The organism is Pseudomonas sp. LF020, from assembly GCF_053456425.1.
In genome coordinates, this window is record NZ_JBRFIX010000012.1 from 1 (window position 1) to 57,671 (window position 57,671).

Here is a 57,671-nt window from a genome sequence, read left to right on the forward strand (position 1 = left end):
TCTTTTGATCTTGATCTTGAAAAATACAAGATCAAAAGATCGCAGCCTGCGGCAGCTCCTACACGGGGGGCGATGGGCTATCAGAACGTCGTGCGCAACCCGACCTGAATGCTGCGCCCTTGTGCCGGCGCAACATCGCGCAGGATCGAGCTGGCGTAACGCACGGTCTGGTTGGTCAGGTTCTCGGCGTTGACGAAGGCCAGCCATTTGCTCTGGCCGACATCGAAGTTGTACCCCACATTCGCCCCCAGCGTGGTGTAGCCATCGGTGCTGCTTTCGTCGGCTGGCACACGGTGTTGCGAACTGGCGTGTTCGATATCGATCCGTGCCTGCCAGCGATCCAGTTCCCACAGCAAACCGCTGTTCAAGCGCAGCGGCGCGATGCGCGGCAGATCCTGACCGTTATCGAGGTTCTTGGCGCGGGTGTAATCGCCCGACAGCTCCAGAGCAAACTTGCCGTAGGCATTTTCGCCAAGCGTCCAGCGATCCTGCGCTTCAATGCCGCTAAAACGTGCGCGCACGCCTGAGTAGGTGTATTCGGGAATCCCGCCGGCATCCTCTTCGCCTTCATCATTCAGTGTTCGGCCAGTACCGAGCAAGCCGATGTAGTTGGAGAAGTGGCTGTAGAAAACGCCGACGCTCCCCTTGTGCGTGCCATTGTCGAAACGCAATGCGAGGTCGCTGGACACGGCTTTCTCTTTCGACAGCCCGGCATCGCCGACTTCATAGGTCCCGGTCGCGACGTGGGCGCCGTTGGCGTACAACTCATAGAACGTCGGCGCGCGCTCGGTGTATCCGAGTGTCGCGGCGACCGACCAGACCGGCGTCAATGTGTACACCGCGCCGGACGACAGGCTGCCGGCGGTGAAACGGCTGGAGCGGTCGGCATTGGCGAAGCGCTCGTTGCCTTTGGCGTCCGGGTCGACCGTGGTGTGTTCCAGTCGGCCGCCAAGGGTGAACAGCAGACGCTCGGTGGCTTGCAACTCTTCCAGAATGAACAGTGCACCGGCGTCAGTATCGGTGTGCGGCACAAAGGCTTCTTCGCCCAGCGCCGAGAATTCGTTGCGACTGACCTGAGCGCCAATCACCCCGTTGAACGGCCCCAGTGGCTGATGCCGGGCCTCAACCCGCGCTTCGTAGCCCTTGTTCTTGAACGTGGTGCCCACTTCACCGCCCTCGATTTCCCGATGCTCATAATCGGTATAACCGGCGTCGAATTTGACCGAGCTGAACGGCCCGTCGAGGTTGCGCATTTCCGAGGCGAACGCGTAGTGCTCCTGCTGCATGCGAATGCGCACATCGTCTTCGGCGGGCGAGCCGTAGTTCGAATCGTAATTGCTGTAGGACAGACCGGCGTATCCGTCATCCCAGGTGTAGGAACCGCCGACGGCGCCGCCATCCTGACGACCGTCGCTGTTGGCCAGCCGATGCTTGCGCGAGTCGCCGTCGTCGTTGGCGCGTGCCGCGCCGGTCTTGGCGTAGCCGGGAATCTTCAGGTCATTGAACTCGCGGGCGCTGGCGTCCAGGTGCAAGGCGAACTGCCCGTTGCCGGCCTCCAGTTTCCCCGCGCTGCTGCGGGTGGTGTCGGCACCGCCGTAACGCAACTCACCTGCACCGTGAATGCCGTCGATGGCTTCGGTGGGGATGCGGTTATCGAACGTGTTGACCACCCCGCCGATCGCGCTGCCGCCATAGAGCAGCGCCGCCGGGCCACGGACGATTTCAATGCGCTCGACGTTGACCGGATCCAGCGGCACCGCGTGGTCGTAAGACAGCGACGAGGCATCCAGCGCGCCGACGCCGTTGCGCAGGATGCGAATGCGGTCACCGTCCTGACCGCGAATGATCGGCCGACTCGCACCCGGGCCGAAGTATGACGAGGACACGCCGGGCTGCTTGTTCAGGGTCTCGCCGAGGCTGCCCTTCTGCTGCAACGTGAGGTCGTCGCCGCTGAGCACGGTCGAGGGCGATGCGAGGGTCTGGCTGCCTAAAGGATTGCCGGTGATGATTTGTGGTTGCAGTTCGAGCGGTTCGGCGGCGAACACTGGTGAGGCAATCAGCAGCGCGGCGGCCAGCGGAGTCAGGCGTCGTTGAAGGGATTGGGAACGGGCAGGCATTTCAGAACTTCCGTGAGCAGAAAAGTGAGGATCGCTGCCGGCGCTTGGCAAATAACGCTGGCAGAAACAGAATGAAATCTTTTTTATGTTATACAATAACATTTCTTTCTGTCATCACGATTCTTGCAATTCGTTTTGCAGCGAGCGCTCAAGCACGCAGTTTCTGGCTCGAATCGGAGCCTGCTGCGACCTGTCCGAGTAGGGGTAATGCTGAAAGACTGCGGCTATCAAGCTCCAATAGTCGGCCTATTAGCTGACTGCCCGAGTCGGGTCTAGCCTTACTAGTCCGAAGTCGGCACGAGCCGGCCGTACAAGACCTGATAAGGACCCGAACATGGCAAACGAATCGAAATGCCCGTTCAACCACGCCGCCGGTGGTGGTACGACGAACCGTGACTGGTGGCCGAATCAACTGAACCTGAAGATCCTCAGCCAGCACTCGCCCAAGTCCGATCCGCTGGGCAAGGACTTCGACTACGCCAAAGCCTTCAAGAGCCTGGACTTCCAGGCCCTTAAACAAGACCTGCGCGCGCTGATGACCGACTCGCAGGATTGGTGGCCCGCCGACTTCGGCCACTACGGCCCGCTGTTCATCCGCATGGCCTGGCACAGCGCCGGCACCTATCGCACCGCCGATGGCCGCGGTGGCGCCGGCTCCGGCCAGCAGCGTTTCGCCCCGCTCAACAGCTGGCCGGACAACGTCAGCCTCGACAAGGCGCGGCGCCTGCTGTGGCCGATCAAGCAGAAATACGGTCGCAATATTTCCTGGGCCGATCTGATCGTGCTCACGGGCAACGTCGCGCTGGAGTCGATGGGCTTCAAGACCTTCGGTTTCTCCGGCGGCCGTCCCGATGTCTGGGAGCCGGACGAAGACGTCTACTGGGGTTCGGAACACGAATGGCTCGGTGGCGACAGCCGCTACGGCAAGGACAAGTCCGACATGCAGGAACCTGGTGACGGCACGCTGGTGGCTGAACCGGATCTGCACGGCAAAGAGGAAAGTCGCACCGATCAGGGCGAACGCAATCTGGAAAATCCGCTCGCAGCGGTGCAGATGGGCCTGATCTACGTCAATCCGGAAGGCCCTGAAGGCAATCCCGACCCGGTTGCCTCCGGTCGCGATATCCGCGAAACCTTCGGCCGCATGGCCATGAACGATGAAGAAACCGTCGCGCTGATCGCTGGCGGTCACGCCTTCGGCAAGACCCACGGCGCCGGCCCGGCCGACAATGTCGGGCCTGAGCCGGAAGCGGCCGGCCTGGAAGAACAAGGCCTCGGCTGGCGCAACGCATTCGGCACCGGCAAAGGCGCCGACACCATCACCAGCGGCCTCGAAGTGACCTGGACCACCACCCCGACCCAATGGAGCAACAACTACCTGGAAAACCTGTTCGGCTTCGAGTGGGAACTGTTCAAAAGCCCGGCCGGTGCGCACCAGTGGAAACCGAAAAACGGCGCGGGGGCTGGTACCGTTCCACACGCGCACGATCCAAGCAAAAAACTCTCGCCGACCATGCTCACCTCCGACCTGGCGCTGCGTTTCGACCCGATCTACGAGCCGATCGCCCGCCGCTTCCTGGCCAACCCGGATCAACTGTCAGACGCCTTTGCCCGCGCCTGGTACAAGCTGATCCACCGCGACATGGGCCCGCTGTCGCGCTATCTCGGGCCAGAGCTGCCCAATGAAGAATTGTTGTGGCAGGACCCGATTCCCGAGGCCACTCACCCGCTGATCGACAGCAACGATGCGGCGGCGCTGAAAAGCAAAGTGCTGGCTTCCGGCCTGTCGGTGTCGCAACTGGTATCCACGGCCTGGGCCGCCGCATCGACCTTTCGTGGTTCGGACAAACGTGGCGGCGCCAACGGCGGGCGTCTGCGTCTGGCACCGCAGAAATTCTGGCAGGCCAACCAGCCGGAGCAGCTGGACAAGGTACTGAAGACTCTTGAGGACATTCAGAACGAGTTCAACGCCGGTTCATCCGGCAAGAAAGTCTCGCTGGCGGATTTGATCGTGCTGGCGGGTAACGCCGGGGTTGAGCAAGCGGCGAAAAACGCCGGGCATTCGGTCTCTGTACCGTTCAATCCAGGCCGCACTGACGCGAGTCAGGAGCAAACCGACGTCGAGTCGTTTGGTTTCCTCGAACCGATTGCCGATGGTTTCCGCAATTACAGCAAAGGCAAATACACCGTGTCGGCCGAAGCATTGCTGATCGACAAGGCGCAGTTGCTCACCCTCTCCGCTCCAGAAATGACCGTGCTGGTCGGCGGTCTGCGGGTATTGGGGGCCAACGTCGGGCAAAGCCGGCATGGTGTGTTCACCGCTCGCACTGAAACGCTGAGCAATGACTTTTTCACCAACCTGCTCGATATGGGCGTGGAGTGGAAACCGACCTCACCGGCGGCGGACGAGTTCGAAGGACGCGACCGCAAGACCGGCAGCGTGAAGTGGACGGCGACGCGGGTCGATCTGGTGTTTGGTTCCAACGCGATTTTGCGCGCGCTGGCCGAGGTGTATGCGAGCTCTGACGCGAAGGAACAGTTCGTCAAAGACTTCGTGGCGGCGTGGGCCAAAGTAATGGAGCTGGACCGGTTCGACCTGAAGTAACAGAAAACGCAAAAACCTGTGGGAGCTGGCTTGCCAGCGATAGCGGTAGATTATTCAACTTCAACGTTGAATCTGATACCGCCATCGCGGGCAAGCCCGCTCCCACAAGGTCTGATCTTATCCCTACTTACGCCAGGCTTTTGCTGACCACTTCGTACACATCACTCGACAACTGCCCCGACGCCAGAATCCGCTCCAGCTCAGCCTTCATCAGTGCCTGACGGGCGCTGTCGTATTTACGCCAGCGAGTCAGTGGCGCCAGTTGCCGCGAGGCGATCTGCGGGTTGAAGCCGTTCAGCTCAATCACCAGATCCGCGAGGAAGCGGTAGCCCGAACCGTCGGCGGCGTGGAAGTTGATCAGGTTCTGCCCGGCAAACGCGCCAACCAGCGCACGCACCTTGTTCGGATTCTTGATGTTGAATGCCGGGTGCTGCATCAACGCCTTGACCCGCGCCAGACCGCCCGGCAAGGTGCTGCCGGCCTGCACGCTGAACCACTGATCCATGACCAGCGGGTTGTCCTTGAAGTGCTCGGCGAAAGTCGCCAGCGCTTTGGCCTTTTGTTCTTCGAACGGCGAGTTGACCAGCACCGCCAACGCGGTGAGGCGCTCGGTCATGTTGTCGCTGTTTTCGAACTGCTCCTGCGTAGCGGCCAGCACTTCCGGCTTGCCGCTGAGCATGAGGTACGACAGCGCAATGTTCTGCAGCGCGCGACGGGCAAAGTGCTCAGCCTCGGCCACGTATGGCGTCTGCTTCGACAAATCACGGTTGGCCTGATAACGCAGCCACAACGCTTCAAACAGGTTGTCCGCCAGTTGTTTGCGAGCAAACTCGCGAGCGTTGTGGATCGCCTCGACGTCCGCCACTTCACTGATTTCGGTCAGATAGGCCTCGCTCGGCAGCGAGAGCATTTCGGCGACCATGGCCTGATCCAGCGACTCGTCAGACAGCACGGTTTTCAGCGCCGAGATCAGACGCGGATCAAGCACCAGACTCTCGCCCTTCTGCTGCTGCGCGATCAGTTCCTGCAGCACCTGCACCGACAGTTGCTGACCGGCATCCCAGCGATTGAAACCGTCGCTGTCGTGCTGCATCAGGAACATCAACTGGTCGCGGTTGTACGGGAAGCTCAGTTTCACCGGTGCCGAGAAACCACGCAGCAACGACGGCAGCGGCTGTTCAGCGATGTCGACGAAGGTGAAGGTCTGCTCAGCCTCGGTCACCGAGATCACGCGGGTGGTGCCTTGGGCCGACGCTTCACCGGCCAGACGCAGGGCAATCGCGTTGCCTTTGCTGTCGAGCAGACCGAGTTCGACCGGGATCACGAACGGCAGTTTTTCCACCTTGTCCGGGGTTTCCGGGCAGCTCTGGCGGAAGGTCAGGCTGTAGGTTTTCGCCGCCGCGTCGTAGGACTCGCTGACCGCCAGACGCGGTGTACCGGCCTGGCTGTACCAGCGCTTGAACTGGGTCAGGTCGACTCCGTTGGCGTCTTCCATGGCCTTGACGAAATCGTCGCAGGTCACGGCCTGGCCGTCGTGGCGTTCGAAGTACAGGTCACTGCCCTTGCGGAAGCCTTCGGCGCCCAACAGGGTGTGAATCATGCCAACCACTTCCGAGCCTTTTTCGTACACGGTCAGGGTGTAGAAGTTGGAGATCTCGATGAAGCTGTCCGGGCGCACCGCATGGGCCATGGGCCCGGCATCTTCGGCGAACTGGTGGGTGCGCAGGTACGCCACGTCCTGAATGCGCTTGACCGTGGCCGAGTTCATGTCCGAGGAGAAACCGGCATCACGGAACACGGTGAAGCCTTCCTTGAGCGACAGCTGGAACCAGTCGCGGCAGGTCACGCGGTTGCCCGACCAGTTGTGGAAGTATTCGTGGGCGACGATCGCCTCGACCCGCTGGTGCGCGGCGTCGGTGGCGGTCTCGGCGCGGGCCAGCACGGCGCTGGAGTTGAAGATGTTGAGGCCCTTGTTCTCCATCGCGCCCATGTTGAAGTCGTTCACGGCGACGATCATGAAGATGTCCAGATCGTACTCGCGACCGTAGACCTCTTCGTCCCAGCGCATCGACTTCTTCAGGCTGTTCATCGCGTGCTGGCACTTGTCGATGTTTTCCGGCTCGACGTAGATGCGCAGCGCGACATTGCGCTGGGTCATGGTGGTGAAGGTGTCTTCGACGCACCACAAATCACCGGCCACCAGCGCGAACAGGTACGCCGGTTTCATGAACGGGTCTTCCCAGGTCGCCCAGTGCCGGCCGTCTTCGCCCGGGCCGGAGGCAATCGGGTTGCCGTTGGACAGCAGCACCGGGTAGCTGTGCTGCTCGGCGACCACCGTGGTGGTGAACTTGCTCATCACGTCCGGGCGGTCGAGGTAATAGGTGATCTTGCGGAAACCTTCGGCCTCGCACTGGGTGCAGAACATCGTGCCGGACTTGTACAGGCCTTCCAGCGCGGTGTTGGTTTCCGGGTGGATCCGGACGCTGGTATCGACCGTGAAGCTTTCGCTGGCCGGTTGCAGGGTCAGGGTGTTTTCGCTCAGCTGGTAATCGCCGGCGCTCAATTCCCGGTCGGCCAGGGTCACCGACAGCAGCTCCAACTGCTGGCCGTCGAGTACCAGTGGCGGCAGGTCCGGGCCACGCTCGGGGTTGCGGCGCATCACCAGTTGCGCGTGGACCAGGCTGTGGTCCTCGAACAGCTCGAAGGTCAGGTGCGTCTCGTCGATCAGGTACTCGGGCGCCTGATAATCCTTCAGGTAAATCATCTTCGGTTGTTCGGTGCGCATGCTGGAATCCTTATTGATGCACGGCGAGCTGATAGGCCGTGTATTTACGAATGTTGATCACGCCGGTGTCAAAAATCAGGTACTGACCCTTGATCCCCAGCAGCGTGCCTTCGGCAATCGGGTTCTTGTCCAGGTTGAAGCTGACGATTTTGGCCGGGTATTGCTCGACCGGATAGCGGATTTCGAGAGGTTCTACATCGGCAATCGTCTGAATTGCTTGTAGGCCGAATCGCTGTTGCAAGCCTTGCAAGCCCTCGGCGCAGCTTTCAAACAGTTGATCGCGCACCTGGGCCAGATCCACCGCCGCCGCATCGCCCTTGAGCAATGCGCGCCAATTGGTCTTGTCGGCCACCTGACTGCGGAACAGGTCTTCGACGAAGCCCGACTGCTGGCGCGTCGATACGCGCATGATCGGCAGCGCCTGACTCGCGCCCTGATCGAGCCAGCGGGTCGGCAACTGCGTGGCGCGGGTGATACCGACCTTGATCCCCGACGAGTTGGCCAGATACACCACATGATCAGTCATGCAGAACTTCTGACCCCACTCAGGCTCCCGGCAGGTACCGGCCTCGAAGTGACAACGCTCCGGGCTCATGATGCACAGATCGCACTGCGCCAGTTTGGTCATGCACGGGTAGCAGTAACCCTGGCTGAAACTGGTTTTGGTCTTGCGCCCGCAATGGGTGCAATGAATCGCCCCCAGGTACTCCAGACGCACCGTGGTGCCGATCATGGGATTGATCGGCACCTCGACATCATCCAGACGAAACGCGTATTGCACATTCGGCCCGTCCAGGCGCGCCGACATTTTGCTGATTGCACCGCGGCCAATCTCGATCAATGGATGGCATCCGACTTGAACAGGATGTTCGGCACTTCGATCGACTTTGACGCACATTCCTGCGGACCCATGTAACCGGTGCGCTGGTCTTCCGGCAGGTTCTGGATTTCCCAGGCAATCATCGCCTGCAGCGACAGCTCGCGCTGTTCGGCGGTGAGTTTGCCGCCGTCGGACCACTTGCCGATTTCCACGGCCAGTTTCAGGCTCTCGTAGATGTCCGGGGTGATGTTGTTGATCATGTCGTTAAAAGAGGACATCAGGGTCTCCGTGCTCTTTATTCACTTAAAAATTCAGGCGGCCAGTTTACGGCGGTTATACAAACCGCCCAACAAACCGGTGAAGCATCCGATGAGTAACCCGCTGACGTGGGCGGCGTTGGCAATCTGGCCGAAACCGATCATCGAAACCAGTCCGGACATGCAAATCACCAGCCACACCAGCATCATCACCAGCACGCCGCGCGGCAGGCGATACGCCGGGTTCGGCGCCAGCAGCTGGAAGATCCAGCAGTGGCCGAGCAAACCGTACAGCACGCCAGACAAACCGCCGAACAGGCTCGGGCCGCTCCAGGCGAATTGCGCGTAGTTCGACACCAGGCTGAACAACAGGGTCAGACCGAGCAGGTTGATGCTGCCCTGACGTGACTCGATGCGCCGCCCCAGCTCCCAGTACCACATGCCGTTCATGGCCAGGTGCAGGATGCCGAAGTGCAGCAGCATCGGCGTGAACAGGCGCCACCACTGCCCCGCCGCCAGGCTATCGGCCAGCGGCGTGAACTGGATGTACTCGCCGACCACGCGGAAGTCGAGGAAGGTCAGCCAGCGAATGGTGTCGAGGTTGTCACCCAGATAGGTCAGGCCGCCGACCAGCAGGCTCAGCAGCAGGATCAACCCGGTGGCCTTGGCGTGTTTGAGTTGCTCGGCGAAGCTCGGACGCTTGAAGGTCGGCGCCAGCGGGATGTCCAGTTGCTGATCGGGGTCACCGGCCGGGAAGCGCTCGTACAGCGAACGTACGTCCTCGCTGATTTCCGCTGGCGCCCACAGCACCTGCTCGCCCGCCTCTTCGCTGACCCGATGCGGCACCTGCATCCGTTGCAGCAGCTTGACGAAACCGCTCAGGTCCACCGCCAACGGCAGACGCAATACCGCTACCGCACTCATTGCAGCACCTCCGGCCGCTCGACATCGACCCAGACAAATTTATGCGGATCCAGACGTGTTTCCTGATCCAGACGATAGGCCACCAGTTTGCCGTAGAGCACCGCGCTGTAATCGAGACACGCGAGGTTCGGGCGGATCGGTGCCGGTTTGCCGCTGCGCCAGTAGTGGCCGACGAACAGCAACGGCTCGTCGATGCCATAGCGCAGCAGATTGTTTTTTTCGCTGGAAGTCAGCGGCTTCTGCGCCACCGGCTCCGGCAGTGCATCTGGCTGGAAGACGATGTCACCGTAGGTTTTCGGATCATCTTCCCAGAACTTGGTGCGAAAGAACGAACGCACCAGACCGTCGCCACTGGTCATGGTCAAGCCATCCGGCAGGCGCATGTCGGTGCCGCGCAGCAAGCGGTCGAACACGGTGCAGGCGAAACTGCCGGGCACGGCCGAGGCCTGAAGAAAGTGCTCGTCGATACGCGCATCGGGGAACAACCCGCGCAACGGTTCGATCAGGCTGGCATCCCAACAGGCGTGCACCACGCGGAACCGCCCGGCGTCGACCACCAGCGGCAGCTCGTAGAACCAGTTGAGGAAATCATGCCAGTCGCCCGGATGGTCTTCGAACTGGGTCAGGGTTTCCTGCAGCAGGCGCGCGTGGCGCGGCGTGTGCTCACGGACGAACTGCTTGCCGCTGCCCGGCAGCGCCGGGGTGCTCCAGCCCAGTGCATTGAATTCGTGGTTGCCCATGATGCACAGCGCCTGCCCGGCCTCGACCATGTCGTGGACGATGTGCAGCGCCTCGCGGATTCGCGGGCCACGGTCGATGATGTCGCCGACAAACACGGCCATGCGCGATGGATGCCGCCAGACCCCGCCCTGCTTGTGATAACCGAGTCGGTCAAGCAAGTGTTCGAGGGTCAGGGCGCATCCGTGCACGTCACCAATCAAGTCATAACTGCGCGCGGGATCGAGCATCAGTCGCCTCCACCACCCAACTTGCTGCCCCAGCCGAGCTTGGTCCGGCAGACTTCGTAGTAGTTGTGGTCGAGCGGATGAATCAGCCGCAGCTTCTGGGCTTTCTTGCTGACGGTGATGGTGTCGCCCGGCGCGCAGGTGAAGTGGTTCTGCCCGTCGCAGGAGACCTGCGGGTAGATCTGCATGTTTTTCGACACGACGATTTTCAGCTCACTGTTGCCATCGACCACAATTGGCCGGCTCGACAACATATGGGGGTACATCGGCACGATCACAATGGCATCGAGCTTGGGATGCATGATCGGGCCACCGGCCGACAGCGCGTACGCGGTGGAACCGGTCGGCGTGGCGACGATCAGGCCGTCGGCCTTCTGGCTGCAGACGAACTGGCCGTCGATGTACAGCTCGAACTCGATCATTCGCGTCGATTTGCCCGGGTGCAGCACCACGTCGTTCAGCGCATCGCCTTGGCCGATGGCCTCGGCATGGCGGCGCACTTCGGCTTGCAGCAGAAAGCGGTTTTCCACCAGATAGTGGCCGTCGAGCACCTTGGCCACTTCGACTTCCAGCTCATCGGGGCGAATGTCGGTGAGAAAACCGAGGCTGCCACGGTTGATCCCGAGTACCGGAATATTGTGCTTGGCCAGCGCCCGCGCGGCACCGAGCAGGCTGCCGTCACCGCCAACGACGATGACCATGTCGCAGACTTCGCCGAGCATCTTGCGTGACGAGGTTTGCAAGCCGTGGCCCGGCAGGACTTCGGCGATGGTGTCTTCGAGAATCACGTGCAGGTGACGATCGAGCAGAAAGCGTTTCAGTCGGCGGACGGTATCCAGCACCTGGGAACTGCCCAGGCGACCGATGATGCCGATATTACGAAATTGCTCCATGGGACCTCTGCGGACAATCGAAAACGCGAAAAACCCGATTATGGGCGAAAGCCTGCGATAGACAAAATCCTTTCAGCCACAAGGGTGCGCGCGTGTTTAAGGCTATGCTCGCAAGATGATCCTGTTTCCCGACTTGCTTCAGTTGCCACACCAACTACGCCATCCCGAAGTGCGTGACCTGGCGTGGGTGATTCTCGCACCGCCGATGCTGGCCGCGACGCCGTGGCCGCAGCGCCATCCGCTGGCCGGTAGCGACTGGGTCAGCGATCCGGCGCGCCTGGAGCACTGGCTGCGACAACTCGATCGTGACAGTTATGGCTTGTTGCACTGGCTGGCGCAGGCGCGCACGCGGCGGCTGGGCCTTTATTACGAGCGGCTGTGGCAGTTTGCCGTCGAGCATGCGCCGGGCATCGAGCTGATTGCCGCCAACCTGCCGATCCGCCGCGAAGGCCATACCCTCGGTGAACTGGACATGCTCCTGCGCGACCGCGATGGCGTGCATCACCTGGAACTGGCGATCAAGCTCTACCTCGGCCCGCAAGAAGGCGATGGCCACGACCCGGCGCAGTGGCTGGGGCCGGGTTGTCATGATCGACTGGACCGCAAACTCGCGCATCTGGCCGAACATCAACTGCCGATCTCGGCCCGTCCGGAAAGCCGTGAGGCGCTGGCGAAGCTGGATATCGAGGTGTTCAGTGCGCAGTTGTGGCTGGGCGGTTACCTGCTGTATCCGTGGCCGGGCACGTCTGCATCACCGAGCGGCGCGCATCCGCAACATTTGCGCGGAAGTTGGCTGCACCAGAAGGATTGGCCGGCGTTCGTCACCCAGCGCCCGGCCGGACGCTGGCAACCCCTGCCCCGCCATGCGTGGCTGGCGCCGGCGCATTACCCGGCAGATCAGGCCTGGAACGCTGAACACCTGCAGATGTGGCTGGATGACCTGGAACCGATGGCCCCGGCGCAACTGCTGGTGCGCCTGACCGAGAATGCGCAGGGCGAATGGGAAGAGGCAGAGCGGCTGTTTCTGGTGGCGGATCTTTGGCCGAATGTGCCGGGCCAGGTTTGAGATTTTGTGGTGTTTGCACCGGCCCCATCGCTGGCAAGCCAGCTCCCACAGGGATCTTCGGTGTGCTCGCTACCTGAGCCACACCACAAAACCTGTGGGAGCTGGCTTGCCAGCGATAAGGCCGACTTGGTCTAAAGGGATAACCGCAAAGCCAACGCTGCCAAGGTAATCAACAACACCGGCACCGTCAGCACAATCCCGACCTTGAAGTAATACCCCCAGCCAATCCGGATATCCTTGCGTGCCAGCACATGCAACCAGAGCAAGGTCGCCAGACTGCCGATCGGGGTGATTTTCGGCCCGAGGTCGCTGCCGATCACGTTGGCATAGATCATCGCTTCCTTGACCACGCCACTGGCCTGACTCGCATCAATCGACAACAAGCCGATCAGCACTGTCGGCAAGTTGTTCATGATCGACGACAACAGCGCGGTCAGCACCCCGGTGCCCAGCGCCGCGCCCCACACGCCGTACCCGGCGAACACATCCAGCCAGCCAGCGAGATAGCCGGTCAGCCCGGCATTGCGCAGGCCATACACCACGAGATACATGCCCAGCGAAAAAATCACGATCTGCCACGGCGCCTCTTTCAGCACTTTGCGCGTGGAAATCCTGTGGCCACGGGCGGCAATCCCCAGCAGCAGCGCGGCGCAGACCGCCGAGATCGCGCTGATCGGGATGCCCAACTGTTCGAGGAAGAAACAGCCGATCAACAGGATCACCAGCACCACCCAACCGGCATAGAACGTGGCTTTGTCGTGGATCGCCGTGTGCGGCTGCTCGAGTTGTTCGGGGTCGTAGGCCTTGGGAATGTCGCGGCGGAAGAACCACATCAGCACGCCCAGCGTCGCGGCCACGCTGACGAAGTTGACCGGCACCATCACCGCCGCATAGCGGTTGAAGCCGATGTGAAAGAAGTCCGCCGAGACGATGTTGACCAGGTTCGACACCACCAGCGGCAGGCTCGCGGTGTCGGCGATGAAACCGGCGCCCATGACGAACGCCAGGGTCGCCGCCGGGGAAAAGCGCAGCGCCAGCAGCATCGAAATCACGATCGGCGTGAGAATCAGCGCCGCGCCGTCATTGGCGAACAACGCCGACACCAACGCGCCGAGCAGCACCATGAAGGCAAACAGCTTGCGCCCACTGCCCCGCCCCCAGCGCGCCACATGCAGCGCGGCCCAGGCGAAGAAGCCCGCCTCGTCGAGCAACAGGCTGATGATGATCAGCGCAACGAAAGTGCCGGTGGCGTTCCAGATGATTTGCCACACCAGCGGAATGTCGCTCAGGTGCACCACGCCGAAGACCAGCGCCAGCACGGCGCCGAGCGTCGCGCTCCAGCCGACCCCGAGGCCTTTGGGTTGCCAGATGACAAGGGTGATGGTCAGCAGGAAGATCAGTGACGCAGCGAGCATTCGCGACAGCCTTGGATTGAGATGGAGAAGTGAAGCCAACACCAAAAACTGTAGGAGTGAGCCTGCTCGCGATAGCAGACTGTCAGTTACCAATCAATCGACTGACACACCGCTATCGCGAGCAGGCTCACTCCTACATAGTGTTCCGGGTATGGCTTATTTTTTGTGTTGCTCTACGAATTGTCCGTAGGCATTGATGAAATTCTGCAGAAAAGGTTTCACCGACTCGCTCAACTTGCCCGCCTCGTCAAACGCCGAACCCGCACCACCCAGATACGCCTCCGGCTGCTGCATGCACGGCACGTTGAGAAACACGAAAGACTGACGCAGATGCTGGTTAGCCCCAAAACCGCCAATGGCTCCCGGTGACACGCTGATCACCGCGCCCGGTTTGCCGCTCCAGACGGCTTTGCCATACGGCCGTGAACCCACGTCAATCGCATTCTTCAGAGGCGCCGGCACCGAGCGGTTATATTCCGGGGTGACGAACAGCACCGCGTCGGAAGAACCGACTTCCTGGCGGAAAGTGCTGTAGGCTGCCGGCGGTGAATCGCCGTCGATGTCTTCGTTATAGAGTGGCAGGTCGCCAATCTCGACAATCTTCAGTTTGAGGTTCGCCGGTGCCAGCTCGGCCAGCGCCAGCGCGACTTTGCGGTTGATCGATGCTTTGCGCAGGCTGCCGACGACTACAGCGACGTTGTAGACATTGCTCATGGAAGACTCTCGACTGTCCGTGGGAAGAGCCAGTAGTTATAGATGATTCGATGACCGTTTCACCAGCGAACAAGGGAAATTCCTTCGCGCTGATTATTTTTTTCCTGTAGGAAAACTTACAGGGCTTGATGACGGTCTACCAAGCCGCAAATCAAGCGTTTTATCTCCAGAGGTTCTAAGCAGATGGCAGCAGTACTCGTCGGTCAGTTCCATGCAAGAGATGCGGAAGGCCGCGTTTATTCCGTGCATGAGTTCCAGGAATCCACCCCGTCGGCAGACGGTTCCACTGGCTCGGAGCCGATTTACAAACTGGCCATTGGCGATCGCGTCAACAAAGTCAGTGACACCGAGTTTCTTCTGGTTCAGTCAGGTATCACCCTGACCCGCGAGCCTGAGACGACCGTCGCTTCATAACTGGCCGTTATGAGCAGAAGTCATATGCGCAGACTTGGGGTAGGATTCAGGCACTGACCCCACCTGCTGAACATGGACTTCACGCATGCGTTTACGTCATATCGAAGTGATCCAGGCGCTCTTGCAGACCGGTCACCTGGGCACCGCCGCCGAATGGCTGCAGCTCCCGGTGACAGAGGTCGAAGAGCGTTTGCGCGAAGCCGAGAGCGAATTGGGGTTCATGCTGTTCGCCAGCGTACGCGGCCGGCTGCAATCGACGCCGGAAGCGCGGGCGTTGCAGGTGGAAATTGCTCACGTCTATCAGGCGCTGGAGCCCGTGCAGCGTCTGGCCAGCAGCCTCAAGCAATACCTCGCCCCGCCCCTGCGCCTCATCGGTACCCCGCCGCTGGCGCAACAGTTGTTGCCGCAAAGTATCGCCCTGCTACGCCGACGGTTGCCCGACGCTCCCTGCCGTTTGCTCAGCGCTCCGACTTGCGACATCGTCCGTAGCCTGCTGCTGCGCGAAAGCGATCTGGGCCTGAGCCTGCACGATCCGGAACATCCCGACATCCATGCGCAACCGCTGGCCCACGGCAAGCTGCACCTGCTCGCGCCCCACGGCTGGCTGCAACCGAAGCAGAAATACATTTCCCTGCAGGATCTCGCTGGTCAGGCAATGGTCGGCCTCGAAGGCCACGACCCGTTGAGCCCGGCGCTGGAGAACAAACTCCAGGCCCTGCGCCCGGTGCCGAGCATCCAGACCCGCGTACAAACCCATCAGATGATGCGCAGCATGGTCGAGGCCGGCGAAGGCCTGGCCATCGTCGACCCGTTCACCGCCCTTGGCGCACGGGCCGGCGGACTGGATGTCTGCCCGTTGTCACCGGCGGTGCCCGTCAGCCTGTATGCCCTGACCTACCGGCACAGCGCCACGCCGGCAGCGATTCAGACGCTGCTGGCGATCGTCACGGAACAAGCCGAGGCGATGCTGGCGAGCTGAGCGGGTGTTCCAGCGGGTTATCGAACAGTCGATACCAGAACAGCGCGATTTCCGCAGTGTTCGGGTCTATCCCGCGATAACGCAAATGGTCGATACCGCCAATTTCGTAGCCACAACGCTCATACAAACGACAGGCACCGAGGTTGTTGTTCTGGGTTTCAAGCATGATCCCCGGCAGTTTCTTCTTGCGACTCCAGAACTGCGCCACATCCAGCAACGCCTTGGCCACACCATGGCGGCGCGCCGGTGCGTGCACCGCCAGCTCATCGATGTGGGCGAAGCCGTTCCAGTTGGTGCTGATCACCAGATGACCGACCGGCTCGTCGTCCAGGTACGCCATGAAAATCGCGCTGTCGGCGGCATTGCGATAGCTGCTGAACTCTTCGGGATCGATACCGTAGCACTTGCGGTACGGCACGATCGGCGTCACCGCCCAGCGCTCGACCGGTTGGCCAATGACTGCCGCACCGTACGCGGCGACCTCGAAACTGAAGTCGCTGCCCCAGATGTACGCCGCGAAACCATCGTCGGCGACACGCACCGACAGCCCTGGGTATTTCGGATTCATGACCGGTTGCATACTCGGGAAAGTCCTCATTCCTTGACGCAATCGACGGTGTACTGCCGCCCATTGCCCTCGTCTTCATGTTGCAGTCCATGCACATCAGCAACAAAACCGGGAAAGCTGCTATCGAACGTGCGGGCAAACTTCAGGTAATCGATGATCGAGCGGGTTGCCTCGGTGAAGCGCTCCCCCGGCATGATCAACGGAATCCCCGGTGGATACGGCACCAGCATCACCGCCGCGATCCTTCCTTCCAGCTCATCGATCGGCACCGCCTCGACTTCGCCGCGCACCAGATGATCATAGGCATGGGCGGGCTTCATGGCGATTTCCGGCAGCACCGTGTACATGCGCTTCAGGTGTTTGGCCGTGGCGTTGCTGCGGTAACAGGCGTGCAGTTGATCGCACAAATCGCGCAGGCCCATGCCGCGATAGCGCGCGGGGTCTTGCTGCGCCACGCACGACAGGCAGGTCGCGAGACTGACGTTGGCGTCGTAACTGCGTTTGAACTCCAGCAACTCGGTGAGCAGCGTGCTCCACTTGCCCTTGGTGATGCCCATCGAGAACAGCACCAGAAACGAATACAGCCCGGTCTTCTCCACCACCAGCCCGCGCTCCCAGAGGAACTTGCTGACCACCGCCGCCGGGATGCCTTTCTCGCTCAGCGCGCCGCCGGCATTCAATCCGGGCATGACCAGGGTCACTTTGATCGGGTCGAGCAGCACGTAGTCGTCGCTGACTTCGCCGAAACCATGCCAGTCGGCGTCCGGCTGCAGCAGCCAGTCTTCGGTCTGCACCCGGTCGATACCTTCGACACCCGGCGGCTGCCAGATCGAGAACCACCAGTCATCCGCCGCAATGTGCTGGCGCAGATTGGCCAGCGCCCGGCGAAAACTCAGCGCCTCGTCAAAGGTCTCCTGCAGCAGCGAACGCCCGGCCGGGCCCTCCATCATGGCCGAAGCCACATCCAGCGAAGCGATGATGCTGTACTGCGGCGAGGTCGAGATGTGCATCATGAACGCTTCGTTGAAACGATCACGGTCCAGTTGCCGCGCGCCGCCGTCCTGCACATGAATCATCGAGGCCTGGCTGAATGCGGCGAGCAGCTTGTGGGTGGAATGAGTGGTGAACACCAGGGGGCTGTCTTCGGTGCGCGAGGTGGCCATGCCATAGCGCCCGGCGAAGAACTCGTGAAACGCCGCGTAGGCGTACCACGCCTCATCGAAATGCAGCACTTCGACGCTGTTGCCCAGGCTCTGTTTGATCAGCTCGGCGTTGTAGCACAAGCCGTCGTAAGTCGAATTGGTCACTACCGCCAGTTTGACTTTCGGCGCACGGCCCTTGGTCAGCGGGCTGGCGTCGATCTTCGCCTGAATCGATTCGCGACTGAATTCGCTCAGCGGAATCGGGCCGATGATCCCCAGCTCATTGCGCTCCGGGCACAGGTACAACGGGATCGCGCCGGTCATGATGATCGCGTGCAACACCGACTTGTGGCAGTTGCGATCGACCAGCACCAGATCATCACGACCGACCATCGAGTGCCAGACGATCTTGTTGGCAGTCGAGGTGCCATTGATCACGAAAAACGTGTGATCGGCGCCGAAGTTGCGCGCCGCGCGTTCTTCGGCCTCAGCCAGCGGGCCGGTGTGATCGAGGAGCGAACCGAGTTCCGGCACCGATACCGACAAGTCCGAACGCAGGGTATTTTCGCCAAAGAACTGGTGAAACGCCTGCCCCACCGGACTCTTGTGATAGGCCACGCCACCGCCATGCCCGGGGGTGTGCCAGGAATAGTTGGAATCGGCGGTGTGCTGCACCAGTGCCTTGAAAAACGGCGGCAGCAAGCCATCCAGATATTTGCGCGCCGCCCGCGCCACTTGCCGGGCGAGAAACGGCACGGTGTCTTCGAACAGGTAAAGAATGCCGCGCAGTTGATTGAGTTCGGCCATGGCATCAGCCGGGGCGTTTTCCAGGGTGACCTGTTCGCCCAGGGCGAAGATCGGCAGATCCGGCGCGCGCACCCGCGCCAGACCGATCAGTTCGGCCATGTTTTGCAAAAGATGGGAATGGGTGCTGGCGTCTTCGGCCGCGATCAGCATGCACGCCAGACCATGATGGGTCGACGCCACCAACCGCCCTTCGGTGTAATCGATGGCCGAAACGATATTGAAACCTTCCTGCTCCAACTCCCGGGCGATGCCACGGATACGGTCACCGGCGACCGTGTCGGCCTTGATGTCGCGATGGACGATCAACACCGGAAACTTCAAATCTTTGTACATGGGGCTCAGTGTCCTGAGGCGGCGGATCAAGTCAGCCAATGCACTCAGGGTAGAGGGTTGCGGCGAAAGTGGCGAGGGTGGCCACTTGGCTTCATTCAGCCTGACTCGGCTTTTGTGGCGAGGGAGCTTGCTCCCGCTGGGGCGCGAAGCGGCCCCGGTATTCGTTCAGCATCAATGTGCATTCAGGTTTTATGACTGCTTCGCAGCCAAGCGGGAGCAAGCTCCCTCGCCACAAAGTGTGTTCAGGCCTGAGCATCAGCCTCGGCAATCTGAGTCCACAACGCCGGCCCACCCGCCGACTTGGCAATGATCTCCAGCCGCGCCATATGCGCCGCCAGTTCCTCTTCCGTCGCCCGGATGATCCGCGCAGGCTGACGACTCGCCGGCAGACGACGGATTTCGGTGGCGGAGTTGTCCGCGCCCTCGCCCGTGCCATTGCCGTCGGAAGCGTTGCCGGCCAGCGACAGGCTGGTCTGGCCACCGGTCATGGTCAGGTAGACGTCGGCAAGAATCTCCGAGTCGAGCAAGGCGCCGTGCAGTTCACGGCCGGAGTTGTCGACGCCATAGCGTTTGCACAAGGCGTCGAGGCTGTTGCGCTGCCCCGGGTGACGTTCCCGGGCCATCATCAGGGTGTCGAGGATGGTGCAATGCTGAGTGATGTCCGCACGATCGTGCTGGCCCATCAAGGCAAATTCGTTGTTGATGAAACCAACGTCGAACGCCGCGTTGTGGATGATCAACTGCGCGCCGTTGATGAACTCGAAGAACTCGTCGGCGACTTCGGCGAAACGCGGTTTGCCGACGAGGAATTCGTTGGTGATGCCGTGAACGCCGATCGCGCCCTCGTCACTCTCGCGATCCGGTTGCAGGTAAACGTGAAAGTGCCGGCCCGTCAGGCGCCGACCGATCAGTTCGACACAGCCGATTTCAATGATCCGGTGACCATCGGTCACCGGCATGCCGGTGGTTTCGGTATCGAGTACAACGGATCTGGTGGCCATCAGTGTTCAATTCTCAACGGGGTCAATCGTACAAAAGCGGCGATGTTAACACGCTCACGGTGCGCGTCGCCCACCACCGCTTGATCGGCACCGATAACCGTGTAGGAGCTGCCGAAGGCTGCGATCTTTTGATGTTGTTTTTAAGATCAAGATCAAAAGATCGCAGCCTGCGGCAGCTCCTACAGGGGAATGCATTTCAGATTGCAGGCGTGAGCCTGCTCGCGATTGGGGCGCCACGGTGCAACGGAGGCAATCAGCTCTGCTTGTACCCGCGAACCTCATCCACCCCACGGTTGGCCAACTGGTCCGCCCGTTCGTTACCGTGATGACCAATGTGCCCGCGCACCCACTTCCAGGTGACCTTGTGCCGGTTGACCTGCTCGTCCAGCTCTTTCCACAGGTCAGCGTTTTTCACCGGCTCTTTCGCCGCCGTTTTCCAGCCGCGTTTTTTCCAGTTGGCCATCCACTCGTTGATGCCCTTCATCACGTATTGCGAGTCGGTCACCAGCAGCACTTCGCAGGGCCGCTTCAAGGCTTCGAGGCCACGGATGGCGCCGAGCAGTTCCATGCGGTTGTTGGTGGTGTTGGCTTCGCCGCCCCACAGTTCCTTTTCGACGCCCTTGCACACCAGCAAGGCGCCCCAGCCGCCCGGGCCGGGGTTGCCCTTGCAGGCGCCGTCGGTGAACAGTTCTACGCTATCGACGCTTTCGCTCATGCCACTCTATCCAGAAAAATGCCTGGCCCCGTCAATCGCGGATCGACGATGGCCGCGGCCGGAGCAGGTCCGGCCACTATAAAAAGAAGGTTTACGGTTCGATACGGCGGCGGTTGACCTTGGCCATCGGCAGCGGAATCAGCTTGCCCATCGGCTCGCGACGCTCCTGACGCACCGGACGCAGGCCAACCACGATCTTGCGCGCGACCAATAGATAGAAGCCACCGCCCGACAGTTGCCAGTCGCCGGCCTTGCGTTCCCAGCCGGCCAGTCGGGCCTGCCACTTGGGCGACGCGAGCGGCGGACGATAGCACCCGAAGCGGCGTTTCTCCAGCGCAAACCCCAGCAGATTGAGCCAGTCGGCGACCCGCGATGGCGAGATGCAGCGCGCCTGGCGCAAGGCGTCGTGGGCGAATACGTGGCGCAAACCCCAGGTGCTCCAGGGGTTGATGCCCACGATCAGCAGATGCCCGCCGGGGCGTACGCTGCTCGCCGCTTCACGCAACAAGCCGTGGGGCGACAGGCAGAAATCCAGACCGTGCTGCAACACCACCACATCGGCGGCGTGCTCGCTCAACGGCCAGGCCTGTTCCTCGCAGACGATCTCGACACCCGGCAACGGCGCGCCGAGCCGCACGTTGCGCTGCACCTGCGGCGCCGACGGCGGAGTCTGGGCCGACGGCCCGTAATGCACCAGATAGCCGCCGAAGAACCGCCCCAACTCGTCTTCGAGCATGCGCCGTTCTTCATCCAGCAGAAATTGCCCGAGCGGGCCGGCCAGCCATTCACGGGCCGCGCCGATCAATGCCAGCCAGTCGGGATCGGCCTGAGCGAACGCTTTATCGGTCATGTCATTCTCCAACGCCGCTAGAAGCTCTAAGATGCGCCAATGTTTTCCGCTTGGCGAATTCCGACGATGATACAGATCAGTGCCCTGCCCGCGTTCACCGACAACTACATCTGGTTGTTACAGGATCACCGCACCCAGCAATGCGCGGTGGTTGACCCGGGCGATGCCGCGCCGGTGCAGGCCTGGCTGGCCGCACACCCGGGCTGGGTGCTGAGCGACATTCTGATCACCCATCACCACCATGATCACGTCGGCGGCGTCGAACGCCTGAAAGCTGCGAGCGGCGCCAAAGTCTACGGCCCGGCCAGTGAAAACATTCCGGGGCGCGACGTGGCGCTCAAGGACAACGACAAGGTCAGCGTGCTCGGCTGGGACTTCGATGTCTATGCGGTGCCCGGTCACACCCTCGGCCACATTGCGTATTACCACCACGGCCTGCTGTTTTGTGGTGACACCCTGTTCGCCGCCGGTTGCGGACGCCTGTTCGAAGGCACGCCGGAACAGATGCACCACTCGCTCGGCCGCCTCGCCGCATTACCTGAGGATACGCTGGTGTATTGCACCCATGAATACACCCTGAGCAATCTGAAGTTTGCTGCTGCGGTCGAACCGACCAACCCGGACATCGCCGCCCGTCTGGAAAAAGTTACCGAGCAACGGGAAAAAGGCGTGATGACCCTGCCCTCGACCCTGGCTCTGGAAAAGCTCACAAATCCGTTTTTGCGTACCGCTGAAACATTAGTTACACAAAAAGTGGACGAACGGGCAGGCGCTCAAAACCGGGCGCCGAGTGAGGTTTTTGCGGCTCTGCGGGCATGGAAAGATACGTTCTAAGTGACTCACTATCTGGTACAAAAATTCTGAATGGTTGACCGCAAGGGGTGCGCTTTCTAGAATCGCCCGACATTTTTGCCCGGAACTTACTTCCAGCCAATGTCGTCATCCATACGTAAGTCCGTCAATTCAGACGCATTGACCCGCCTGGCGCAAGCCATCGCGGTGGCTGTGTCCGCCACGCTGGCGGGCTGTTCCAGCCATGCTCCGCAGACTGAAGCGACTCATACGCCGAACATTGCTGCGCGAGCCAAGCAGAAACCGATCTGGCTCAGCGAAAAGCCCAGCCCGCAGGTGCCTCAGGACATCTGGGAGCGCATGCGCGGTGGTTTTCAGCTGCAGGACGGCCTGGGCGTCAATCCGCGCATCGAGCAGCAGCGCCTGTGGTTTGCCAGCAACCCGTCCTTTCTGGAGAACGCCGGCGAACGCGGCAGTCTCTACATTCATTACATCGTCGAGCGTCTCGAAGAGCGCAACATGCCGCTGGAACTGGCCCTGCTGCCGGTGATCGAGAGCGCCTACAACCCGATGGCCTATTCCCGGGCCGACGCTTCGGGCCTGTGGCAATTCATTCCGTCCACCGGTCGCTACTACAACCTGCGCCAGACCCGCTTCTATGATGGCCGTCGCGATATCACCGCCTCGACCACCGCCGCGATGGATTACCTGACCCGTCTGCACGACATGTTCAACGGTGACTGGCTGCTGGCCCTGGCGGCCTACAACGCCGGTGAAGGCACGGTCAGCCGTGCCATCGAGCGCAACGAAAAGCTCGGCCTGCCGACCGACTACTGGAACCTGTCGTCGTTGCCGGCGGAAACCCAGGCCTACGTACCGAAGCTGTTGGCCCTGTCGCAAGTGGTACTGGCCCCGGAAGCCTACGGGGTGAACCTCAACCCGATCGCCAACGAACCGTATTTCCAGGTTGTCGAAATCAACCAGCGCATGGACCTGTCCAAGGTTGCGGCGGTGGCCAACATCGACGAAGACGAGCTGTTCCAGCTCAACCCGGCCTTCAAGCAGCGCACCACCATCGACGGCCCGCAGCATCTGCTGGTGCCGACGTCCAAGGCGCAACTGCTGACCGCCAGCCTGCAGACCATGCGGCCTGAAGAGCTGATCAGCCCGCGCTCGCTGAAGCCGGTGTTCGACGGTGCTGACCCGACTGAAGTGGCGAAGCTCAAGCGTGCTTACCGGGTCAAACGCGGCGACAACCTCGGCTCCATCGCCAAGGCCAACAAGGTCGAAGTCAAGGACCTGCAGCGCTGGAACAAGCTGACCGGCAAGAACCTCAAGGTCGGCCAGACCCTGGTGATGCAGGACAACACCAAGCGCGCCCCGGTGCGCAGCGGTGGCCGGGTCAACACGGTGATTGCCGCCAACAGCAAGAGCAAAGGCAAGGCAGACAACCAGCAGCAGACTCAGTACAAGGTCAAGCGTGGCGACACCCTGTACGTGGTGGCCAAGCGTTTCAACGTCGAGATGCAGCATCTCAAGCGCTGGAACCCGGGTGCCGGCAAGGCCCTCAAGCCTGGGCAGATGCTCACGGTTTACCAGCCGCACTGACAAAGAGCCCCTGAATTTCAGGGGCTTTTTTTCGCCTGGCGCCTGGCTGGATTTTGTTGGCGCCCTCAAAATTTCTCCCCCTCACCCCAACCCTCTCCCCCAAGGGGGCGAGGGGGAAAGGGAGCAGATTGGGGGCTTTTTCAAACCTGAGTTCAACTCGATATTTCAGGTCGGCGTACTTCTCATAAACACCTCGGTCAGTCCCCTCTCCCTCCGGGAGAGGGTTAGGGTGAGGGGCTCTTGGCCTTGCCGATTAACCCCACATTAACCTCTGCCTTTTTCCTGTCCAGACAAGCTGTTACTGTACGGCCACAAAAGCCCAAGCCGCCTGGATCGGATCTGACTTGAAGCGTCCCCTCCTCCTGCTCCTGATCAGCCTGGCCTTGAGCTCACCCGCAAGCGCGACGATTACCGAAAGTCACGGTTATGCGCAGTTCGGCACGCTCAAGTACCCGGCCAGATTTACCCACTTCGACTGGGTCAACCCGCAAGCGCCCAAGGGCGGTACGTTGCGGGTGATGGCGTTCGGCACCTTCGATACGGTCAACCCGTACACCTTCAAGGGCACCAGCCCGGTCACCACACCGAATTTCCTGCAGTACGGCATCAATGAGCTGAACGAGCCGTTGATGGTCGGCACCGGCCAGTATTCGCCGTCCGGCGACGAGCCGGCATCGAGCTATGGCTTGATCGCGCAATCGGTGGAGTACAGCGAAGATCGCAGCTGGGTGGTGTTCAATCTGCGCCCGGAGGCGCGCTTTCACGACGGCACCCAGATCACCGCCTACGACGTGGCCTTCTCCTACCGGTTGCTGCTCAAGGAAGGCCATCCGCTATACCGCACCGCCCTGCAGGAGGTCTCGCGGGTCGACATCCTCAACCCGCAGCGCATTCGTTTCGTGATGAAACGCTCGGGCAATCCGTTGCTGATTCTGCGCCTCGGCGAGTTGCCGGTGCTGCCGCAGCATTACTGGAAGGATCGCGACTTCAAGGCCACCACCTTCGAGCCACCGCTGGGCAGCGGGCCGTACCGCATCACCTCGGTGACGCCGGGGCGGCAGCTGATTTTCGAGCGGGTCAAGGATTACTGGGGCAAGGACCTGCCGGTCAATCGCGGCAAGTACAACTTCGATCGCATGGAGGTTGAGTTCTACCGCGACAGCGACGTGGCCTTCGAAGCGTTCAAGGCCGGCGAATTCGACATCTACATCGAGCATCAGGCGAAGAACTGGGCCAACGGCTACAACTTCCCCGCAGTGCGCCGCGGCGAAGTGATCAAGGCGCAGATCCCGCACCAGATCCCGACCCAGAGCCAGGGCCTGTTCATGAACACCCGGCGCACGACCTTCAGCGACGTCAAGGTGCGCGAAGCGCTGGGCCTGATGTTCGACTTCGAATGGACCAACCGCGCGCTGTTCAGCGACGCCTACCAGCGCACCACCAGCTACTACCCCAACAGCGAGTTTTCCGCGACGGGGCTGCCGGTCGGGCATGAATGGCTGATGCTCAAGCCATACAAGGATCAGTTACCGGCGAAGCTGTTCACCGAGCCGTTCACATTGCCGCAGACCGATGGCCGTGGCATCCCGCGCGAAACCATGCGCAAGGCGCTGGCGCTGCTCGCCGAGGCCGGCTGGAAGCTCAATGGCCAGCGTCTGCAAAACGCCAAGGGCCAGCCGTTGAGTTTCGAGTTGCTGCTGGTCAATCCGAACCTTGAACGGATCCTGCAGCCGTACATCGAGAACCTCAACAGCATCGGCATCGATGCGCGTCTGCGCACGGTGGATCGCGCCCAGTACAAACAGCGCCTGGATCAGTTCGATTTCGACATGATCCTGATGACCCTCAACCAGACCCTCAGCCCGGGTCTGGAGCAATGGCAGTATTTCCATTCCAGTCAGGTCGGGGTCAAGGGCAGCAAGAATTACGCCGGCATCGCCAACCCGGTGGTCGATCACCTGCTCGAACAATTACTCGCCGCGCAAACCCGCGACGAACAGGTCGCCGCCGGCAAGGCGCTCGACCGCGTGCTGCTCTGGCAGCACTACAGCATTCCCAACTGGTACCTCAATTATCACCGACTGGCCTACCGCAACCGGTTGGCTTTCGTCACCACGCCGCCCTACACCCTGGGCCTGAGCGCGTGGTGGCTGAAATCTTCGGAGAACAATAAATGACGCCCATCCGCGCCCTGCTCGTGCAGGCCAGCGGTCTGCTGTTCGCCGGGCTGGCGATTGCCGCCCCGCAACACGCTGTGACCCTGTACAACGAGCCGCCGAAATACCCGGCGGACTTCAAGCAGTTCGATTACGTGAACCCCGACGCGCCCAAGGGCGGGATCTTCCGTCAGGCCGGGTTCGGCGGCTTCGACAGCCTCAACCCGTTCATCAGCAAAGGCGTGCCGGCCGATGACGTCGGGCAGATCTACGACACCCTGACCAAACACAGCCTCGACGAGCCGTTCACCGAGTACGGCCTGATCGCCGCGAAGATCGAGAAAGCCCCGGACAACAGCTGGGTACGTTTCTACCTGCGCCCGGAAGCGCGTTTTCACGATGGTCATCCGGTGCGCGCCGAGGACGTGGTGTTCAGCTTCCAGACCCTGACCAAGGACGGCTCGCCGCTGTTTCGCGGTTATTACAGCGATGTCGAAGAGGCCATCGCCGAAGATCCGCTCAAGGTGCTGTTCAAGTTCAAGCACACCAACAATCGCGAGCTGCCGCTGATTCTCGGCCAGCTCCCGGTGCTGCCGAAACACTGGTGGGCCAGCCGTGATTTTTCCAAGGGCAATCTGGAGATACCGCTGGGCAGCGGCCCGTACAAGGTCGCCGAAGTGAAGGCCGGACGCTCGGTGCGCTATGAGCGGGTCAAGGACTACTGGGGCAAGGATCTGCCGGTCAATCGCGGCTTCTACAACTTCGACGTGATGACCACCGATTACTACCGCGACAACACCGTTGCCGTCGAAGCGCTGAAGGCCGGCCAGTTCGATTACTGGCTGGAAATGACCGCGAAGAACTGGGCCAACGCCTACAACATTCCGGCGGTCACCGAAGGTCGCTTGATCAAGGAACAGATCGCCAACAGCAACCCGACCGGCATGCAGGGCTTCGTTTTCAACCTGCGCCGTCCGGTGTTTCAGGATGTGCGGGTGCGGCAGGCGCTCGGTCTGCTGTTCGATTTCGAGTGGACCAACAAACAGCTGTTCAACGGTGCCTACTTCCGCACTCGCAGCTATTTCGAGAACTCGGAAATGGCCGCCACCGGCCTGCCCGACGCCGAGCAACGGGCGATCCTCGAACCGTTTCGCAGCAAATTGCCGGCGCAGGTGTTCAGCGAAGCCTTCGAGAACCCCAAGACCGACGCCAGCGGCATGATCCGCGCCCAACAGCGCGAGGCCTATCAATTGCTGCAAGAGGCTGGCTGGAAGATCGTCGACGACAAAATGGTCGACGCCAACGGCAAACCGGTGGTCATCGAATTCCTGCTGGCGCAGACCGAATTCGAACGCGTGCTGCTGCCGTTCAAACGCAATCTGGCCGACCTTGGCATTGATCTGGTAATCCGCCGCGTCGACGTTTCGCAGTACATCAACCGCGTGCGCTCGCGGGACTTCGACATGATGGTCGGCAGCTTCCCGCAATCCAACTCGCCGGGTAACGAGCAGCGCGAATTCTGGATGAGCGCCGCCGCGGACAAACCGAGCAGCCGCAACACCATGGGCCTGAAGGATCCGATCGTCGATCAACTGGTGGAAAACCTGATCAACGCCGACTCGCGCAGCAGCCTGGTGGCGCATGCCCGGGCGCTGGATCGGGTGCTGCAATGGGGTTACTACGTGGTCCCCAACTGGCACATCAAGACCTGGCGCGTGGCGTACTGGAACCACATCGGTCACCCGAAAGTCTCGCCCAAATACGACATCGGGATTAACACCTGGTGGGTCAAGCCTGACGCGAAGCCTGCCATAGAAGTCGAAACCAAACTGCAAGCCGACCCTGTGGGCACGGAGTAATCAGATGCTGGCGTACATTTTTCGGCGACTGCTGCTGATCATCCCGACCCTGTTCGGCATCCTGCTGATCAACTTCGTGATCATCCAGGCCGCGCCCGGCGGCCCGGTGGAACAGATGATCGCCAAGCTCGAAGGCTTCGAGGGCGCCACCAGCCGCATCGCCGGCGGCGGCGCCGAGGTCTCGGTGGCCGGCTCCGCCTATCGCGGCGCGCAAGGTCTGGACCCGGCGCTGATCAAGGAAATCGAGCACATGTACGGGTTCGACAAATCGGCCCCGGAACGCCTGTGGATCATGGTCAAGAACTACGCGAAGCTGGATTTCGGCGACAGCTTTTTCCGTGACGCCAAGGTCATCGACCTGATCAAGGAAAAGATGCCGGTGTCGATCTCCCTCGGGCTGTGGAGCACGCTGATCATGTACCTCGTGTCGATCCCGCTGGGGATCGCCAAGGCCACGCGGCACGGCAGTCATTTTGACGTCTGGACCAGTTCGGCGATCATCATTGGCTACGCGATCCCGGCGTTCCTCTTTGCAATTCTGCTGATCGTGGTGTTCGCCGGCGGCAGTTATCTGGACTGGTTCCCGCTGCGCGGCCTGACTTCGAACAATTTCGATGAGCTGAGCCTGGGCGGCAAGATTCTCGACTACTTCTGGCACCTCGCGCTGCCGGTGACCGCGCTGGTGATCGGCAACTTCGCGACCATGACCCTGCTGACCAAAAACAGCTTCCTCGACGAGATCAACAAGCAGTACGTGGTCACCGCCAAGGCCAAGGGCCTGACGCGCAATCGCGTGCTTTACGGCCACGTGTTCCGCAACGCGATGTTGCTGGTGATTGCCGGTTTCCCGTCGGCGTTCATCGGCATATTCTTCACCGGCTCGTTGCTGGTGGAGGTGATTTTCTCCCTCGACGGTCTGGGCCTGATGAGTTTCGAAGCGGCGATCAACCGCGATTACCCGGTGGTGTTCGGCACCCTGTTCATCTTCACCCTGCTCGGTCTGGTGGTGAAACTGATCGGCGACCTCACCTACACCCTGGTCGATCCGCGCATCGACTTTGCCAGCCGGGAGCATTGAGATGAACCTGTCCCCTCTCAATCGCCGCCGGTTCGAACTGTTCAAGGCCAACAAGCGTGGCTGGTGGTCGCTGTGGCTGTTCCTGATCCTGTTCGGCCTGAGCCTCGGTGCCGAGCTGATCGCCAACGACAAGCCGCTGGTGGTGCATTACGACAACCACTGGTACTTCCCGGCGATCAAACGCTACCCGGAAACCACCTTCGGCGGCGAATTTCCGCTGGAAGCCAACTACAAGAGCCCGTATATCCGCGAACTGCTCAAGGCCAAGGATGCGTGGGTGTTGTGGGCGCCGATCCCTTACAGCTACCAGAGCATCAACTACGACCTGAAAGTCCCGGCTCCGGCCCCGCCCTCGGCGGATAATCTGCTGGGTACCGACGATCAGGGCCGCGATGTGCTGGCACGGGTGATCTACGGCTTCCGCATCTCGGTGCTGTTTGCCCTGACCCTGACTGTGTTGAGTTCGATCATCGGCGTGATTGCCGGTGCGCTACAGGGTTTCTATGGCGGCTGGGTCGATCTGGCCGGGCAGCGCTTTCTGGAGATCTGGTCGGGGCTGCCGGTGCTGTACCTGCTGATCATTCTCGCCAGTTTCGTTCAGCCGAACTTCTGGTGGCTGCTGGGGATCATGCTGCTGTTCTCATGGATGAGCCTGGTCGATGTGGTGCGCGCCGAGTTCCTGCGTGGCCGCAACCTCGAATACGTGCGTGCGGCGCGCGCACTGGGCATGCAGAACGGCGCAATCATGTTCCGCCACATCCTGCCCAACGCGATGGTCTCAACCATGACCTTCATGCCGTTCATCCTCACCGGCGCCATCGGCACCCTCACCGCTTTGGACTTCCTCGGCTTCGGCTTGCCGGCCGGCAGCCCGTCGCTGGGTGAATTGGTGGCCCAGGGCAAATCCAACCTGCAGGCGCCGTGGCTGGGCATGAGCGCGTTCGCCGTGCTGGCGCTGATGTTGAGTCTGCTGGTGTTTATCGGCGAGTCCGCTCGCGATGCCTTCGACCCGAGGAAGTGAAATGAATCAGGACAATCTGATCGAAGTGCGCGACCTCGCCGTCGAGTTCGGCTTCAACGAGCGGCTGCACCGGGTGGTCGAGGGCGTGAGCTTCGACATCAAACGCGGCGAAACCCTGGCGCTGGTCGGCGAGTCCGGCTCGGGCAAATCGGTCACGGCGCACTCGATCCTGCGCCTGCTGCCCTACCCGCTGGCCCGCCATCCCGCCGGCAGCATCAACTACGCCGGGCAGAATCTGCTGGGGCTGAGTGAAAAAACCATCCGCCATATCCGCGGCAACCGCATCGCGATGATCTTTCAGGAGCCGATGACCTCGCTCAACCCGTTGCACTCGATCGAGAAGCAGATCAACGAGGTGTTGGGCATCCACAAGGGCCTGAGCGGCAAAGTCGCGACCAAGCGCACCCTGGAGCTGCTGGAGATGGTCGGCATCCCCGAGCCGCACAAGCGCCTCAAGGCCCTGCCCCACGAGTTGTCCGGCGGCCAGCGCCAGCGCGTGATGATCGCCATGGCGTTGGCCAACGAGCCGGAATTGCTGATCGCCGATGAACCGACCACCGCACTGGACGTGACCGTTCAGCTGAAAATCCTCGATTTGCTCAAGGAATTGCAGGCCAGATTGGGCATGTCGCTGTTACTGATCAGTCACGATTTGAACCTGGTGCGAAGAATTGCGCATCGCGTATGTGTCATGCAGCGCGGTTGCATCGTCGAACAGGCATCGTGCGCAGAGCTGTTCCGTTCGCCGCAGCATCCGTACACTCGGGAATTGCTCGGCGCGGAGCCCAGCGGAGGCCCGGCGACCAATAAAATCGGGGCGCCGCTGCTCGAAGTCGAGAACCTCAAAGTCTGGTTCCCGATCAAGAAAGGCCTGCTCAAGCGCACGGTGGATTACGTCAAGGCAGTGGACGGCATCAATTTCAGCCTGCCTCAGGGTCAGACCCTGGGGATCGTGGGGGAAAGCGGTTCCGGCAAATCCACCCTCGGTCTGGCAATTTTGCGGCTGATCGGCAGCAAAGGCGCCATTCGCTTTGAGGGCAAGCAGCTAGACTGCCTGACGCAGAATGAGGTTCGCCCGTTGCGTCGGGAGATGCAGGTGGTGTTTCAGGACCCGTTCGGCAGCCTGAGCCCGCGGATGTGCGTGAGCGACATCGTTGGCGAAGGCCTGCGGATTCACAAGATGGGCACCGCGGTCGAGCAGGAAGCGGCGATTATTGCGGCATTGAAGGAGGTAGGTCTGGATCCGGAAACCCGGCACCGCTACCCTCACGAATTTTCCGGTGGGCAACGGCAACGCATCGCCATTGCCCGGGCTTTGGTGCTGAAACCGGCGCTGATCCTGCTGGACGAGCCGACGTCTGCGCTCGACCGCACGGTGCAGCGGCAAGTGGTGGAGCTGTTGCGTTCACTGCAAGCCAAGTACAACCTGACGTATTTGTTCATCAGCCATGACCTGGCTGTCGTCAAAGCGCTGAGCCACCAGCTGATGGTGGTCAAGCATGGCCAAGTGGTCGAACAGGGAGACGCGCAAGATATCTTTGCCGCCCCCAAACATCCGTATACACAGCAGTTGCTGGAAGCCGCTTTTTTGGCACCAGCCACTGCGCAATAACCTGAAAGAGGAGCAACACATGGGTTTTCTCGCCGGTAAGCGCGTACTGATCGTCGGTGTCGCCAGCAAGCTGTCCATCGCATCCGGCATCGCTGCCGCCATGCATCGCGAGGGCGCTGAGCTTGCCTTCACTTATCAGAACGACAAACTCAAGGGTCGCGTTGAAGAGTTCGCACAGGGCTGGGGTTCGAGCCCTGAGCTGTGCTTCCCGTGCGACGTGGCCAGCGATGAAGAAATCGCCAAGGTCTTCGAAGAACTGAGCAAGAAGTGGGACGGCCTGGACTGCATCGTGCACTCCGTCGGCTTCGCCCCGGGCGACCAACTGGACGGCGACTTCACCGAAGCCACCACCCGTGAAGGTTTCCGCATCGCTCACGACATCAGCGCCTACAGCTTCGTGGCTCTGGCCAAGGCTGGCCGCGAAATGATGAAAGGCCGCAACGGCAGCCTGCTGACCCTGTCGTACCTGGGCGCCGAGCGCACCATGCCGAACTACAACGTGATGGGCATGGCCAAGGCTTCGCTGGAAGCTGGCGTACGTTACCTGGCCGGCTCCCTGGGCCCGGACGGTACCCGCGTCAACTGCGTATCGGCTGGCCCGATCCGTACCCTGGCAGCCTCGGGCATCAAGAACTTCCGCAAGATGCTGGCCGCCAACGAAGCGCAAACCCCACTGCGCCGCAACGTCACCATCGAAGAAGTCGGCAACGCCGGCGCCTTCCTGTGCTCCGACCTGGCGTCGGGCATCAGCGGTGAAATCATGTACGTGGACGGCGGCTTCAACACCACCGCGATGGGCAACATCGAAGAGTAATCTTCGCTCTGCCGATAAACAACCCGCCTCTTCCGGCGGGTTTTTTATTGGGTTCAACATCAAAAGATCGCAGCCTTCGGCAGCTCCTACAGGGACAGCACCACCCTGTAGGAGCTGCCGAAGGCTGCGATCCTTTGATCTTCAGAGCAAACAATCGGCAAACAGTTTTTGAACCGGCTGATTACGCTGGCTATAGCGCTGCAACAAGACCATCTCGCGGTAGAACGTCAGCTCACCCAACTCAATCACCCTGACCTTGAGCGGATGCTCCAGCCACAGCCCGGCCTTGGGCAGCAGCGAAACGCCCAGCCCGGACTCGACCATCTTCACGATCGCCTCCAGCTCATCCAGTTCCAGTGCCACCTCGACCTCGATTCGCTGCTCGCGCAGAAACCGCGTCACCAAACGCCCGCCAAATGAATTGCGGTCATAGCGCACCTGCGGCTGGTCGGCGAGCAACTGCAGCGGATCGTCACCTTCGACCTGCAGCGGCACGATCAGCACGAACGGCTCGCGACGAATCACCGTCGCCGACAACTCCTTGGGCAGGTCGAACGGCGGCTTGATCATGATCGCCAGATCCACCTCGCCGGCATCGACCTGACTCAACAGATTCAACGACACCCCCGGCACCAATTTCGGCTCCAGCCCCGGAGCCTGCTGACGCAAGCGCAACAATGCCTGAGGCAGCAGCCCGGTCTGCGCAGTCGCCACCGCGCCGATTTTCAGCTCGCCGCGAAACTCGCTGACATCCTCGCTCTCACCCATGCGGCTGAAAATTGCGAGCATTTCCTGCGCCATCGGCACCGCGCGCAGCCCGGCGGGATTGAGCGTCGCCTGACGGCCAGTGCGATCAAACAGTCGAATGCCCAAGGCCTGTTCGAGATTGCGGATCTGCGCGCTGACTGCAGACTGCGTCAGGCCGATGTGCAAACCGGCAGCGGCAAACGTGCCATGGCGCGCCACCGCGAGAAAGGTCTTGAGTTCACGAAGCATGCACACCTCGACTGATCGAAATAATTTGAGCTCGGCGCAAAAACTATCGTCTTTCAATCACATTTCACAGCACTAAACTCAGTGCACTTCCTCTGATCGAGCATTGCGCCATGTCGTTAAGCCCTTTCCATCTGGCCATTCCTGTCTATGACCTGGCCGCCGCACGCCACTTTTATCGCGAAGTCTTCGGGCTGGAAGAAGGTCGCTCCAGCGAGCATTGGGTCGATTTCAACTTCTTCGGCCATCAACTGGTGATTCATCTGGCGCCGAAAAACCCTGTACAGGAAGCCGCGCACACCAATGCTGTGGACGGGCATGACGTGCCGGTGCCGCATTTCGGTGTGGTGCTGGGGATGGCGCAATGGCAGGCGCTGGCCGAACGCCTGACATCGTTGGGCACGCGATTTGTGATTGAGCCGGGGATTCGCTTTCAGGGATTGGTGGGCGAACAGGCGACGATGTTTTTGTTCGACCCATGTGGCAACGCGCTGGAGTTCAAGGCGTTCAAGGACATCGGGCAGTTGTTTGCCAAATAAAAGTGTGGCGTCTTACCGGACGCCATCGCTGGCAAGCCAGCTCCCACAAGGGTCCGCGCAGTACTTGGATTTTGTGAGCACCCGATAAAACTGTGGGAGTGGGCTTGCCAGCGATGAGGCCAGCACATTCAACATCAATATCGCCTGACCGGACACCATCGCTGGCAAGCCAGCTCCCACAAGGTTCTGCGCGGTATCTGGATTTTGTGAGCAACCGCGACATCTGTGGGAGCTGGCTTGCCAGCGATGAGGCCCTCAATGACCGCGCTTCAATTGCTGCTTGTGTTCGTACATTGCGCTATCGGCATCGGCCAGTAACCGATCCACTGTGTCATGGCGTTGCGGGTCGTATTCGATCTGGCCGACGCTGAAGCGAATCGCGTAACCCCGGTGCAACGTGGCGTTGCGCTCGTCGAGGATTTCCCTGAGTCGGGCCATGATCGCCGTGGTTTCGACGTGACTGGAGCCGGTCAGCAGCGCCACGAACTCATCACCGCCCAGGCGTCCGACCACGTCGCTCTCGCGAAAGGCGATGCGCAGCACATCGGCAAAGGTCTTCAGTGCACTGTCGCCCTCGGCATGACCGTAGAGATCGTTGATCTGCTTGAAGTCATTGAGGTCGAAAAACAGCAAGGTCGCTGGTTTTTCCAGCCGCGCGCAAGCGTCCAGTGCATGTTGCGCCAGCTGTTTGAAGCCACGGCGATTGGACAGCAGGGTCAGTTCGTCCATGCTCGCCATCTGCACCGCCGTCAACTCTTGCTCGGCCATCTGCGCCAGATCCCGCAGCAGTGCGCGTTCTTCGTCATCGAGTTCGCGGGGCTGGGTGTCGATCAGGCACAAGGTGCCCATTTTGTTGCCATTGGGCACCGTCAGCGGGTAACCGGCGTAGAAGCGGATGTTGGGCGCACCGGTCACCAGCGGGTTGTCGTAGAAACGCTCATCCTGCCGGGCATCCGGCACCAGCAGCAGTTCGTCCTTGAGGATCGCATGCCCACAGAATGAAACGTCCCTTGGCGTTTCCGTGACGTCCAGCCCCACGCAGGACTTGAACCACTGCCGGTCCTTGTCCACCAGCGTCACCAGGGCAATCGGCACGTTGAACAGGCGCTTGGCCAGGCGAGTGAGGCGGTCGAAACGCTCCTCCGGCGCCGAATCGAGGACATTCAAGCCATGCAGCGCTTGAATTCGGGTGGTTTCATTGGCGGGTTTGATCGGGGCCAGCATCACGCACTCCATCAGGGTCAATGACCGTTAGAGTAGCCTGATTCGCCAGCGACTCACACACCTCAACCGCCCGCCACCGGGCATGGCCCGCCCGCGTCGGCCCAAAGCTTGAACTGGGCCACAAAAATGTCATGGGGCACCGGCACCGGCGTGCGCCCTGCTCCGGGATTCCAGCCCCACAGCACCAGTTTGTCGTCGCTGACGTGTTTGATCAGCGCGGCGAAATCACGGTCGCCGTTGCTGGAGCGGTCCTTGATCATCGCGCACAATTTGTCCGGCGGCAGGCCGATCCAGGCCATCTTGTGCGCCGCCGGCGGCAGGCTCCAGTGCGGCGCCCCCGGCGGTGCATGCGAGCCATAACTTTCCGGCGGATTGCTCTCGGCGTGGCAGGTGGCGCAGGGCAAACCGGCGGCGCCCTTGCCGTCCATGCCGCGCACCACATTCATCGCGTGTGGTTTGCCCGCATCGAACTGCAGCGGCGAATCGCCGGGGATGTGGCAGTTCTGGCAGCGCGGGCTCTGGAACACCTTCTGCACCGTGCCGAACGCCTTCAGCGCTTCCTGATCATCGGCGAACAGGTCCGAGGCATAGCCGCCCAGCCCCAGCAGGATCACCGTGCCCAACAGCAGATGTCGTTTCATCTCACACCCCCGACAGTTGCAGCGGCAATTCACGCAAGCGTTGCCCGGTCAGCGCGTACACGGCGTTGGCCACCGCCGGCGCGGTGGGCGGAACCCCGGCCTCACCGATACCCCCGGGTTTGTCGCTGCTGGGCACGATATGCACTTCGACCACTGGCATCTCGTTGAGCCGCAGCACCTGATAATCGTGATAATTGGATTGCACCACCGCGCCGTCCTTGACCGTCAGCTTGCTGTGCAGCGCCATGCCCAGGCCAAAGGTGATGCACGATTCCATCTGCGCCGCGATGCTTTGCGGATTGACCGCGATCCCGCAATCCACCGCACACACCACGCGGTGCACGCGGATCGCCAGATTGTCCTGCGAGACCTCGGCCACCTGCGCCACATAACTGCCGAACGACTCGTGCACCGCCACGCCCAACGCGTGCCCGTCCGGCAGCGGCGCTGTCCAGTTGGCCTTCTCCACCGCCAGATTCAACACGCCGAGATGCCGCGCATGATCCTTGAGCAAGGTGCGTCGATATTCGACCGGGTCCTTGCCCGCCGCCGTGGCCATTTCATCGATCAAGGACTCCATGACAAACGCGGTGTGGCTGTGCCCCACCGAACGCAACCACAGCACATTGATCCCGGTTTGCGGCGAATGCAGCTCGACCTGCTGATGAGCCAGACCTTTGATGTACGGGCTGTCGGCCACGCCTTCGACCGAGGTTGCGTCGATGCCGTTCTTGACCATGGTCTGCTCCAGCATGGTGCCTGCCATGATCGATTGACCGACCAGCACATGCTGCCAGCTCAACGGCAGGCCCTGCCCGTCGAGGCCGATGCGCGCCTGATGCAGGAACATCGAGCGGTAATAGCCGCCACGAATGTCATCTTCGCGCGACCACACGGTTTTCACCGGCAGCCCGGCGGCTTTCGCCACTTGCACCGCTTCGGCGACAAAGTCCGAGGTCGGATTGGCCCGACGGCCGAAACCGCCACCGAGAAACTCGGTGTGAATTTCCACCTGCTCCGGTTTGAGACCGGTGATCTTGCCGGCGACCATCTGGTCGAGGGTCTGGAATTGCGTGCCGGTCCAGATCTCGCATTTCTCGGCGCTGATCTTCACCGTGCAGTTCAGCGGTTCCATCGGTGCATGCGCCAGATACGGCACGCTGTACTCGACGTCGATCTTCTTCGCCGCCTTGTCGAAGTTGCCCTGCGGGTCCCCGGCCCGGCTGGCGGAAGTGCCCGGTGTCGCCGCCAGCTTGCGGAAGCTGTCGAGCAGGCCCTGACTGCTCAGGTCAGTGTGCGGCCCCATGTCCCAATCGACCTTCAACGCATCGCGACCGAGTTTCGCCGCCCAGTAATGCTCGGCTATCACCGCCACACCGGTCGGCACCTGCACCACTTTGTGCACGCCGGGCACCGCCAGCGCTTCGGCGCCTTCGAAGGATTTGACCGTGGCACCGAACACCGGGGCACGGGCAACCATCGCAGTCATCAAGCCTTCAAACTGCACGTCCATGCCGAACCTGGCGCGCCCAGTGATTTTCTCCGGGGTGTCGAGGCGTTTGGTCGGTTTGCCGATGACCTTCCAGTCCTTGGCCTCCTTGAAGGTGATCGACTTCGGATCCGGCACCGGCAGTTGCCCGGCGGCGTCCGCCAGTTCGCCGTAAGTGGCGCGTTTATCGCCGGCGATCACCACACCCGACTCGGTACGGATCGTCGAAGGCGCCACGTCGAAGCGCTTGGCCGCCGCTTCCACCAGCATCTGCCGCGCCGTGGCCCCGGCGAGCCGGTAACGGTCGAACTCCATCCAGGTCGAGGTCGAGCCGCCGGTAATCTGCATCCCGCCAAACGCCGGCATGCCGTAATTGGCCGCCGAGGCTGGCGAGTGTTCGACGCGGATCTTCGACCAGTCGGCATCCAGCTCTTCGGCAATCAACATGGTCAGGCCGGTCCAGATGCCCTGGCCCATTTCCGAATGCCCCAGCAGCACCGTCACGCTGTTGTCCGCAGCGATGCGCAAGAACGCATTCGGCGCGAAGACCTTGCCTTCATTCTCCGCTGCCAGAGCAAATCGATGGGCACCGGGCACGACAAACGCCACCACCAGACCACCACCCAGCACGACGCTGCCCTTGAGAAAGCCGCGACGCGATACAGGACTGTTCATCGTCTATCTCCCAATCAGCCAATCTCGGCCGCACGTTTCACCGCTGCGCGGATTCGCGGATAGGTGCCGCAGCGGCAGATATTGCCGGAGAGCGCCTGATCGATATCGCTGTCGGTGGGTTTGGGGATTTTCGCCAGCAGCGCGGCGGCGGACATGATCTGCCCCGACTGGCAGTAACCGCACTGCACCACATCGAGCTCGGCCCAGGCCTGTTGCACCGGGTGCGAGCCATCGGTCGAAAGGCCTTCGATGGTGAGAATTTTCTGGCCGTGGGCCACGGCGGTGGCGGGCGTGATACAGGCACGCAACGGTGCGCCATCGACGTGCACGGTGCACGCCCCGCACTGGGCCATGCCACAGCCGAATTTGGTTCCGGTCAGGTGCGCCACGTCACGCAGGACCCAGAGCAACGGCATGTCGGCCGGCACATCGAGCTCCTGATCCTTGCCATTGATATTCAAGGTCAGCATCGGGGATTTCCTCAGACTCACGGTGTTCTGAAGGGGGCGTCGCTACGGCCATCGAAGCCTGTGCGCGCCTCGGCTTATCCCTTTCAGCAAAGCCTAATTTGCGCGTGAAGCCAGACGTTGCGACCACCGGTCATGACTCAACGCAAAAATGTCGACTTTAATCTTCTGGCTGATAACGGCGCTCGTCCGAACCATCACCACCGGTCTGCGACGAGCGCGGTAACCCTCACCTTGGTCAGGAGTCGCGAACATGGGATTTGTCACCACCAAAGACGGCGTCGAAATTTTCTATAAGGACTGGGGCCCGAAGGACGCCCCGGTGATCCACTTCCACCACGGCTGGCCGCTCAGCTCGGATGACTGGGATGCGCAGATGCTGTTCTTCCTGGCCCAGGGTTTTCGGGTGATTGCCCACGACCGTCGCGGGCATGGACGCTCGAGCCAGGTCTGGGACGGCCATGACATGGACCATTACGCCGACGATGCGCTGGCGGTGGTCACGCATCTGGGGGTGAAGAATGTGGTGCATGTCGGCCACTCCACCGGCGGCGGCGAGGTCATCCATTACATCGCGCGTCATGGTCAGGACAACGTCGCCAAAGGTGTGTTGATCAGCGCCGTGCCGCCATTGATGGTCAAGACCGAGAGCAATCCGGGTGGTTTGCCGAAATCGGTGTTCGATGATTTTCAGGCACAACTGGCGGCCAATCGTGCGCAGTTCTACCGCGATATCCCCAGTGGCCCGTTCTACGGCTATAACCGCCCGGGCGCCAAGCCCTCGGAAGGGATCATCGGCAACTGGTGGCGCCAGGGCATGATTGGCGGGGCCAAGGCGCATTACGACGGGATCGTCGCGTTCTCCCAGACCGATTTCACCGAAGACCTGAAGAAGGTCACCGTGCCGGTACTGGTGATGCATGGCGAGGATGATCAGATCGTGCCGTACGCGAACTCGGGGCCTTTGTCGGCGAAACTGCTGCCAAATGGCACGCTGAAGTCGTATCCGGGGTTTCCGCACGGGATGCCGACGACTGAGGCGGCGACGATCAATGCGGATCTGCTGGCGTTTATTCGCGGCTGAAACTCGAGCGATCAGAGATCTGCGGGGGCCACACATCCATGTGGGAGCTGGCTTGCCAGCGATAGCGGTGGATCAGGCAACATCAATTGTGGATGTGCCGGCCCCATCGCTGGCAAGCCAGCTCCCACAGGTTTTCAGGTGGTTGCTGAATACTCGGTCACACCAGGGACCGTGTGGGAGCGAGCCTGCTGGCGAAGGCGATCGGTCAGTCAATGATGGGTTGACTGACCCACCGCATTCGCGAGCAGGCTCGCTCCTACAAGGTTATGCCTCGGAACGCCCCGTCCCTTCGCGATCACGTTCGTAGTGGTGAGCCAATGGCAGCGCCGGCAACCAGGCCTCGCGACGGATAGTCCACAGTTCATAAGTCGGCGTGAACTGGTTCGGCGCGTCCAGCGAGCCGACATTCACTTCAATTTCATCCCCCGAACGCGCCAGTACCGGCGAACCACAGCGCGGACAGAACTCTCGCCCTTGATACGTGCCAGTCCTGCCACTGACGGTCACCGCATTCTCGGGAAATATCGCCGAGGCATGAAACAGCGCGCCGTGGTGTTTGCGACAATCAAGGCAGTGGCAGAGGCCGACGCGGTAAGGTTGGCCCGCTGCTTCGAAACGCACATCGCCGCACAGGCAACCGCCAGTCAATGGTTTCATGCTGTCTATCCTCTGCCAGACTCTGTTCAGCCTTTGAACATAGCAGCCGTACAAGCGAACGCCCATATTCTGCCTTACCGGAGACTGCGCCATGCCCTCCCCTGAGTCCACCCTCCTACAGAGCTGGCACGCCAACGCTGATGCCTGGATCGACGCGATCCGCAGCGGTGCCATCGAAAGCCGCCAGCAGGTCACCGATCAGGCGATCCTGCTGGCGATCATGGGCCGGCAACCGGAGCGCGTACTGGATCTGGGTTGCGGCGAAGGCTGGATGTTGCGGGCGCTGGCGGATCGCGGTATCGATGCGGCGGGCGTCGATGGCGATGCAACCTTGATTGATGCGGCACGCGACGCCGGTTCGGCCAAGGTGCATGTCGCCAGTTACGCGGCATTGGTCGACGCCGAAATTGATATTGGCGGTGATTACGATTTGATCTGCGCCAACTTCTCGCTGCTGCATCAGGACATCATTCCATTGCTCGCGGCGATGAATGCATTGTTGCTCCCCGGCGGCGTCATGATCATTCAGACCCTGCATCCGTGGACCGTGGCGGCCGGCAATTATCAGGACGGCTGGCGTGAGGAGTCGTTCGCCGCGTTCAAGGGCCAGTGGCAGCCGATGCCCTGGTATTTCCGCACGCTGTCGAGTTGGTGCAACGCGCTGGACATGGCCGGGTTTCAGATTGTCAGTTTGCAGGAGCCGCAGCATCCGCAGAGCCCGGTGCCGCAGTCACTGTTGATGATCGCCGAACGCCGCTGACTCCCTGCACATCCTGACTGAGTCACAGATATTGTGGGAGCTGGCTTGCCAGCGATGGCGGTGGCTCAGGCAACATCACTTCTGAATGTGCCGACCTCATCGCTGGCAAGCCAGCTCCCACAGGTTTCAGGGTGTTGGCTGAATTGCATTGCACTTGTCGATCTACGGCACCGCCATTCGACCAAGGACTGACTACGCTATAAATCCTGCGTGTCTAACCTGCCGAGGATGACTGCCATGCAACGCTTTCAAAAACTCACACCGTGCCTGTGGTTCGATGATCAGGCCGAAGCCGCCGCCAAGTTCTATTGCTCGATCTTCGATCATTCGAAAATCACCGGCCTGACCCACTACAGCAAGGTCGGCCAGGAATTTCACGGCAAGCCGGAAGGCGCGGTGATGACTGTCAGTTTCGAACTCGACGGCCAGACCTTCACCGGCCTCAACGGCGGACCCATGTTCAAGTTCAGCGAAGCCATTTCGTTTCAGGTCAATTGCCAGAATCAGGAAGAAGTCGACCACTTCTGGGGCAACCTCTCGGCCGGCGGCCCGATCGAGGCCCAGCAATGCGGCTGGCTCAAGGATCAGTTCGGGGTGTCGTGGCAGATCGTACCGGTGGCGTTCATGCACATGATGCAAGACCCCGACACCAGCAAGTCGCAACGGGCGATGCAGGCCGTGTTCAAGATGAAAAAACTCGACATCGCCGAACTGGAGCGGGCCTTTGCCGGCCAGAGCTAATACACTCCGGTTCTGGCCTGCCGGGAACCATGACGATGAAACACGCTGCCGCCAAAAACCCTGAAAAAGCCCCACGCTTCTGGCGCGACGCTGCCCTGCCTTTCATCGAAGCGCGGGCCATCGCCGATGGCCGTGAGGTCTGCTACTCGCGCCATTCCCATGCGCATTTTTCGATCGGTGCGATCACGGCCGGGCGCAGCATTTATGTGCATGAGAAATCGAGGTTCGAAGTCGCCGCCGGCACTGTGGTGCTGATGAATCCGGGCGACGTGCATGCCTGCAATCCGCTCGATGATCAGCCGTGGTCGTACTTGATGTTGTATGTCGATACGCCGTGGCTGACAGATCTGCAGCATCAACTGGGGTTCAGTGCGGAGCTTGAGTTTCGGCGGTTTTCCATTACTCATCTGGATGACCCACAACTGTTTCGTGACCTGCAAGGGCTTTACGCCACACTGATCGACGAGCAGCAGGACGTACTGCGCAAACACAGCGCAGTGGTGGAGTTTTTCAGCGATCTGCAGTTGCGCCTGAACCCGGCAGAACCGGCGCTGCGCGAGCCGAATTTCAAGCTCGAACGCGCTGCGGATTTCATCCGCGAACACTGCACCGATCTGCTCAGCCTAGAGGACATCTGCACGGCGGCGCAGTTGTCACCGTCGTATCTGATCCGTGCGTTCAAACAGCATTACGGCATGACCCCGCATGCCTTTGTAGTCAACCAGCGCATCCAGTTCGCCCGCGAACGCCTGCGCAGCGGCCAGTTGATTGCCGATGTCGCACTGGAAGCAGGGTTTGCCGATCAGGCGCATTTTCAGCGCGCATTCAAACAACATCTGGCGGCAACCCCCGGCCAATATCGCGGCTGACAGGCGAAAGCGGCTACGCTGAGGATCAGCGGCCAATTCCGGCCCGGGAGTCTGCTCCGGATGATTCTGATTCTTCTGCCAAATGCCGATTACGATCCGACCGAAAGCAGCGTGCCGTGGCAGGCGTTGCGCGACGCAGGTATCGAAGCGCGTTTTGCCACGCCGCAAGGCCTGCCGGCTTACGCCGACCCACGTTTGGTGAGTGTTGGTTTCGGCCCGTTGAACGCCATACTGATGACCCGTAAAGCGGACTTGAACAGTTACGCGCAGATGATCGAAAGCGCGGAATTTCAGCAGCCGCTGGCGTATGCCGATGTCGATCCGTCTCAGTTCGAAGGTTTGCTGATTCCCGGTGGTCACGCCAAAGGCATGCGCAGCCTGCTGGAGTCCGGGCAGGCCCGGCAGATCGCCCTGCAGTTTTTCAAGGCACAGAAACCGGTGGCGGCGGTGTGTCATGGCGTGTTGTTGCTGGCGCGCACCCTCGACCCCGATACCGGGCGTTCGCTGCTGTTCGGGCGCAAGGTCACAGCGCTGCTGGCAGCAACCATGGAGTTGCCGGCCTGGCTGCTGACCGCACCGTGGCTGGGGCGTTACTACCGCACGTACCCGCAGACCGTCGAGGCAGAAGTGACGGCCGCGCTGTCGCGCACCTCCGACTTTATACGCGGCCCGCTCATTGCCAGACGTGACAGCGCGCAGGCGCCGCAAACCGGGTTCGTGGTGCGCGACGGCAACTTGCTCACGGCACGCTGGCCGGGTGATTGCCATCGCTTCGCCGCAGAATGGGTCGCCATGCTGCAGCAGCTTGAATGATCACTCCCCTGTAGCAACTGCCGCAGGCTGCGATCTGTTGCTGTTGCAGGCTCAGGGCAACAACAGATAAACCGCGCTCGCCGCCAGCAACAAAGCCATCAACCGATTGAACAAGCGCATCCCCGCCGGATTGCCCAGATAACCACGCAGAAACGTCCCGGCGTACACCCAGCAACCGACCGACAGATAACAGATCACCAGATACACCGCCGCAAACTGCCAGACCAGCCGCGCCTCGCCATCGGCGACAAACGCACCCATCCCTGCCACACACGCCAGCCACGCTTTCGGGTTGAGCCATTGCATCACCGCGCCGTACAGCATCGACGGCGCCCGCGCCGTCTCGCCGGCATGCACCTGGCCGTCATCGGCAGCCAGTTTCCAGGCCATGAACAACAGAAACGCCACCCCGGCCAGTTGCACAACTCGGGTCAGGAATGGCCACAGTTTCAGGACTTCATGCAGGCCCAACCCCATCAGCACCAGCAACAACACAAACCCCAGCGTCGCTCCCGCCACATGCCGCTGACTGGCCCGAAAGCCGAACTGCGCACCGGAACTCAGCGCGACAATATTCACCGGGCCCGGGGTTATGGACGCCACCAGAGCAAACGCCGCCATCGACACAATCAGACTCATTACACACCTGCTGCAGATCGGGGAGAAAGAGACTCAGGTTAACTAAGGCAGGGCCTCATGTATTGAAGAAAATTGCCCTGGTATTGACTGGCATGAAACATATATTGAAACCAATACTGCAAAACAAGCCCTGGCTGCGTCGATATAGTCGCCCTGCGAAAACAACTTTCGTCGTACTCGTTTATTGACCCACCTATAAACCATGGATGGACTGACACCCAATGACAACTTCAAGCAATCTTTTTACTCCCGCGCCGTTACCAAGTGAGCAACTTGAGCGTCGTGCTATTGCGCAGACAATAAGGGAAACACTCGAAAAGCGGGAAAAGGAAAAGAGCGGCAGCTACTATGCCTACCCCACCAACCTCTTTAACAGCAAGCAACTGTGCATTTCAACTCTTGAAGGAAGTCAATTCAACCAGGCACATTTTTCGGCACACATCGTCCTGCGCCAACTGATACGTCAGCCACAATTCGTTGCGATCGTCGATACGTTGGAAGTCGATAATGACCACTGGACATTGGTCAATAAAGAGGGCGAGATCTTTCAGGTCCATGAAGTCGAAAAAGCTGATGGGAGGTTTATCGAACGCATCAATATCACTCAGCAGGTCCACGCGATCGATTCATTGAAATCCGACCTGCAACTGCTGGCCAGAAGTGCAGTCATGACAGGCGGGATCGTATCTTCAAGCGACCGTCTGCCCTTGCTCAACTGGCTGCAGTACCAGCAACTGAACCAGCCCGAGACAGTGGAACAGCTTGAAAACCTGATCGCCTGGCTCGAACTGACGTTGCCGCTGCCACCCACGCATGGCAACTACTGGGGCATATCGAACGAAACAGGCGCGACAGCTCTGTGCATCGACGAAGATCAGCACCCGGATATCAACCAAGTCATTTATAAGTTGATGGACAAAGGTGAGCCGCGCCGGGAACCGCTGATCAACTATCTGGCGGTTGCCCTGCTCAAGCATGAGACGCCGACAGCCCTGCGTGAATCCCCGCGTTTCGCCTGGGCACGGCTGATCGAGACCGAAGAAGCCAAAGCCTTCGTCCAGTCCTGCATCGAAGCGCTGAATATACCGTCCATCTCCAATGCGACTGGGCTGAGCACGGAGCAGCGCAGTCGCTTGCTGGTTGCAGCGATCATGCTGGATCTGGCGTTGGGTCGCGAGGACAAGAACCAGAATTTCATTGAGCAGCACATCTATAATCCGGGTCACGTGCAGGCGAATGCCTATGAGGTAAAACTGGCACTGGAACAAGCACTCGAACGCGGACGTATCAAGGAGTATGCAGTTCCCCTGACGCTGGAACTGATCCTCGCCGGACTTGCACCGGAGTTCCTGGTCAGGCTACCCACGACTCTACAGATCGGCACGCCAGGCTGGGTAATTCTGCGCAAAGCGGTACGACTGGCCGAGAGCATCGCGCCTGGCCTGTCCCGTCAGATGTCCTATGACAAGCTGCTTGAATTGGGCGCGATTTTGCCCACCAGTGCGCAACAGCAGACCCTGCATGACTGGGCGAGCCTGCAAGGCATCATGGACTGGTCGCTGCTCAATGGCCTGGAACCGGAAAATGCTCATGACCTGCCAACCCAGGAGCTCTTCAAGCAGGCTGCCACGCATTACAACGCCCACATCGAAGCGATCGGCTCCGCGCTGACAACGATCGCCACCCCGCCGGTCAGCCGTCGCAAGCTGGCGAAAGACGAGCTGTACGAGATTAATTGCGACCCGATGATACAAATAGCGTTGCCGGTCGAACGCGGAGCCAAGCGCGGTTATCATTCCGTGCTTGATGTCTATATGACCCGCGACCGGTTGTTCAAAAGGCGCTATGACAGGCCCTCTGGCACAAGTATCTACAAGGCATATCCGGGCCTGTTGACACTCAAGCCAATCAATGACATTTACAAGGAAGAAGTAAAAAACTATTTCACAGAATACAAAGCGGCAATCAATACAACTGTGCGCCTGGCACTTTCACGATTACCACTGGAAGAGCGGATGGCACTTGAATTTGGCAAAACGGCCATCTACAGCGTGCGTGATTTCTCCCAACAGATCCAGATAACCAGCGCCTTCGTACCTTTTGATCCACGTGAAATAGCTCGTTTTGGCAGCATGGTGTTTTGCAAGTATGGATTGCATTTTTACTGTTTTGAAATATTCCCCCTGCAAGGCGTTTGCCGAAATAATCCGGTACTGGCTAAAGCTTACAGCCTCGGCGAAACACTCGGTGAGTACGGGTGGTTTAATGTGAAACCGAATGGCGAAAGCGACTTCAAGTCGATGACGTATCTTCACGCGCGAATCGAGAAAAGCGCCTACTTCAAAGGCGAGCCCCCCGTGGGTGAGGAGTCGCGAGACGTGGGCATCATTCTCGAACGGTTTGCCGAGCTTGATCAACCTGATGCCGCGCGACCTTTTACGCGCAGCCCTATTCAAAGTTTCAACTCGGAGCGGTTCTACGAGATTGGCCAAATGATTGTCGAACATAGTCCCCCGACCAATTTTGATCAGTTTTATGAACTCGGTTACGACAGACCCGCCCTGGAGAAGATACTCGATGACAACGACAACATCATCGAAGTCGTTCTTGACCTCGTCATCCCGTTCCGCCAGTGCATCAAAGGCCTGACCTCCAGTGACCCGGATCTTCGCAGCGGCGCCATATTCAGTTGCGTCATGGACCTTACCGCGATCCTCTTCGTCTTTGCCGGAGCCATCGGTCCGTTCAGCAAGGCGCTGGGCAGCAGCACAAGACTGTTAAGCCTGACCAAGGTCGGCGCAAGCGTTGCGCTGTCAGTGTTCAACCCCCTCGATGGCGTTCCGAAGCTGGCCTATGGTGGTGCCAAACTGGTCGGCAAAGGCGCGATGAAGCTCAGCCATTTCGGCCAAACCGTCATCCGGGCAGGAGCGGGACAACTTCGAGCGCTGAGCAGTACCAGCAGCGGCTCGTACGATCTGGTCAAGGCATTGAGCAAGTCCGGAGCTGCAGCGGAGATTCGCATGACTTTGCCGACGGTGGCGCATGCCAGAGCGTTGTTCAAGGATGACACCATCGAGAGCGCAAGCCAGATCCTGGCCCGGCTGACTGACAAGACCGTTGCGTTCCCCAAGGATGTCAGCGCTCTTGAGCTGGATAAGCTTTTCCAGAGTTCAATTTTCGAGACCACACGTAAACTGCAATCAACTCAGGAGCTTGAGAAGCTGATTGGCAAAACAGCTGTGGAAGAGCTGCTAAAAACCTTCATGTCCAAAAATCCGTTCGACTACAGTGCTACACGTACGCTAGGCAATGGATATTCAACCTTGCTGGCAACGGTCACCGAGGTCGAAGTGCGCAAAGCCAACTACATCAAAACTTATCAGCAGAATCTGCTGAAACAGGACTTGGGCGCAGCCCCCTACAATGGGATATTGGAAGAATCGCGATTCAACATTCGAGGCCTCAGCGATAATGCCGAGCGCGCCGGTGCATGGATTGTTTATGCATCGAACTCGCAAGGTAACGACTTCGACAGCATCGTGGCGATACTGCGCGAATACGCGGCCAGCAACAAGTCGCTGACCGATCCTGCGGTCATTGCACAGTTACATCTTAGTATCGCGCCCGCCACCGCCGCCACCATTCGCGTGGGCTTGAATGAGGCGAAGTATGTTAGCAACATCAGTGGCTTTGCGCTGATGCAGGATCACCTGAAACTATTGAACCCCGCTCATGAACACTTCGGCAAGCAACTGCTCGGTGCGGTTGTGGGTTTCCATGCGTTCGGTGACGGCAATGGCCGCACAGGCCGTGCTTTGTTCGCAATCAGCGAGCTACGACGCAACCGTTTCAACCCGCTTTCGAAAGAAGCGTTCAACGCAATTCATGGTGTCGATGGACCACTGTCAGGCATCTGATCACGAGTAGCAGCGGCCCGGCCGGCGTTCACCCGCCGGGCTGTTCTTGTCTCGCTGCAGGGTTATCACTCGCTCCCGATCATCGCCGGCACGGTAAACCGAAACTCCGTACCCTCTCCCGGCTCACTGCTGGCCTCGATCCGCCCGCCATGGGCTTCAACAATCCCCTGCGTGATGTACAAGCCCAGGCCGGTGCCGGTCGGGTTGCCCTCCTTCACCGTCCAGTAGCGGTCAAACACCCGCGCCAGGTTTTCCTTGGGAATGCCTTCGCCGGTATCGCGCACGGTAAACACGATTTCCTTGCCGTCAGATTTGGCCAACACGCCCACCGAACCTTTGCGCGGGGTGAACTTGATCGCGTTGCCGATCAGGTTCGACAGCACCTGAAACAGGCGCTCCGGGTCGGCGTGGATCTTCAGATCGGGATCGGCCTGGAACGAGATGCTGATGTCCTTGTCCAGCGCCAGTGGCCCGAGCAATGACTGGGTCTCCTCGAACATCTGCCCGACATCCAGGGTCTGCGGGGCGATGGTGTAGCGCCCGGCGTCAATCTTCGAGGTGTCGAGCAAGTCTTCGAGCAGCGTGTTCATCCGCCCGGCGGCCTGCTGCATGGTGTCGATCGCGGTGGAGATGCGTCGCGAAGTGTGCGGGCCGTCGGAGCTGAAGGTCTTCTGCATCATGCCGCAGAGCATGGAAATCACGGTCATCGGGTTGCGCAGGTCGTGGGACACCACCGCTACCAGTTCATCACGGGCGCGCACTGCCTCCTGCTCACGGCGCACCTGACGCGCCAGGTCGTTTTCCAGTGCCGAGCGGCGCAGATCGTTGGCCGCAAACAGATCACCGTGGCTCCACTTGGTAGAGATCCCGGCCATCTCGACTTTCCAGATTTCGAACGAAGTGCGCGGACGCAGACGCAGGCCGGCGTCGGAATTTTCCAGATCCAGCGGTTTGCGCGGGTCGCCGCTCCAGTTGATGTTTTCCTTGACCTCGGGACGGAACCACATCACCCCGTTGTCCACCGGTTTGGGCAGGCTCATGGCGAGCACGCCGCTGGCCACTTGCTGAAACTGCGCGGCGGGCGGATAGACGCTCGCCAGATGATGGCTGGCGAATACCGGCTCACCGGTTTCCTGCAACCACTTGTGCAGGGCGCGAATGTCTTCCGGCTCCGGGCAGTTGCCATAACGGTGCAATTGCTTGTCTTCGATGATCGCAATGCCCCCGGCCCCGGCCAGCGCCATAAGCACTTGGGGTTGTTGCGCGAGACCGTCGAAGACGTTTTCCGGCGAGTCGATCATGGCCTGATTGAGCAACGCCAACGCCTCGACTTTCTCCTCGCGCTGGCGGCTGATTTCCAGCGCTTCCATCGCGCTGATCTGCAGCGACAGCACCTGACCGATGGTCTGGCACGCGCTGCGCAGTTCATGCGGCACGTGCAGCGGCTGGCGGTTGCCGCAGCTGATCAGGCCCCAGAGCTTGTCGCCCTTGAGCAGCGAGATGCTCATCGACGACAGCACCCCCATGTTCTTCATGTACTGGCAATGAATCGGCGAGACGCTGCGCAGAGTGGCGAAACTCAGATCCAACGGAGTCTGGGTATCGGGGCGCAGCTTGGGCACCAGCGGTACTGGCTGGTAATCGGCATTCGGAATGATCCGCAGCCAGTTGGTGCGGTACAGCTCACGCGCCTGCTCGGGGATGTCCGAGGCCGGGAAGAACAGGCCGTTGAACACTTCCATCGATGGATCGGACGCCTCGGCGATTACCTGACCGTGACCCTCCTCCTCGAAGCGATAGATCAGCACCCGGTCGTAACCGGTCATCGCCTGGATTTCCTTGACGCTGATGTCATACAGCGCCTGCAGCGAAGTGGCCGCTTGCAAGCGCTGAAGCATGCGCCCCAGATGGGTCTGGTTGCCGGCGACGTTACGCGGCTGGAAGTTTTCGACGTGGATTTCCAGTTCCAGAATCAACACGCCCTGATGCCGGTGCAGCAGCCCCTCGAACGCGGTGCCGTTGAGGCGAAAATGCAGCGGGCCGGCATCGGCAAACACCGGTTGTTGCAACGCCTCGCGCACGGCCGACGTGTGCGTCTCACCCAGCAATTCGTGCAGCGGCTGGCCGACCAGTTCCTGCGCCGGACGTGCCAGCAGGGTCTCGACGTTGGCGCTGATCTGAATGATGTCCAGCGCCGGCTCGCTCAGGGTCAGCAACAGGCCGTGTGGCTGGATCGCCCCGGGAAAGCGGATCGGCTCGTCGGCACAGTTGGCCAGCAGTTCTTCAAAGGCTTGTTGGTCTTGCGGGTTCATGCCAGTACCTCCCGGCTTTCGAGCCAGCGCTCGAAGCAACTGAATGTGGTTTGGGCTGCCGCGACCACGGCTTCACGTTCGTCCGCATCCAGCGTTCGACTGCCCAGGTAGTCAATGAAATCGCGCCAGCGGCGACCGGTGGCGGCGCCATAAATGTCGAGGAATGCCGCGCCGCTGTCGGCGTCCAGGCTCAACCGCGAAGCGATTTCGCGACGCAGGATCTGCCCGCCGAGGGTTGCCCCTTCCAGCACGTACAACACACCCAGACAGGCAGCGCTGGAGTCGATCACCGGCAACGACTGACACAGAGGAAGATGGCCGATAGTCTCGGTCGTCAGGCCCTGAGCCCTCAGATCATTGAACAGGGTCGGCGCCTTGAGACGTGGCGCAAGATCGAAATCGACCGGGATCACGCCACTGTCGAGCAGTGCACTTTCCAGCGGCTGATAAAAGCCGTAGTAGGCCTGCATCAACCGTACGAAAGCGTTGGAATCGAGGGTATCGGAGAAAAAAGGAAGACGTTTTTCCAGTGCGATGTGCAGTTCGGCAGTGCCGGCTCGCAGATCTTGCAGCACCGGTGGCACATAAACTTCACGGGCCTTTGCTTGCATGTAGATCGCTCTTGGTGGGGCCGCTTCGGGGCCGGCAGGGTGTTTGCAGCTTTGGACGGATATTACACGGCAAACGCCTTTTTCTGACTTGGCGCACAGATTTTTCTGACGAAACCAGCGCCTTCAGACCTTTCAGAGTTCTGAAGAATCAGAAAAGTTCGACTCGATCAAAGAGCCTGCCAACGCTGTACCGCGACAGCACCGCGTGACTGTACGGGTCAACGCGCCCGCCGCCTGTGATAAAAAAGCGTCATCGCTTCCGGAGCCCAAGCCCATGGATCTCGCCACGCTATCGCTGTTTCTCCCGGCCTGTTTCGCCCTGAACATGGCCCCCGGCCCGAACAACCTGCTGTCGGTGAGCAATGCCACCCGCTACGGCTATCGCCAAGCCTGCATCGCCGGTATCGGGCGGATTATTGCGTTCGCCGCAATGATCGCCCTCGCTGGCGCTGGGCTGTCGGTAGTACTGCAGACCTCGGAATGGCTGTTCCATGCGATCAAGATCATCGGCGCGGCGTACCTGCTGTATCTGGCCTGGCAACTCTGGCGCGCCAACCCCGAGGCCGCGCAGCAAGTGGCTGCAGCGTCGGTGGGGTTCTGGCAATTGGCGCGTCAGGAGTTTCTGGTAGCGGCGGGTAATCCGAAAGCGATCCTGCTTTTCACCGCGTTTCTGCCGCAGTTTGTTGACCCGGGCCGCCCGGTGCCGGCGCAATTCGCCGTGCTCGGCGCGCTGTTCCTGCTGCTGGAATGGATCGCCATCGGCGCCTACGCGTGGATGGGCCTGCACATGCGCCGCTGGTTCGCCGAGCCGCGCGGCAAACGCATCTTCAACCGTTGCTGCGCGGGGCTGCTGTCGGCGGCGGCCTCGATGTTGTTGCTGGCGAAACGCGCGTGATGCCTAGACCTCGGACGGCCCTTTGAGCTCGACCTGATTGCCGTCCGGGTCGAAGCAATACAACGACAGGCCGTAGCCCTCGGCACCGAAACGTCTGGCGGCTTTTTCCACGCTCAGGCCGCAGGACTGCAAGTGTTCGATCAGCGCCGGCTCATCGAACGGCTCGATGCGCAGGCAGAAGTGATCGACGTTGCGCCGCTCGGTACCGGCCGCCCCGCCACCCTTTTTGCCCAGTTCGCCTTGCAAGTCGACGAGGTCGATCATTGAGGTCCCGGCGCGCAGGTGCACCAGCCCCAATGGTTCGTTGTGCCTGACCACTTCGGCGCCGAAGACCTGGCGGTAAAAGTCGATACTGCGTTGCAGATCGGCGACGCGCAGGACGATGTGATCAATATGTTGAATCGAAAACGGATGCATAAACTCGACACCTCACCCACTCTGTAGGAGCTGCCGAAGGCTGCGATCTTTTGATCTTGTTTCTTAAAATCAACAGCAAAAGATCGCAGCCTGCGGCAGCTCCTACACGGTAGTTCAGGGGAATTGGAAATTCACTGTCGATTTTTCGGTGGAGCCATCGAGAATCTGGTTTTACTCTCAGGCCATGAACATACAAACCGCACTCCTGCCACCCCACGCCGAGATGGTTCGCGCCATGCTCGAACGCGACACCGCCTACGAGGGGGTGTTCTTCACGGCCGTGAAAACCACCGGGATCTTCTGCCGCCCCAGTTGCACGGCGCGCAAGCCGAAACCGGAGAACGTCGAATTTTTCGCCCACGCCGATGAGTGCTTGAGCGCCGGTTACCGCGCCTGCCTGCGCTGCAAGCCGCTGGACGCCGCAGCCATCGCCCCCGACTGGGTGCAGCGCCTGCTCACCGCCGTCGATGCCGACCCGGAAGTGCGCTGGAGCGATGCGCAACTGCTGGCCGAAGGCATCGAACCGCTGAAGCTGCGGCGCTGGTTCAAGCAACATTTCGGCATGACCTTTCATGCGTGGCTGCGCACGCGCCGGCTCGGCATGGCGCTGGGCGGCATTCGCCAAGGCACCTCGATTGATCATGCGGCGTTCGATTCCGGCTACGAATCGCTCAGCGGTTTTCGCGATGCGTTCCAGAAGTCGTTCCACATCACCCCGGGCCGCGCGGCCAACAGTGAACCGCTGCTGTTCACCCGCCTGACCACGCCGCTGGGGCCGATGATCGCGATGGCCGAACGTCGCGGACTGGTGTTGCTGGAGTTTCTCGATCGCCCGGCGTTGACCCGCGAAGTCGAAGAGCTGCAAACCCGCCACGGCTACGTGGTCGCACCGGGGCACAACGCGTATTTGCGGCAGATCGAAGCGCAACTCAACGAATATTTTGCCGGGACCCGCACTCTGTTCAGCGTGCCGCTGCACCTGCCCGGCAGCGCGTTCGACCGGCAAGTCTGGGAGCAACTGCTGCAAATTCCATACGGCCAGACCAGCACCTATGGCAGCCTCGCGGCACGCTTGGGCAAACCCGGCGCCAGTCGTGCGGTGGGGCTGGCCAACGGGCACAATCGGCTGGCGATCGTGGTGCCGTGCCATCGGGTGATCGGTGCGGACGGTTCGTTGACCGGCTATGGTGGTGGGCAGCCGCGCAAGGCGTTTCTGCTGAGGCTGGAAAACGCTGCGGTGCAGCTCACGCAACCACTGGCTTTCTGACACTTCGCTCCACTCACAAGAAGGGATTTCGATGAACGCGCTCGACACTCGGTTCCACCAGTTACACCAGGAAGGTCTGCTGATCCTGACCAACGTCGCCGACGCCACTGGCGCGCGACTGGTCGAGCATGCGGGCGGTAAAGCGGTCGCCACCAGCAGCGCGGCAGTCGCTTGGGCGCATGGCTATCCAGACGGCAACACCCTGCCCCTCGAACGGCTGATTTCAACCGTGGAATCCATCGCGCGGGTGATCCAGGTGCCGCTGAGCGTGGACATCGAGGCCGGCTATTCCGATGACCTCGGGCGTGTGGCCGAAGTCATCGAAGCGGTGCTCGCTGCCGGTGCGGTCGGGATCAATATCGAGGACGGCAGCGGCGCCCCGGAAATGTTGACGCGCAAGATCGAAGTTGCACGCGAAGTCGCCCGCAAACGCGATGTGAAGCTGTTCATCAACGCGCGCACCGATGTCTACCTCAAGGGTCTGGTACCGGCCGAGGATCGCGTCGCCGAAACCCTGCGCCGTTCGGCGTTGTATCAGGCCGCTGGCGCCGATGGTCTGTTTGCCGCCGGCGTGACCGCCGCCTATGAAATCGAGGCAATCTGCAAGGGCACGTCACTGCCGGTGAACGTGCTCGGCTTCGCCTGCCTGCCGTCGCCGACAGAGCTGCAAGCGCTGGGCGTTCGGCGCTTGAGCGCCGGGTCTGGCATCGCCGAATTCCTCTACGGCGCGATGGGCTCGTTGGTGAAAAGCTTCCTCGCCAGCGGCAAGCTCGACACCCACGACCTGAAGGCGCTGACCTACGGCGAAGTCAACGGACTGCTGAAATAGCATGCCGGATCGTTATCAGGCGGCCAGCGCGTTTCTGGCCGCGCTCGACGAGGACTGGCAGCGCCACGTCGCAGCCGTCGGCCCGTGCCTGCATCAACCGCACCCGGCGCGTGACCCTTACGAATCGCTGGTGCGGGCAATTGCCTATCAGCAACTGCACGCCAAGGCCGGAGATGCAATTGTCGGTCGTCTGGTGGCGTTGTTTCCGGGGCAGACGTTTCCCCGGCCGGAACAGGTTCTCGCGACCGACTTCGATCAACTGCGCGGCTGCGGTTTTTCGGCGGGCAAGATTGCGACCATTCAGGGCATCGCCCAGGCAACGCTGGACGGCGTGGTACCGGATTACCCCACCGCGCTGGCGATGGACGATGAGGCGCTGATTGAACGTTTGGTCAGCCTGCGCGGGGTTGGCCGCTGGACCGTGGAGATGCTGCTGATTTACAGCCTGGAGCGCATGGATATTCTGCCGGCGGATGATTTTGGCGTGCGCGAGGGCTATCGCCGATTGAAGGGGCTGGAGGTGCAGCCGACGCGCAGGCAAATGATCGAAATCGGCTTGGCGTGGAGTCCGTATCGGACGGTGGCGGCTTGGTACCTGTGGCGCATGCCAAAACCGCTGCCCTCACCCTAGCCCTCTCCCGGAGGGAGAGGGAACTGACTGGGAGAGATTGGAGATATCCGCCGACCTGAAATAGCGGCTGTGAATCCAATAGTCGCCCCGGATTTTCAGGTCGATGTATTACGCAAGGCTCCTCGGTCGGCTCCCTCTCCCTCCGGGAGAGGGCTGGGGTGAGGGTTGGCTTTTCAGAGGCCAGACTTCAACTTGCTGAACGCCCGAATCAAAGCCCGATTGAACGCCTTGCCATTGTCATTCTTGCTGTACAGCGAAGCCCGCACTGCCGCTGACGGGTACGTCCCCGGATCATTGCGAATCGACGCATCGACCAAGCCGTCCGCCGCCGTGATCGCATTGGCGTAGTGGATGGTGTCGGTGATCGGCGCGATCACCTCAGGTGTCATCAGGTAATCCATCAACGCCAGCCCGGCCTGTGGATGTGGATGTGGCGCATCCTTGGGAATGACCATGGCGTCAAACCAGATCAACGTACCTTCTTTGGGGATGCGGTAACTGAGCTGGAACGGCTTGTTCGCCGCTTGTGCCTGCCCAGCCGCAATCGCCACGTTGCCATTCCACGACATCGCCACGCAGGTGTTGCCGTTGGCCAGGTCGCTGATATTCAGGTCGTTGTCGAAGTAGCGAATGTACGGACGAATCTTCGCCAGTTGCTGTTCGGCGAGTTTCAGGTCATCGAGGCTCTGGCGGTTGATGTCCAGGCCCAGGTACTTCATGACCGCAGCGAACACCTCGTTCGGATCGTTGAGCAGACTCACGCCACAGTCGGCAAATTTCGAGACCACCGCCGGGTCGAACAGCATCGCCCAGCTGTCGGTCGGCGCATTCGGCAGACGCTGCTTGATCGCCTGCTCCTGATAACCCACACCAGTCGTGCCCCAGGCATAAATCCCGGCGTAACGGTTGCCCGGATCGAATACTGCCATGTGCTGGCGAAACTCCTCACCAACCCCGGCAAAGTGCGGCACCCGGGCCTTGTCCAGCGGCTGGATCGCACCGCTCTCGATGGCCCGCGACAGGTGTTGCCCGGCGGTCAGTACCAGGTCATACCCGCTGCGCCCGGTGAGCAGTTTGGTCTCCACGGTTTCCAGCGAATCGAAGTGATCGGCGACCACCTGAATGCCGGTCTGCACCTCGAAGTTCTTCAGCGTATCCGGGGCCAGGTACTCGCCCCAGATATACAGATTGACCACCGGTCTGGCGGGGTCGGCGGCCTGCACACACAGGGGTGCAAGCACCAGCAATAACGCTTGAGTCAGTTTGTGCAGGCCCATCATCACACCCCCTGGCGATTAGACGTGCCGGCGTATTGCGGCATGGTGATGCATGCGACGTTGCCGCCACCGAGGAGGATCTCCCGGGAGTTTTCGATGCCGACGATCTTGTGCTGCGGGAACAGTTCGGCGAGGGTCGCCAGCGCCACCTGATCGTTGCGATCACCGAACAGCGGCACCACGATCGAGCTGTTGCCGGCGTAGTAGTTGATGTACGACGCGCAGATTCGGGTGCCGGCCTGACGGGTGTGAGTGCTGTCCTGCTGATCGAGGCCTTCGGCCTCTTCGGCGGTCCACTCCAGCACGTCCGGTTGCGGCAGCTTGTGCACGATCAATTCGCGACCACGGCTGTCGCGGGTGCTGCGCAGGATGTCGTAGGCCTCCTGATAGATTTCCCACTGCGGGTCGTCGCGGTTGTCGGTCCACTGCAGCACCACTTCGCCAGGGCGCACGAAGCAAGCGAGGTCATCGACATGGCCATCGGTCTCGTCGAACTTGCAGCCGCGTGGCAGCCAGATCACCTGTTCGGCGCCGAGGTAATCGGTCAGGCGTCGAGTGACCTCGGCCTTGCCCAGATGCTGATTGCGATTGCGGTTGAGCAGGCACTGTTCGGTGGTGAGGATGCTGCCCTGACCATCGCTCTGGATGCCGCCAAGTTCGGCTATCAGCGGTGCGCGGTAACGGTCGAAACGTTCGATTTCGAGGATCTTGCTGGCGATCTGATCGTCCTTGTCCCACGGGTAGTACAGGCCACCGTCGAGCCCGCCATAGGCGTTGAATTCGAAGTCGACGCCACGCACTTCGCCGCTCTGGTCGTTGACCACAAAGCACGGACCGCTGTCGCGAAACCAGGTGTCATTGCAGGTCATCTCGACCACGCGCACTTGCGGCGGCAACTGGCGGCGCGCAGTGGCGAATTGCGCAGCGGAGGCGCACACAGTGACCGGTTCGCTGTGGGAGATGGCGGTGACGATCTGCACCCAGACTTTCTGCGCCGGTTTCGCGCCGTTACGCCACACGTCGGTACGCTCCGGCCAGCCGAGCCAGCAGCCGGATTTGGCTTCGAATTCGCCGGGCAGACGGAAGCCGTCGCGTTTGGGGGTGGAGTCGAGCAAACGTGCCATGGTCAAACCTCGTCTTGGGGTTGGGAATGACCACAGGCTACGATCGCGGACGACTGACCCGCCAACGATGATTATTGCGGAACAGTTGAATTCAACTCATCAATCGGCCAGTTGATCGTTGAACCATTCGAGCATCTGCGCCACCGCCGGACGCTCCAGGCGCACTCGCTCGCAGACCAGCGCGTATTGGCCGAGCGCGGTCATGCTCGACATGAATGGTCGCACCAGCCGCCCGCTCAGCAAGTCCTCCTGCGCGGTAAGGTTGTCGCCCATTGCCACACCCTGCCCCTGCGCCGCCGCTTCCAGCGCCAGACCGGCATGGGCGAAATACAGTTGGCGCTGCGGGCGCAGGTCGCCGGCGTGGCTGGTCAGCCAGGCGGTCCAGGTTTTGCCGTCCTGATCGTCGTGCAGCAGGCAATGACGGGCCAGGTCTTTCGGGGATTTCAGACTGCCCTGGTTGAACAGCCCGGGGCTGCACACCGGGAAAAAA

The 57,671-nt window shown here is 60.8% G+C and carries 50 protein-coding genes (1 of these 50 running past the window's edge); 23 read left to right on the forward strand and 27 right to left on the reverse strand.

The annotated features are described in order from the left end of the window. Positions 1 to 80: 80 nt before the first annotated feature. Positions 81 to 2,117, reverse strand: a complete 2,037-nt coding sequence (locus ACU680_RS23735) for a TonB-dependent receptor (RefSeq protein WP_448180652.1) — start codon at positions 2,115 to 2,117, stop codon at positions 81 to 83. Positions 2,118 to 2,451: 334 nt separating this feature from the next. Between ACU680_RS23735 and katG the strand changes: the two genes are divergently transcribed. After that, complete coding sequence (gene katG, locus ACU680_RS23740; RefSeq protein WP_448180653.1) at positions 2,452 to 4,722, forward strand: catalase/peroxidase HPI; 2,271 nt, start codon at positions 2,452 to 2,454, stop codon at positions 4,720 to 4,722. 127 nt (positions 4,723 to 4,849) lie between these two features. Here katG and pepN read toward each other — a convergent pair whose 3' ends face one another. The 6 genes from pepN to ACU680_RS23770 are packed head-to-tail and all read right to left on the reverse strand — an operon-like array spanning position 4,850 to position 11,366. Beyond that, complete coding sequence (pepN, locus tag ACU680_RS23745) at positions 4,850 to 7,507, reverse strand: aminopeptidase N (RefSeq protein ID WP_448180654.1); 2,658 nt, start codon at positions 7,505 to 7,507, stop codon at positions 4,850 to 4,852. A gap of 10 nt (positions 7,508 to 7,517) precedes the next feature. Continuing rightward, the gene (locus ACU680_RS23750) at positions 7,518 to 8,348 is read right to left on the reverse strand and encodes a DUF2797 domain-containing protein (RefSeq protein WP_448180655.1); all 831 of its coding nucleotides are present in this window, start codon (positions 8,346 to 8,348) and stop codon (positions 7,518 to 7,520) included. Beyond that, positions 8,345 to 8,605, reverse strand: coding sequence for a YeaC family protein (locus ACU680_RS23755; protein WP_007919229.1), 261 nt, complete (start codon positions 8,603 to 8,605; stop codon positions 8,345 to 8,347). Before ACU680_RS23755 ends, ACU680_RS23750 begins: the two co-directional genes overlap by 4 nt. A 33-nt stretch (positions 8,606 to 8,638) precedes the next feature. Then, a complete protein-coding gene (locus ACU680_RS23760) occupies positions 8,639 to 9,508 on the reverse strand; it encodes a rhomboid family intramembrane serine protease (RefSeq protein WP_108182943.1) in 870 nt (289 codons plus the stop codon). Continuing rightward, positions 9,505 to 10,479, reverse strand: coding sequence for a metallophosphoesterase (locus ACU680_RS23765; protein ID WP_371917819.1), 975 nt, complete (start codon positions 10,477 to 10,479; stop codon positions 9,505 to 9,507). Before ACU680_RS23765 ends, ACU680_RS23760 begins: the two co-directional genes overlap by 4 nt. Next, complete coding sequence (locus tag ACU680_RS23770) at positions 10,476 to 11,366, reverse strand: NAD(+) kinase (RefSeq protein WP_003224174.1); 891 nt, start codon at positions 11,364 to 11,366, stop codon at positions 10,476 to 10,478. The genes ACU680_RS23765 and ACU680_RS23770 overlap by 4 nt, the downstream gene beginning before the upstream one ends. Before the next feature lie 115 nt (positions 11,367 to 11,481). On the opposite strand from ACU680_RS23770, the gene ACU680_RS23775 reads away from it, so the two are divergent. Further along, the gene (locus ACU680_RS23775) at positions 11,482 to 12,432 is read left to right on the forward strand and encodes a DUF1853 family protein (protein WP_448180656.1); all 951 of its coding nucleotides are present in this window, start codon (positions 11,482 to 11,484) and stop codon (positions 12,430 to 12,432) included. A gap of 131 nt (positions 12,433 to 12,563) precedes the next feature. On the opposite strand, the gene ACU680_RS23780 is transcribed toward ACU680_RS23775, so the two are convergent. Further along, entirely contained in the window at positions 12,564 to 13,847 is a 1,284-nt protein-coding gene (locus tag ACU680_RS23780; protein WP_448180657.1) for an arsenic transporter, read from the reverse strand. A gap of 156 nt (positions 13,848 to 14,003) precedes the next feature. Continuing rightward, a complete protein-coding gene (locus ACU680_RS23785) occupies positions 14,004 to 14,561 on the reverse strand; it encodes an NADPH-dependent FMN reductase (protein ID WP_367084786.1) in 558 nt (185 codons plus the stop codon). A 183-nt stretch (positions 14,562 to 14,744) separates the two neighbouring features. Here ACU680_RS23785 and ACU680_RS23790 point away from each other — a divergent pair, with 183 nt between their 5' ends. Further along, positions 14,745 to 14,975, forward strand: coding sequence for a hypothetical protein (locus ACU680_RS23790; protein WP_007965845.1), 231 nt, complete (start codon positions 14,745 to 14,747; stop codon positions 14,973 to 14,975). A gap of 85 nt (positions 14,976 to 15,060) precedes the next feature. Next, entirely contained in the window at positions 15,061 to 15,954 is an 894-nt protein-coding gene (locus ACU680_RS23795) for a LysR substrate-binding domain-containing protein (RefSeq protein ID WP_448180658.1), read from the forward strand. Here ACU680_RS23795 and ACU680_RS23800 read toward each other — a convergent pair. The 5 genes from ACU680_RS23800 to ACU680_RS23820 form a co-directional block, all read right to left on the reverse strand. Next, entirely contained in the window at positions 15,920 to 16,534 is a 615-nt protein-coding gene (locus ACU680_RS23800) for a GNAT family N-acetyltransferase (RefSeq protein WP_448180659.1), read from the reverse strand. The genes ACU680_RS23795 and ACU680_RS23800 overlap by 35 nt on opposite strands. A gap of 14 nt (positions 16,535 to 16,548) precedes the next feature. Continuing rightward, complete coding sequence (locus tag ACU680_RS23805; RefSeq protein ID WP_448180660.1) at positions 16,549 to 18,804, reverse strand: Orn/Lys/Arg family decarboxylase; 2,256 nt, start codon at positions 18,802 to 18,804, stop codon at positions 16,549 to 16,551. 242 nt (positions 18,805 to 19,046) lie between these two features. After that, entirely contained in the window at positions 19,047 to 19,805 is a 759-nt protein-coding gene (gene dnaQ, locus ACU680_RS23810) for a DNA polymerase III subunit epsilon (RefSeq protein ID WP_027613146.1), read from the reverse strand. A gap of 253 nt (positions 19,806 to 20,058) precedes the next feature. After that, positions 20,059 to 20,520, reverse strand: coding sequence for a ribonuclease HI (rnhA, locus tag ACU680_RS23815; protein WP_003224162.1), 462 nt, complete (start codon positions 20,518 to 20,520; stop codon positions 20,059 to 20,061). 91 nt (positions 20,521 to 20,611) lie between these two features. Then, the gene (locus ACU680_RS23820) at positions 20,612 to 21,370 is read right to left on the reverse strand and encodes a methyltransferase domain-containing protein (RefSeq protein ID WP_448180661.1); all 759 of its coding nucleotides are present in this window, start codon (positions 21,368 to 21,370) and stop codon (positions 20,612 to 20,614) included. A 66-nt stretch (positions 21,371 to 21,436) separates the two neighbouring features. Between ACU680_RS23820 and gloB the strand changes: the two genes are divergently transcribed. The 8 genes from gloB to fabI all read left to right on the forward strand — a co-directional run bounded on the left by gloB (position 21,437) and on the right by fabI (position 32,310). Then, a complete protein-coding gene (gene gloB, locus ACU680_RS23825; protein WP_448180662.1) occupies positions 21,437 to 22,204 on the forward strand; it encodes a hydroxyacylglutathione hydrolase in 768 nt (255 codons plus the stop codon). A 99-nt stretch (positions 22,205 to 22,303) separates the two neighbouring features. Next, positions 22,304 to 23,770, forward strand: a complete 1,467-nt coding sequence (locus tag ACU680_RS23830) for a LysM peptidoglycan-binding domain-containing protein (RefSeq protein ID WP_448180663.1) — start codon at positions 22,304 to 22,306, stop codon at positions 23,768 to 23,770. A 344-nt stretch (positions 23,771 to 24,114) separates the two neighbouring features. After that, entirely contained in the window at positions 24,115 to 25,947 is a 1,833-nt protein-coding gene (locus ACU680_RS23835; protein ID WP_448180664.1) for an extracellular solute-binding protein, read from the forward strand. Beyond that, complete coding sequence (locus ACU680_RS23840) at positions 25,944 to 27,785, forward strand: extracellular solute-binding protein (RefSeq protein WP_282413372.1); 1,842 nt, start codon at positions 25,944 to 25,946, stop codon at positions 27,783 to 27,785. Before ACU680_RS23835 ends, ACU680_RS23840 begins: the two co-directional genes overlap by 4 nt. Before the next feature lie 4 nt (positions 27,786 to 27,789). Continuing rightward, on the forward strand, positions 27,790 to 28,863 hold the full coding sequence (locus ACU680_RS23845; protein WP_003224148.1) for a microcin C ABC transporter permease YejB: 1,074 nt from the start codon (positions 27,790 to 27,792) through the stop codon (positions 28,861 to 28,863). A 1-nt stretch (position 28,864) separates the two neighbouring features. After that, entirely contained in the window at positions 28,865 to 29,884 is a 1,020-nt protein-coding gene (locus ACU680_RS23850; protein ID WP_007965317.1) for an ABC transporter permease, read from the forward strand. A 1-nt stretch (position 29,885) separates the two neighbouring features. Continuing rightward, the gene (locus ACU680_RS23855) at positions 29,886 to 31,496 is read left to right on the forward strand and encodes an ABC transporter ATP-binding protein (protein WP_448180665.1); all 1,611 of its coding nucleotides are present in this window, start codon (positions 29,886 to 29,888) and stop codon (positions 31,494 to 31,496) included. A gap of 19 nt (positions 31,497 to 31,515) precedes the next feature. Then, positions 31,516 to 32,310, forward strand: a complete 795-nt coding sequence (fabI, locus tag ACU680_RS23860; RefSeq protein WP_003202751.1) for an enoyl-ACP reductase FabI — start codon at positions 31,516 to 31,518, stop codon at positions 32,308 to 32,310. A 141-nt stretch (positions 32,311 to 32,451) separates the two neighbouring features. Here fabI and ACU680_RS23865 read toward each other — a convergent pair whose 3' ends face one another. Beyond that, entirely contained in the window at positions 32,452 to 33,306 is an 855-nt protein-coding gene (locus ACU680_RS23865) for a LysR family transcriptional regulator (RefSeq protein WP_448180666.1), read from the reverse strand. A gap of 110 nt (positions 33,307 to 33,416) precedes the next feature. On the opposite strand from ACU680_RS23865, the gene ACU680_RS23870 reads away from it, so the two are divergent. After that, positions 33,417 to 33,842 carry a VOC family protein gene (locus ACU680_RS23870; protein ID WP_448180667.1) on the forward strand — a complete coding sequence of 142 codons (426 nt, stop codon included), beginning with the start codon at positions 33,417 to 33,419 and terminating at the stop codon, positions 33,840 to 33,842. Positions 33,843 to 34,097: 255 nt separating this feature from the next. Here ACU680_RS23870 and ACU680_RS23875 read toward each other — a convergent pair whose 3' ends face one another. The 4 genes from ACU680_RS23875 to ACU680_RS23890 all read right to left on the reverse strand — a co-directional run bounded on the left by ACU680_RS23875 (position 34,098) and on the right by ACU680_RS23890 (position 38,341). Further along, positions 34,098 to 35,066, reverse strand: coding sequence for a sensor domain-containing diguanylate cyclase (locus ACU680_RS23875; protein WP_448180668.1), 969 nt, complete (start codon positions 35,064 to 35,066; stop codon positions 34,098 to 34,100). A gap of 62 nt (positions 35,067 to 35,128) precedes the next feature. Next, complete coding sequence (locus tag ACU680_RS23880; RefSeq protein WP_448180669.1) at positions 35,129 to 35,707, reverse strand: hypothetical protein; 579 nt, start codon at positions 35,705 to 35,707, stop codon at positions 35,129 to 35,131. Position 35,708: 1 nt separating this feature from the next. Next, positions 35,709 to 37,871, reverse strand: coding sequence for a xanthine dehydrogenase family protein molybdopterin-binding subunit (locus tag ACU680_RS23885; protein WP_448180670.1), 2,163 nt, complete (start codon positions 37,869 to 37,871; stop codon positions 35,709 to 35,711). 14 nt (positions 37,872 to 37,885) lie between these two features. Continuing rightward, positions 37,886 to 38,341: a (2Fe-2S)-binding protein gene (locus ACU680_RS23890; RefSeq protein WP_007965305.1), complete on the reverse strand. Its 456-nt coding sequence runs from the start codon at positions 38,339 to 38,341 to the stop codon at positions 37,886 to 37,888. Positions 38,342 to 38,591: 250 nt separating this feature from the next. On the opposite strand from ACU680_RS23890, the gene ACU680_RS23895 reads away from it, so the two are divergent. Continuing rightward, a complete protein-coding gene (locus ACU680_RS23895; RefSeq protein ID WP_007965303.1) occupies positions 38,592 to 39,422 on the forward strand; it encodes an alpha/beta fold hydrolase in 831 nt (276 codons plus the stop codon). A 264-nt stretch (positions 39,423 to 39,686) separates the two neighbouring features. Here ACU680_RS23895 and ACU680_RS23900 read toward each other — a convergent pair whose 3' ends face one another. Beyond that, positions 39,687 to 40,079: a GFA family protein gene (locus ACU680_RS23900; RefSeq protein WP_448180671.1), complete on the reverse strand. Its 393-nt coding sequence runs from the start codon at positions 40,077 to 40,079 to the stop codon at positions 39,687 to 39,689. Between the two features lie 91 nt (positions 40,080 to 40,170). Here ACU680_RS23900 and ACU680_RS23905 point away from each other — a divergent pair, with 91 nt between their 5' ends. The 4 genes from ACU680_RS23905 (at position 40,171) to ACU680_RS23920 (ending at position 43,262) form a co-directional block, all read left to right on the forward strand. Further along, entirely contained in the window at positions 40,171 to 40,839 is a 669-nt protein-coding gene (locus tag ACU680_RS23905) for a class I SAM-dependent methyltransferase (RefSeq protein ID WP_448180672.1), read from the forward strand. 237 nt (positions 40,840 to 41,076) lie between these two features. Next, positions 41,077 to 41,580: a VOC family protein gene (locus ACU680_RS23910; RefSeq protein WP_448180673.1), complete on the forward strand. Its 504-nt coding sequence runs from the start codon at positions 41,077 to 41,079 to the stop codon at positions 41,578 to 41,580. A 35-nt stretch (positions 41,581 to 41,615) separates the two neighbouring features. After that, on the forward strand, positions 41,616 to 42,449 hold the full coding sequence (locus tag ACU680_RS23915) for an AraC family ligand binding domain-containing protein (RefSeq protein ID WP_448180674.1): 834 nt from the start codon (positions 41,616 to 41,618) through the stop codon (positions 42,447 to 42,449). A 60-nt stretch (positions 42,450 to 42,509) separates the two neighbouring features. Continuing rightward, on the forward strand, positions 42,510 to 43,262 hold the full coding sequence (locus ACU680_RS23920; protein ID WP_448180675.1) for a type 1 glutamine amidotransferase domain-containing protein: 753 nt from the start codon (positions 42,510 to 42,512) through the stop codon (positions 43,260 to 43,262). A gap of 51 nt (positions 43,263 to 43,313) precedes the next feature. On the opposite strand, the gene ACU680_RS23925 is transcribed toward ACU680_RS23920, so the two are convergent. Further along, positions 43,314 to 43,901: a LysE family translocator gene (locus tag ACU680_RS23925; protein ID WP_448180676.1), complete on the reverse strand. Its 588-nt coding sequence runs from the start codon at positions 43,899 to 43,901 to the stop codon at positions 43,314 to 43,316. 221 nt (positions 43,902 to 44,122) lie between these two features. On the opposite strand from ACU680_RS23925, the gene ACU680_RS23930 reads away from it, so the two are divergent. Next, positions 44,123 to 47,818, forward strand: coding sequence for a hypothetical protein (locus ACU680_RS23930; RefSeq protein WP_448180677.1), 3,696 nt, complete (start codon positions 44,123 to 44,125; stop codon positions 47,816 to 47,818). Positions 47,819 to 47,883: 65 nt separating this feature from the next. Here the strand turns inward: ACU680_RS23930 and ACU680_RS23935 are convergent, their stop codons facing one another. Beyond that, positions 47,884 to 50,130 (reverse strand): ATP-binding protein, encoded by a 2,247-nt coding sequence (locus tag ACU680_RS23935; RefSeq protein WP_367084807.1) that lies wholly within the window; start codon positions 50,128 to 50,130, stop codon positions 47,884 to 47,886. Further along, a complete protein-coding gene (locus tag ACU680_RS23940) occupies positions 50,127 to 50,741 on the reverse strand; it encodes a biliverdin-producing heme oxygenase (protein ID WP_448180678.1) in 615 nt (204 codons plus the stop codon). Before ACU680_RS23940 ends, ACU680_RS23935 begins: the two co-directional genes overlap by 4 nt. 274 nt (positions 50,742 to 51,015) lie before the next feature. Between ACU680_RS23940 and ACU680_RS23945 the strand changes: the two genes are divergently transcribed. Further along, complete coding sequence (locus tag ACU680_RS23945) at positions 51,016 to 51,636, forward strand: LysE family translocator (RefSeq protein ID WP_448180679.1); 621 nt, start codon at positions 51,016 to 51,018, stop codon at positions 51,634 to 51,636. A gap of 3 nt (positions 51,637 to 51,639) precedes the next feature. Here the strand turns inward: ACU680_RS23945 and ACU680_RS23950 are convergent, their stop codons facing one another. Beyond that, complete coding sequence (locus ACU680_RS23950; protein WP_448180680.1) at positions 51,640 to 52,053, reverse strand: VOC family protein; 414 nt, start codon at positions 52,051 to 52,053, stop codon at positions 51,640 to 51,642. Positions 52,054 to 52,237: 184 nt separating this feature from the next. Between ACU680_RS23950 and ACU680_RS23955 the strand changes: the two genes are divergently transcribed. The 3 genes from ACU680_RS23955 to ACU680_RS23965 are packed head-to-tail and all read left to right on the forward strand — an operon-like array spanning position 52,238 to position 54,780. Continuing rightward, positions 52,238 to 53,320 (forward strand): bifunctional transcriptional activator/DNA repair enzyme AdaA, encoded by a 1,083-nt coding sequence (locus tag ACU680_RS23955; RefSeq protein ID WP_448180681.1) that lies wholly within the window; start codon positions 52,238 to 52,240, stop codon positions 53,318 to 53,320. A 31-nt stretch (positions 53,321 to 53,351) separates the two neighbouring features. Further along, complete coding sequence (locus ACU680_RS23960) at positions 53,352 to 54,149, forward strand: isocitrate lyase/PEP mutase family protein (RefSeq protein ID WP_448180682.1); 798 nt, start codon at positions 53,352 to 53,354, stop codon at positions 54,147 to 54,149. 1 nt (position 54,150) lies between these two features. After that, on the forward strand, positions 54,151 to 54,780 hold the full coding sequence (locus tag ACU680_RS23965) for a DNA-3-methyladenine glycosylase family protein (protein ID WP_448180683.1): 630 nt from the start codon (positions 54,151 to 54,153) through the stop codon (positions 54,778 to 54,780). Between the two features lie 173 nt (positions 54,781 to 54,953). Here ACU680_RS23965 and ACU680_RS23970 read toward each other — a convergent pair whose 3' ends face one another. The 3 genes from ACU680_RS23970 to ACU680_RS23980 form a co-directional block, all read right to left on the reverse strand. Continuing rightward, on the reverse strand, positions 54,954 to 56,057 hold the full coding sequence (locus ACU680_RS23970) for an extracellular solute-binding protein (protein ID WP_448180684.1): 1,104 nt from the start codon (positions 56,055 to 56,057) through the stop codon (positions 54,954 to 54,956). A gap of 2 nt (positions 56,058 to 56,059) precedes the next feature. Then, positions 56,060 to 57,181, reverse strand: a complete 1,122-nt coding sequence (aguA, locus tag ACU680_RS23975; RefSeq protein ID WP_448180685.1) for an agmatine deiminase — start codon at positions 57,179 to 57,181, stop codon at positions 56,060 to 56,062. Positions 57,182 to 57,280: 99 nt separating this feature from the next. Continuing rightward, positions 57,281 to 57,671: the end of a LysR substrate-binding domain-containing protein gene (locus tag ACU680_RS23980; protein WP_448180686.1), read on the reverse strand. 494 nt of this gene lie beyond the right edge of the window; the window shows 391 of its 885 coding nt (coding positions 495-885); the start codon falls outside the window, past its right edge; the stop codon is at positions 57,281 to 57,283.

Excerpts from the sequence above, each read along its gene's own strand:
- ACU680_RS23755 (WP_007919229.1), bottom strand. The coding sequence starts at position 8,605 with ATGTCCTCTTTTAACGACATGATCAACAACATCACCCCGGACATCTAC.
- ACU680_RS23845 (WP_003224148.1), top strand. The coding sequence starts at position 27,790 with ATGCTGGCGTACATTTTTCGGCGACTGCTGCTGATCATCCCGACCCTG.
- ACU680_RS23945 (WP_448180679.1), top strand. The coding sequence starts at position 51,016 with ATGGATCTCGCCACGCTATCGCTGTTTCTCCCGGCCTGTTTCGCCCTG.
- ACU680_RS23950 (WP_448180680.1), bottom strand. The coding sequence starts at position 52,053 with ATGCATCCGTTTTCGATTCAACATATTGATCACATCGTCCTGCGCGTC.
- pepN (WP_448180654.1), bottom strand. The coding sequence starts at position 7,507 with ATGCGCACCGAACAACCGAAGATGATTTACCTGAAGGATTATCAGGCG.
- ACU680_RS23970 (WP_448180684.1), bottom strand. The coding sequence starts at position 56,057 with ATGGGCCTGCACAAACTGACTCAAGCGTTATTGCTGGTGCTTGCACCC.
- ACU680_RS23780 (WP_448180657.1), bottom strand. The coding sequence starts at position 13,847 with ATGCTCGCTGCGTCACTGATCTTCCTGCTGACCATCACCCTTGTCATC.
- ACU680_RS23955 (WP_448180681.1), top strand. The coding sequence starts at position 52,238 with ATGAACATACAAACCGCACTCCTGCCACCCCACGCCGAGATGGTTCGC.
- ACU680_RS23965 (WP_448180683.1), top strand. The coding sequence starts at position 54,151 with ATGCCGGATCGTTATCAGGCGGCCAGCGCGTTTCTGGCCGCGCTCGAC.
- ACU680_RS23960 (WP_448180682.1), top strand. The coding sequence starts at position 53,352 with ATGAACGCGCTCGACACTCGGTTCCACCAGTTACACCAGGAAGGTCTG.
- ACU680_RS23880 (WP_448180669.1), bottom strand. The coding sequence starts at position 35,707 with ATGAAACGACATCTGCTGTTGGGCACGGTGATCCTGCTGGGGCTGGGC.
- ACU680_RS23925 (WP_448180676.1), bottom strand. The coding sequence starts at position 43,901 with ATGAGTCTGATTGTGTCGATGGCGGCGTTTGCTCTGGTGGCGTCCATA.
- ACU680_RS23920 (WP_448180675.1), top strand. The coding sequence starts at position 42,510 with ATGATTCTGATTCTTCTGCCAAATGCCGATTACGATCCGACCGAAAGC.
- ACU680_RS23795 (WP_448180658.1), top strand. The coding sequence starts at position 15,061 with ATGCGTTTACGTCATATCGAAGTGATCCAGGCGCTCTTGCAGACCGGT.
- ACU680_RS23890 (WP_007965305.1), bottom strand. The coding sequence starts at position 38,341 with ATGCTGACCTTGAATATCAATGGCAAGGATCAGGAGCTCGATGTGCCG.
- ACU680_RS23875 (WP_448180668.1), bottom strand. The coding sequence starts at position 35,066 with ATGCTGGCCCCGATCAAACCCGCCAATGAAACCACCCGAATTCAAGCG.
- ACU680_RS23770 (WP_003224174.1), bottom strand. The coding sequence starts at position 11,366 with ATGGAGCAATTTCGTAATATCGGCATCATCGGTCGCCTGGGCAGTTCC.
- ACU680_RS23785 (WP_367084786.1), bottom strand. The coding sequence starts at position 14,561 with ATGAGCAATGTCTACAACGTCGCTGTAGTCGTCGGCAGCCTGCGCAAA.
- aguA (WP_448180685.1), bottom strand. The coding sequence starts at position 57,181 with ATGGCACGTTTGCTCGACTCCACCCCCAAACGCGACGGCTTCCGTCTG.
- ACU680_RS23840 (WP_282413372.1), top strand. The coding sequence starts at position 25,944 with ATGACGCCCATCCGCGCCCTGCTCGTGCAGGCCAGCGGTCTGCTGTTC.
- ACU680_RS23830 (WP_448180663.1), top strand. The coding sequence starts at position 22,304 with ATGTCGTCATCCATACGTAAGTCCGTCAATTCAGACGCATTGACCCGC.
- ACU680_RS23805 (WP_448180660.1), bottom strand. The coding sequence starts at position 18,804 with ATGTACAAAGATTTGAAGTTTCCGGTGTTGATCGTCCATCGCGACATC.
- gloB (WP_448180662.1), top strand. The coding sequence starts at position 21,437 with ATGATACAGATCAGTGCCCTGCCCGCGTTCACCGACAACTACATCTGG.
- ACU680_RS23910 (WP_448180673.1), top strand. The coding sequence starts at position 41,077 with ATGCAACGCTTTCAAAAACTCACACCGTGCCTGTGGTTCGATGATCAG.
- dnaQ (WP_027613146.1), bottom strand. The coding sequence starts at position 19,805 with ATGGCCACCAGATCCGTTGTACTCGATACCGAAACCACCGGCATGCCG.
- ACU680_RS23885 (WP_448180670.1), bottom strand. The coding sequence starts at position 37,871 with ATGAACAGTCCTGTATCGCGTCGCGGCTTTCTCAAGGGCAGCGTCGTG.
- ACU680_RS23865 (WP_448180666.1), bottom strand. The coding sequence starts at position 33,306 with ATGCTTCGTGAACTCAAGACCTTTCTCGCGGTGGCGCGCCATGGCACG.
- ACU680_RS23935 (WP_367084807.1), bottom strand. The coding sequence starts at position 50,130 with ATGAACCCGCAAGACCAACAAGCCTTTGAAGAACTGCTGGCCAACTGT.
- ACU680_RS23930 (WP_448180677.1), top strand. The coding sequence starts at position 44,123 with ATGACAACTTCAAGCAATCTTTTTACTCCCGCGCCGTTACCAAGTGAG.
- ACU680_RS23900 (WP_448180671.1), bottom strand. The coding sequence starts at position 40,079 with ATGAAACCATTGACTGGCGGTTGCCTGTGCGGCGATGTGCGTTTCGAA.
- ACU680_RS23800 (WP_448180659.1), bottom strand. The coding sequence starts at position 16,534 with ATGCAACCGGTCATGAATCCGAAATACCCAGGGCTGTCGGTGCGTGTC.
- ACU680_RS23790 (WP_007965845.1), top strand. The coding sequence starts at position 14,745 with ATGGCAGCAGTACTCGTCGGTCAGTTCCATGCAAGAGATGCGGAAGGC.
- ACU680_RS23850 (WP_007965317.1), top strand. The coding sequence starts at position 28,865 with ATGAACCTGTCCCCTCTCAATCGCCGCCGGTTCGAACTGTTCAAGGCC.
- ACU680_RS23915 (WP_448180674.1), top strand. The coding sequence starts at position 41,616 with ATGAAACACGCTGCCGCCAAAAACCCTGAAAAAGCCCCACGCTTCTGG.
- ACU680_RS23905 (WP_448180672.1), top strand. The coding sequence starts at position 40,171 with ATGCCCTCCCCTGAGTCCACCCTCCTACAGAGCTGGCACGCCAACGCT.
- ACU680_RS23870 (WP_448180667.1), top strand. The coding sequence starts at position 33,417 with ATGTCGTTAAGCCCTTTCCATCTGGCCATTCCTGTCTATGACCTGGCC.
- ACU680_RS23735 (WP_448180652.1), bottom strand. The coding sequence starts at position 2,117 with ATGCCTGCCCGTTCCCAATCCCTTCAACGACGCCTGACTCCGCTGGCC.
- ACU680_RS23855 (WP_448180665.1), top strand. The coding sequence starts at position 29,886 with ATGAATCAGGACAATCTGATCGAAGTGCGCGACCTCGCCGTCGAGTTC.
- rnhA (WP_003224162.1), bottom strand. The coding sequence starts at position 20,520 with ATGAGCGAAAGCGTCGATAGCGTAGAACTGTTCACCGACGGCGCCTGC.
- ACU680_RS23775 (WP_448180656.1), top strand. The coding sequence starts at position 11,482 with ATGATCCTGTTTCCCGACTTGCTTCAGTTGCCACACCAACTACGCCAT.
- ACU680_RS23895 (WP_007965303.1), top strand. The coding sequence starts at position 38,592 with ATGGGATTTGTCACCACCAAAGACGGCGTCGAAATTTTCTATAAGGAC.
- ACU680_RS23760 (WP_108182943.1), bottom strand. The coding sequence starts at position 9,508 with ATGAGTGCGGTAGCGGTATTGCGTCTGCCGTTGGCGGTGGACCTGAGC.
- ACU680_RS23820 (WP_448180661.1), bottom strand. The coding sequence starts at position 21,370 with ATGACCGATAAAGCGTTCGCTCAGGCCGATCCCGACTGGCTGGCATTG.
- katG (WP_448180653.1), top strand. The coding sequence starts at position 2,452 with ATGGCAAACGAATCGAAATGCCCGTTCAACCACGCCGCCGGTGGTGGT.
- fabI (WP_003202751.1), top strand. The coding sequence starts at position 31,516 with ATGGGTTTTCTCGCCGGTAAGCGCGTACTGATCGTCGGTGTCGCCAGC.
- ACU680_RS23940 (WP_448180678.1), bottom strand. The coding sequence starts at position 50,741 with ATGCAAGCAAAGGCCCGTGAAGTTTATGTGCCACCGGTGCTGCAAGAT.